Origin of the sequence: Bacillus sp. FSL K6-1218 (assembly GCF_038006445.1) — a bacterium.
Taxonomy (GTDB): Bacteria; Bacillota; Bacilli; order Bacillales; family Bacillaceae_G; genus Bacillus_A; species Bacillus_A thuringiensis_S.
This window is the reverse complement of sequence record NZ_JBBOVE010000001.1, coordinates 3,785,017-3,842,687: the sequence shown is the minus strand read 5'-3', so window position 1 is coordinate 3,842,687 and position 57,671 is coordinate 3,785,017. Positions and strand designations below refer to the sequence as shown.

Below are 57,671 nucleotides of genomic sequence, written 5' to 3'. Positions count from 1 at the left end.
CGATTTTCAACTCAGTCATTCAACAAGGTGCATTTGCAGCGTTATTTGTGTGGATGCTATTTACTACACAAAAAAAGAATGAGCAACGTGAAGAAAAGTATCAACAAGTAATTGATAGAAATCAACAAGTAATAGAAGAGCAAGCAAAGGCTTTTGGATCTATCTCTAAAGATGTAACAGAAATCAAACAAAAACTATTTGAAGGAGATGTTCAATAATGGGATATATCGTTGATATTTCAAAATGGAATGGTAATATTAACTGGGATGTAGCAGCACTGCAATTAGACTTAGTAATTGCTAGGGTACAAGATGGTTCTAACGTAGTTGATCATATGTATCCAAGTTATGTTGGTGAAATGAAAAAACGTGGTGTTTCTTTTGGTAACTATGCGTTTTGTCGATTCGTTTCTGAAAATGATGCACGTGTAGAAGCTCGTGACTTTTGGAATCGTGGAGATAAAGATGCATTGTTCTGGGTAGCTGATGTGGAAGTGAAAACAATGGGGAATATGTTAGCTGGAACATTAGCTTTTATTGATGAATTACGTCAATTAGGTGCTAAAAAGGTTGGGCTATATGTTGGTCATCATACATATAAAGAGTTCCAGGCGGATAAAGTAAACGCTGATTTTGTATGGATTCCCCGATATGGCGGGAAGAGACCAGCTTATCCATGTGATATCTGGCAATACACAGAGACAGGTAATGTACCTGGTATTGGTAAGTGTGATTTGAACCAATTGATTGGCAGTAAACCGTTAGCTTGGTTTACAGGAGAGGAACAAGCAGAACAATCTGTTGCTAATGGTGGCTATCAATACGTTAAATCTGGAGGGTTTGGTATTTCATTAGTTCAGGAAGTCGTAAACGCTATGAATGAGCGTGGAACAAAAGGGAAGGTTGTCTCTGATCCATTAACTGGTTTAGCGTACTTACAAACGGAAGTACTACCTAATGGCGAGCTTGATAAGATTACAGCTTGGATGGATGAAAGAAACTGGTGGTACGAGTATATTGAAAAATAAAACAAAAGAATAGTTTTATGAACAAAAATTATTATCTGGTTCTATATGTAGATAATTATATATTGATTTTCATCTTTATAAATGTTAGGGTAAATATACACCGTTTCTTATTTATCTATGAGTACTGTCTGTAGAACGAATAGAATAATTTGAAAAAAATCCCCTTTTGCACCTATATGCAGAAGGGGATTTTAATATTTATGAGATTTAAAATTTACTTTTAGATAACGCTTTAAGTACTGGCTTTACAATTAAACCTATTAAACGAAAGCTCTTAAATATAGCGCGTACAACTTTCAAGGAATGTTCCTCCTAGTTGATGTTAATAACTGTATTATTATATAAAAAATAGAGATATAAAAATTTTTCTTTCATATAAAATCACAGCAATTTAACAAAACATGATTTCTATATAAGTGTTCTATATTACGCTAGTGATACATATGTGAATGTGCTTTAATTTAACGAAAAAGGCCACCTATTATGAAATGCACCCCAAATGTTAGATATAATTGGGGTGCACATCTAATTCGTGAGGTATTTGAGTCGTAACTTTAAATAAGTCCATTTCAAACAGATTTTAAGCTAAAAAATTTGGTAAATCCTCTATCCATGCTTTGAAGCTATCGCAATATTCTTTGAATTTCCCTTTATCATCATAGTAATAATACACCTTCGATTCTAATCTATGTAAGCAAAAATAATCTCCATTTCCAATACCATAGAATGGGAGCATATTTGAATCCCAATTACCATTACTCATTTCATAATTATATACCTCTGCTAGTGTATCATTTCCATTTGTTTTACCCTTTGAAATATTATAAATATCACCTGGAAATGACCAGAATGTCATCAACTCAATAAAATATTTAAATTCATTACTAAACGAGCAATTAAATTTATCACTTAATTCTTTCCATTCTTTATCTGTTGGCTTGTCTAATACCTCAGTTTCTCTTTCTAGAATATTTGATAATATAGACTCTACTTCATTATAATTCATTTGTTTTCACCTCTATTTTTAATTTTAAATACCTTCTCCTGGTAAAACATACTCACTACCACGTTTTTTCCAATGTTCCCGTATTTCCTTGGCTTTTTCTGCGGGAGTAAGTTCAGATGGTTTTGTGTGATTATTTATCCAAATGTGTATTAGATTTCGTAATGTAATAGTTTCTATTTTAAGAGAGATTTCAATTTCATCTTCATCATCGAACTTGTCTTGGAAATGCAGAAATAATTTTACCATTACCATTTAAAAACAAACGAATAATTACCTTAATTAATCTTCAGAATCCTCATCTGTAAATTCATTGCCTTTAAATACTGGATGCCCATTTGGATCGAGCATACCCATCACTTTTTTATCCCTATCAGAGACAATCAGTGTATAGTCCTCCATAAGAAAAGGTTTTTTTGGTAAATCCACTAGTATTCTCCAAGCTGGTCTTATATCATCGTTGTTTCTATTTTCTTTCTCAATTTTAAATGTATAAGCTTCATCAAAGAAAAGATGGTTGATATCTTCATTAACTACTCCATCTAATTTATTTTTCTTATGATAATGTTTAGCAATTTCTATTGCTTCCTGAGGTTTTAACATCACATCTATAGTAATTTCATTTGTTTTCCTATAATGTCTTGAAAAATCTTCTTGCTTTAATCTTATATAGTTTTGAAATTCTTGAGTAGACAATTGTTTAAACTCTTCATCAGACATATTTTTATACTTATCTAAAGACATATAAAATTCTCCTTTCCATGAATCTCCTTTTTGGCAGGGTAAAGATGTTGCTGTTTCTGTAGATATGGGATTAGACTTTACTATTGGTGCAAAGGTAAGTGTGAATGGTTCGCCAAAATACAAAGTACAAAATAGCAAGGGCAAAACATACTATGTATCAGCGATTGAAGCCTATGTGTATGTAAAGTAAGAGTTACAAAAGAGACCTCAAATGTGAGGTCTCTTTTGTTGATTATTCTCCATATGTAACTTCTCTTCACTTAATCCAAGCTAGATAACATGCTTCATTGAAATATCCAATCTTAAAGAAAACTGTTTCATCGAAAAGTTCTCTACTTTACTTGTGCTCAGAATCTAGCAAAATAGCTAGTCAAATTCAATTACTTTTACCCATGCTACTTCTTTTTCATATTCCGAAAAATTAATTTTTAATATCTTTCAAAAAATCTTCTAGAACTCTTTTGACGGGTAAGTTAGCCTTTTCCAATAATTTTTGTGCTGTATCAATTACTCGACTATTGGATACTATCATCTTTTTATGTTCTTCAGAATTGAAAGACCTTAAAGAATCTATAGTAGTCTCAACAACTTCATCACTTTCATCAAGCATATTCAAAAGTAATTCTAATCCATTTATTCCTAAATCATCATCAATGCAATAAGCCAGCCTAATTTTCCACTTATCATTTTTATCATTAATACTTTGAAATAATTTTCCCCAATCTTTGTCAGTAAAATCATTCAGCAGTTCTTGAGCATACATAAATCCATCATCATACCAAGAATCTTCTGAACTATTTTCGGATAATATTTCATTTAATTCTTCATACATTTCTTATTCCTCCTTTATTTCTAAAATCCAGATGGTGGTAATGCATTAGCTTTACCTGTCGGATAGGCACTAATAACACTATCTCCTTTCTTTATCACATCTATTTCTACACCATCAATAGTACCTCGATGCCAAGTTGCTCCGTCCCTAGCTCTAGTACTTATTAATTTAGAATTCCCGATATTCTCAACGCTATTTATTATTTTTGTGTCACTCCACCCATCTGGAAATACTGTACTACTTTTTATTTTAGATAATTTACCATCTGGAAACTGAGTAGTATACTTAATGTTCTTTGTTCCATCTGGATTAATTTTAATTTCCTCTACAACATAGTTATGATGATTATTATTTATTCCAGAAGAATGTCCCCCAATAATCTCATTCTTATTAGGATTTTTTCTTTGTCCCCACAGAATTTTTTCTTCCATTTCGGGTGTGATTGTGGAATTAGCTCCGCTGGCTTCCTTACCAGCATTATCTATTTTTTTAGTTGCATTTCCCTCTTTATCAAGTTTACCATTCTCTTTAACTTTATTAACACGCTCACCAGAAGATGGAGAAGACTTAAATTTTTGAAGAGTATCCTGGGCATTTTGAATCGATTTATCCCAAACCAATCCACCGTGTACAACAGCACCAACACCAGCCGCTGTAGCAACTGCATCTAATGGAAGAACAATTGGTGATGCTAACCCACCACTGCCTACTTCTGCGAAGAATGTTAAGAAATTAGCCCCACCTATGACTGAAATACCTTCAAAAATTTCTACAATAGATCCTGCCGTTGATATAACATGTCCAGTAAATCTTCCAGCTTGATAAGTTGCTTTGCTTTCTAATTTATCATTATCAGGTGGTGTTAGTCCAATATAGTCTTCAGCTACTGCACTGCCAGCGCCTTGTATAAAGTCCAAAGCACCTTCATAAATATCTTCGACACCATGTTTAAACGTATCTAGTAAAGATTCATCTTTTTTTTCACTATTTAATGGACCGCACATTGCTCCTTCTTCAATTGAACTACCATTTAAAAGATTGTCGGCCTGACGCTTCCTATCTTCTTCAATCACCTGAATGGAAGTCGTCCATTCCATATTCAACCCTTGTGTGCTAAACGTCCCACTTGCGGGACTAAATCCTTTTCCACTTTGCACTTCAGCGAGTCCGGCTGTGATACTAGCTGCTAATTGAAGAGCAGTGCTGTAGTTATTACTGGATGTATAATTGAATTCATATAAATGCTCTAGTTTTTCTTCAAGTTTTTTTTTCATCTCAACTAAAACAGCCACAATTGCGTCTACTCCAGGCATAGGTGTAAGTAACTCTATTGCTTCTATACTTGCAATTGTTTGATTGATTTGTTGGATTTGTTCTCTTATTTCTTGTTCGATAACATCTGTTGAAGCAACCTTTGCTTGAAAATCATTTGGAAACGCATCATTTTGACGAATTAATTCTTCACATAAATATATAATTCCTTGCGCCAAAGGCCGAAATGTTTGAACAAGATAGGCTTTTGCACTGCTATATGTTTGCCCTTGTAACACAGTATCCATTGCAAAAGTATCAATCGACTGAATCGCTTGTTCCATAGCTTGAATGGTAGCCGTACATACAGCATTCATACTTTGTGTTTGGGCATGTACTTCCCCTAAATGCATATTTAAACTCAAAAATCTCCCCCCTTTTATGCGAACAAGTAAATTATACCAATTAAAGGATATATATGTAAATATGCTGCTGTAGTAAACTCAATATCAAAGTAGAACTTTTCCATTTAATTACTAAAGTACCGTCTAATTCGTTTATGGGTACCTGTGAAGAATATGATATACAAAATAAATTTACAGGATTTGAAATGAATATATAATAGAAGAAAAAAGAAATGTTTATATTGTCGCTACCATGTTGGCGTCAACCTCATGCGCCTAATGGCAACAAAAAACATCTACTTCGTTCCATTCGGTCAAGATGCACCAGAGAAAAAACCGAACTCAATGGTAGCTCGTATGGAGTTACTGGAAGATACAGTATTAGAAGCGCTGCAAGGAAAGCAATTGCAACCGGTGGTCGTAGAAAAATTCAGATATATGAATTAAAAAACGAAAAAAAACGGACAATTTTTGATGAAACCATCATTCTTACTGTAGAATATGATAAAATTAACGTTATTAAGATTAGAAGGGGTATTGTATACTCCTTCTGATTCTAAGTTATAGAAGGATTGGTATCTAGAAAGGGGCATAGTGATGGAAAAGCAAAAAACTTTTCATGTCGCTGTAGTTGGAGCAACCGGCGCAGTTGGTGAACAAATGTTAAACACTTTAGAGAAACGAGAATTTCCAATCGGGAAATTAACGTTACTTTCATCTAAACGATCTGCAGGTAAGAAACTTGTATTTAAAGGCGAAGAATTTACAGTTCAAGAGGCAACTCCTGAAAGCTTTGAAGGAGTAGATATCGCACTATTTAGTGCTGGTGGATCTGTATCGAAACAATTAGCGCCAGAAGCAGCAAAACGCGGTGCGATTGTTGTTGATAATACAAGTGCATTCCGTATGACAGAAAACGTGCCACTTGTTGTACCTGAAGTAAATGAAAACGACTTAAAAGAACATAATGGTATTATTGCAAATCCAAACTGTTCTACAATTCAAATGGTAGTAGCTCTTGAGCCAGTTCGTCAGCAATATGGTTTAAAACGAGTAATCGTTTCCACATATCAAGCTGTATCAGGTGCTGGTGCGGCAGCTATTGAAGAACTTCATGAACAATCACAAGCAATCTTAAATGGCGAAGAAGTTAAGGCAAATGTTCTTCCTGTATCAGGTGATAAGAAGCATTTCCCAATTGCTTTTAATGCGATTCCACAGATTGATAAGTTCCAAGATAATGGATTTACATTTGAAGAAATGAAAATGATTAACGAAACGAAAAAAATTATGCATATGCCTGAATTAGAAGTAGCGGCAACATGTGTACGTTTACCAGTTGTATCAGGACACTCTGAGTCTGTTTACATCGAAGTAGAAAAAGAAGGCGTAACAGTAGCAGAATTAAAGAGCTTACTTGCAAATGCGGAAGGTATTGTTCTGCAAGATAATCCAGAAGAGCAGTTATATCCAATGCCAGCTACTGCAGTAGGTAAAAACGAAGTATTCGTTGGAAGAATCCGTAAAGATTTAAATAACGATAAAGGATTCCATCTTTGGGTCGTATCTGATAACTTATTAAAAGGCGCTGCATGGAATTCTGTTCAAATTGCAGAGCGCTTAGTAAAATTACAATTAGTGTAGACGGCTAAGAGAAGGTGCAAAATATGAAAATAATTGTTCAAAAATTTGGTGGCACATCAGTACGTGATGACAATGGACGTAAGCATGCGCTTCATCATATAAAAAAATCATTAGCTGCTGGTTATAAAGTGGTTACTGTCGTATCTGCTATGGGCCGTAAAGGTGAACCATATGCAACGGATACGTTATTAAGTCTTGTAAATCAAGAGGAATCTACTATTTCTAAACGTGAGCAAGATTTATTATTATCGTGCGGAGAATTAATCTCAGCAATCGTCTTCTCTAACATGTTAAATGAGAATGGTATAAAAGCAGCGGCATTAAATGGTGCACAAGCTGGTTTTGTAACAAATGAGGATTTTACGAATGCTAAGATTATTGAAATGAACTGCGATCGTATACATGAAGAGCTAGAAAATCTAGATGTAATCGTCGTTACAGGATTCCAAGGACAAACGAAAAAAGGTGATACGACAACACTTGGACGCGGAGGTAGTGATACTTCAGCTTCAGCATTAGGTGTTGCACTTCATGCTGAATACATCGATATATTCACTGATGTAGAAGGTGTTATGACTGCGGATCCTCGTATTGTAAAAGATGCACGTCATCTTCAAACTGTAACGTATAACGAAATTTGTAACATGGCTTATCAAGGTGCGAAAGTCGTTCATCCACGTGCAGTTGAAATTGCGATGCATGCAAAAGTTCCACTTCGTGTACGTTCTACGTATTCTGATAGTGAAGGTACGCTTATTTCAGCATATGACGGTGCTACAAGAGGTCGTGATGTAGAAGAACGTCCTGTTACAGGTATCGCCCACGTATCAAACGTAACGCAAATTAAAGTGCTTGCAAAAGAAACGGCATATGATTTGCAACAACATGTGTTTAAAGAGATGGCGAACGAAGGAATAAGTGTTGATTTAATTAATATTTCACCTACTGGTGTAGCATATACGGTGAGTGATAATGTATCAAGTCATGCAGTTAAATTATTAAAGAACCTTGGATATGAGCCAATTGTGACAGAGCATTGTGCGAAAGTATCTATCGTTGGAGCTGGAATGGCAGGATACCCAGGGGTTACTGCGAAAATCGTTACAGCTTTAGCGGAAAAAGGTATTCAAATCCTGCAATCGGCAGATAGTCATACAACAATTTGGGTTCTTGTAAAAGAAACTGATTTAGTGGAGGCTGTAAATGCATTACATAGTGCGTTTGAGCTTTCAAAAGAAAAGCAACTGGAACAATAAGGAGTGAGACCATGATAGATTTTGGGACAATTGCAACCGCGATGGTAACACCGTTTGATATAAACGGGAATATCGATTTTGCAAAGACAACGAAATTGGTAAATTATTTAATTGATAACGGTACAACAGCAATCGTGGTAGGAGGAACGACGGGAGAATCTCCTACATTAACTTCAGAAGAGAAAGTAGCGTTATATCGCCATGTCGTATCTGTTGTCGATAAAAGAGTGCCCGTAATCGCTGGAACAGGTAGCAATAATACGCATGCTTCTATTGACTTAACTAAAAAGGCAACAGAAGTTGGTGTGGATGCAGTAATGCTAGTAGCACCGTATTATAACAAACCGAGTCAAGAAGGAATGTATCAGCATTTTAAAGCAATTGCTGAAAGCACGCCGCTTCCGGTTATGCTATATAACGTTCCAGGACGATCTATTGTACAAATCTCCGTTGATACAGTTGTTCGTTTATCAGAAATAGAAAACATTGTTGCTATTAAAGATGCCGGCGGCGATGTGTTGACAATGACAGAAATCATTGAAAAAACAGCGGACGACTTTGCGGTATACAGCGGTGATGACGGTTTAACGTTACCGGCTATGGCAGTTGGAGCGAAAGGTATCGTTTCGGTAGCATCTCATGTTATCGGAAACGAAATGCAAGAAATGATTACAGCATTTCAAACAGGAGAGTTTAAAAAGGCACAAAAATTACATCAATTACTTGTAAGAGTAACTGATTCATTATTTATGGCGCCAAGTCCAACTCCAGTAAAAACAGCGTTACAAATGGTTGGATTAGATGTAGGTTCTGTACGTTTACCACTTCTTCCATTAACAGAAGAAGAAAGAGTAACGTTACAATCTGTAATGCAATCTATTCCTCGTTAAAAAAATGACCTAGTGTGAAACTAGGTCATTTTTTATTGATATGAAAATGTTTGAATCTGTTTTAAAGTAAATCTGTTGTAAAATGATTTTAGACTTGCCTTTCTCATTTATATATGACCCTATAATATTGAAAACGAGTATATTACGCTACGCGTTCTCTACTTGTTAAAGTATGATATTGTTCTTTCATTAATTTGGTTCCAACCTCTTGTTCTCGATAGTGACTGTCAAATCCCCCTAAAAATTTAACCTTATTAAATCTATATTAGATTTTGTAATTCATAGCTTTTTGTCATGTAATACAATGTTTATAAGAAAAGGATCTTACACTTTTAATTTTGTTGAGAAGTAGTTGCTAGTACAGGAAATACTTTCGGTTATGTTTTTAGAGGAATTGCCTCAAATATGACGTAATCTATAAAAAAGCTTCATTTTATAAATGTTTTTGTGCAATTCAAGAAAAAAATCTAGGAAATCCATCAAATGAAAGTAATTTAAAGTGTTTAGGGGATTTTTTCTCAAATAACATGGAGTATAAAAGCAGCGGAAATAAGCCATATACTTTTAGTGCTGTTCCTTTCTTTTACTTTTTCTTTCGCACGATTTAACTTGTGTTCTATTTCTTCTATCAGGTATAATATGGCTAAGTAGCTTAGTACGGGTATGCTTAGCAAAATTGGGAAAAATTATAATTTAATTAAATTTTCATATCATATCGAATAAGATATTTGATTTATATAATGAAAGAGAGGTGAAACCTGGTTTAAAAAATAAACAAGGACATGATATCGCATAACGGTAAGGACATTCGTCTTGGACGGTGAATATATGGTGGTTGTAGAGTTTCCCCTGGTGTCTCTGCAATTTTAGTGAAATCAGTGTTTGCAAGATTTTTAAACCAGGCAACAACATGAAGAGAAAAGAGAATGAGTCTGTTAAAGTATTTGCTCTTGGTGGAGTAGGTGAAATCGGGAAAAACATGTACTGTGTTGAAATTGATTCTGAAATCTTTATTGTGGATGCAGGGTTAATGTTCCCGGGAGATGAAATGTTTGGAATTGATATCGTTATTCCTGATATTACATATTTAGTGGAAAACCAAGAGCGAGTAAAGGGTTTATTTATTACTCACGGTCATGAAGATCATATTGGTGGTATTGTTTACGTACTTCGTAAATTATCTATTCCAGTGTATGCAACGAAATTAACAGTAGGACTTATACAAGAAAAACTTGGCGAAGCGGGTATGTTAGGTCGTGTAGACTTAAAAACAATCGATTCAAATTCAACAGTAGAGTTTAATACTACAACGGTGTCATTCTTCGGAACGACACATAGTATTCCAGATTCTGTTGGTGTTTGTTTCCATACATCAAAAGGTGCAATCGTATATACAGGAGACTTTAAATTCGATCAAACTCCAATTGGAAATAGTGGAGCAGACCTTGGGAAAATGGCTCAAATCGGAAATGAAGGCGTACTTTGCTTATTATCTGATAGTACAAACGCAGAGCGCCCAGGTTATACAGGTTCTGAAAAAGAAGTTGGTGTAGAAATTTCTAAAGTGTTCTACGGCGCAGAAGGTCGTATTATCGTTGCTTCATTTGCATCGAATGTACATCGTATTCAACAAGTATTTGATGCAGCTGCCGAAACAGGGCGAAAAGTAGCGGTAGTAGGACGTAGTATGGTGAAAGTAGTAGACATTGCAAGACGTCTTGGTTATTTAGATGTTCCAGAAGGTATGGTTATTTCATTACAAGAAGTAGACAACTTCCCAGAGAAAAAGGTAGCTATTTTAACGACAGGTAGTCAAGGTGAACCGATGGCTGCTCTATCTAGAATGGCAAAACAAGCACATAAACAAATTTCAATTCGTAAAGGTGATACTGTTATCATTGCTGCTTCGCCAATTCCGGGTAATGAAATATCTGTATCAAAAATTATTGATTTGTTATTTAGAGCTGGAGCTGAAGTTATTTATTACGGCGAAAGAAAAGTTCATGTTTCAGGTCACGGTAGCCAAGAAGAATTAAAATTAATGTTAAATTTAATGAAACCGAAGTACTTTGTACCCGTACATGGTGAGTTCCGTATGCAAAAAGCACATGCGTATTTAGCTGAAGATGTAGGTATTACAAGAGAAAATATCTTTATCGTAGAAAAAGGCGATGTAATTGCTTTTGGTGACGATGAAGCGAACTTAGTCGGTAAAGTACAAGCTGGTAATGTTTTAATTGATGGATTAGGTGTAGGTGACGTTGGTAATATTGTTCTTCGAGATAGAAAGATGTTATCTCAAGATGGAATATTAGTAGTTGTTGTAACGCTTGGTAAAGATGAAAAGAAAATTATCTCTGGTCCAGAAATCATTTCACGTGGTTTCGTATATGTTCGTGAGTCAGAAGCGTTAATTGAACGATCTACAGAGATTGTACGTATGATTGTTGAGCAGTCAATTAAAGAATATTCGATTGAATGGTCAATGTTAAAACAAAATATTCGTGAATTATTAGGACAGTTCTTGTACGAAGAGACAAAGAGAAAACCTATGATTTTACCGATTATTATGGAAGTATAAAAAAGATCACCCTTATGGGTGATCTTTTTTTCTTTTTAACCCTATCGAATGAAATTTATAACTTAAGAAATAATAGTTATATACGAGTGAAAGGGGATGCGAAATGACAGAACGTGATCGATATACAAATGAAGAAAAAGAAACTGAGCCAAAAGAAGCTGGAAAAGAGGCTTCAATAGTAGAAAAAATTCAACAGCTTGGACAGACAAATGTACCACAGATGAATGAATCACGTATTCATTGTTTAACGATTATCGGACAAGTGGAAGGTCATGTTCAATTACCGCCACAAAATAAAACAACAAAATACGAGCATATCATTCCGCAAATTGTTGCGATTGAACAAAATCCGAAAATTGAAGGTTTGCTTTTAATATTAAATACGGTTGGAGGTGACGTTGAAGCTGGACTAGCAATTTCAGAAATGGTAGCTTCACTTTCAAAACCAACAGTATCTCTAGTTTTAGGTGGGGGACATTCCATCGGTGTACCGATTGCTGTTTCTACTGACTATTCGTTTATTGCGGAAACTGCGACGATGACAATTCATCCAATTCGTTTAACAGGTCTTGTCATAGGTGTGCCACAAACATTTGAGTATTTGGATAAGATGCAAGAAAGAGTCATTCGTTTTGTGACGAAGCACTCGAAAGTAACAGAAGATCGTTTTAAAGAGCTTATGTTTGCGAAAGGAAATTTAACGCGAGATATTGGGACGAATGTAATTGGTGGAGATGCAGTAAAGTACGGTCTTATAGATGATGTTGGTGGTATTGGAAATGCGATTCGAAAATTAAACGAATTAATAGATGTTCGCGCGGAAGGTAGTGCAGAAGGGACAATGTTACAATGATTTTATATACAATTATGCCAGAGCAACTTGTGTATCCGGCCGATTATTCACAGTGTGAAAGTCAAAAAGTTGTAAATATAAATGGTGTGGAATTAATGGTTTCTGAAGAGGAACATGGGTGTTATTCTATTGTACGTGTGCTAAGTACGGACCCACTTCACTATTTAGAGTTTGAGCCCGGTCAGAAAATAACCTTTTAGCAAAAAGAAGGATTTTGTTTAGAAGCTATGGTATAATATAAAAAACAAGACGGTTGAGCAGCCATGAGTAGGCTGCTTTCTTCTGTTTATTTAGCATTTTACAAGAAGTGTAAAAATAGAAGATATAAAGACCTGAAAAATAGAGAAAACAGACATATAAATAGAGCATTTTTAGGGGAGCTTTACTTATATGTAGAACACGAGGTGAAGAAATGGCAAAACAAAAGCAAAGAGGGACGAAGGCAAAGGCAAGACGTACGATAAAGCCAACTTTGTATTATGAAATCGTCGGTTTAACTCTTTTTGCACTTTCAATCATTACGATTTTACAGCTAGGCGTTGTAGGGAAATCGTTTGTGTTATTTTTTCGCTTCTTCTTTGGTGAGTGGTACATAATTGGTGTGTTAGGTGTAATAGCTTTATCGGTTTCCTTTGTTATAAAACGCGGATGGCCGAACCTTTTAAATAAACGATTAATTGGATTTTATTTAATTGTATTGGCAATATTAATGTTTAGTCATATTACATTATTTAACCTTCTTACAAAAGATGGAGCAGTGCAAAATACTTCTGTTATTGTGAGTACGAAAGATAACTTCTTTCTTGAAATGAAAAAAGGGCCAGATAGCGTTCATTTAGGCGGTGGTATGTTTGGTGCGCTTATGTTCGCGACATGTTACTTCCTATTCGACGAAGTAGGAGCCTATATCATTGGAATTATTTTAGTTATTCTCGGGGTACTCTGTATAACAAATAAACATATTGGAGAAGTGTTAGCTCCAGTTGGTAGAATTCTTAGAAGTCAATTTCAAGTGATGCAAGGGGATTATAAAGATTGGAGATCCAAAAGAACGGCTGAACAAACAGAAAAGAAAAAAACAACAAGAAGTACAAGAAGCAAACGTGTTGCAGAACAAGAAGAAGTTATTGAGCCGATGGAAGAAATCCAAATTGATCCGCCAATTATTTCAAATTTCACTGAGAATTATCCTGTAAATGAAGAAGAGGATAAACGAATTGAAGTAGAGCAAGAAGATTTGATCACTTCACCGTTTATTGAAGAGACTCCACCAATTGAAGAATCAAAGAAAAAGCGTGGAGAAAAAATCGTTGAATCGTTAGAGAGTGAAGCGCAAGCACCTCCTATGCAATTTTCAAATGTAGAAAATAAAGATTACAAGCTTCCTTCACTTGATATATTAAAATTTCCAAAGAATAAGCAAGTTACAAATGAAAATGCGGAAATTTATGAGAATGCTCGTAAATTAGAACGTACATTCCAAAGTTTCGGAGTGAAAGCGAAAGTAACAAAAGTGCATAGAGGTCCTGCAGTTACAAAATATGAAGTGTATCCTGATATGGGGGTAAAGGTAAGCAAAATTGTCAGTTTAAGTGATGATTTAGCCCTTGCATTAGCTGCAAAGGACATTCGTATTGAGGCGCCAATTCCCGGGAAATCAGCTGTAGGGATCGAAGTTCCGAACTCAGAAGTTTCGATGGTAACGCTGAGGGAAGTTCTTGATTCTAAGGCTAATAATCATCCGGAAGAGAAGTTGTTAATTGGTCTTGGCCGAGATATTACAGGTGAAGCTGTATTAGCCCGTTTAAATAAAATGCCCCATTTACTCGTAGCTGGTGCGACAGGGAGCGGGAAAAGTGTATGTATTAACGGTATTATTGTTAGTATTTTAATGCGTGCAAAACCACATGAAGTAAAATTAATGATGATTGACCCGAAAATGGTAGAGTTAAATGTATATAACGGTGTGCCTCATTTGTTAACGCCAGTTGTAACTGATCCGAAAAAAGCATCGCAAGCATTGAAAAAAGTTGTGAGTGAGATGGAACGTCGTTATGAATTGTTTGCTCATAGTGGTACACGTAACATTGAAGGATACAATGATTATATAAAAGAGCATAATAGTGAATCAGAAGCGAAACAACCCGAATTACCGTATATTGTAGTAATTGTGGACGAGTTAGCAGATTTAATGATGGTTGCTTCGTCTGATGTAGAGGATGCGATTATGCGTCTAGCGCAAATGGCTCGTGCTGCTGGTATTCATTTAATTATTGCAACGCAACGTCCGTCAGTTGACGTTATTACGGGTGTTATTAAAGCAAATATTCCATCACGTATTGCATTCGCTGTATCTTCTCAAACAGATTCTCGTACAATTCTTGACGGTGGTGGTGCAGAGAAGCTACTAGGTCGTGGCGACATGCTGTTTATACCAATTGGTGCATCGAAACCTGTACGTGTACAAGGCGCATTTTTATCAGATGATGAAGTTGAGAGAGTTGTAGAATATGTTATTGGACAGCAAAAAGCACAATATCAAGAAGATATGATTCCGCAAGATGTTCCTGATACGAAGCAGGAAATAGAAGATGAATTATATGATGAAGCGGTTCAACTTGTAGTGGAAATGCAAACAGCATCTGTTTCTATGCTACAACGTAGGTTTAGAGTAGGTTATACGCGAGCTGCTCGTCTAATTGATGCAATGGAAATGAATGGTGTAGTAGGTCCATATGAAGGTAGTAAACCGAGAGAAGTACTCATTAATGATGTACAAGAAAAAAGTTCTTAAAAAAAGCCTAATTGTTTTTACAATTAGGCTTTTTTATATAGTGTTTTTGTTATATACTATACTCAGCAATAAAGAAAGGGCTTACATTTATAAGGTCTCTTTAGAATACGAATACTTTGAGTATGTTTTATGTAAATGTTCGATATTTAATGCAGAAAAATGTTGGATTTTGTTGACACGTATGAGAGCAAGTGGTAAGATTACTTCGAAAAGAATCACTGCCTCATATAATCTTGGAGATAAGGTCCATAAGTTTCTACCTGGCAACCATGAATTGCTAGACTATGAGGGGAAAAGTGTGTAACAAAGGATGTAAAGGATCTTTGTGCCGAACTTTTTCTCGAAATGAGGAATGTTTATGGTGCAAAGTTTTTTTTATACAGTAAAGAGTGAAAATTTCATTTTAAAAAATTATTATTATTTATTCGACAATTGCGCTTATTTTTAGTGGTTAGTCATTTGTACTATGTTGTAAGTTGAAAAAAGAGAAAAGAAGTCTTACATCAGAGGTCGAATAATTGAAATGCGGGGGAGTCTTATGTCAGTAAAATCCGATAGTCGTCACCTATATTTACGGGTGATTGATCACATCAAAGAAAAAATTAAAGATGGGGCTTATAAAGAACGACAAAAGTTACCATCAGAGTTTGATTTAGCGAAAGAACTTGGCGTAAGTAGAGCGACTTTAAGGGAAGCGTTACGTATTTTAGAAGAAGAAAATGTTGTCATTCGTAGACATGGTGTAGGGACATTTGTAAATGCAAAGCCATTATTTTCTTCTGGAATAGAACAACTTTCTAGTATTACAGATATGATTTCTAGTGTGGGGAAAACACCAGGAACGATCTTTTTATCATCATCTACTACAACTTTAACAGAAGAGGAAAAAGAGAAGTTTAATAGTGAAGATGGTTTCAATGCAGTAATGATTGAACGCGTGCGTACAGCAGATGGGGAACCTGTTGTATATTGTATCGATAAACTTGCAAAAGAAATATTGCCAGATTTATCGGGTTACAATGAGGAGTCATTATTAACGGTGATACATAATAACACGCATAAGCGCATAACATATGCGGTTGCTCACATTGAGCCAATTGGCTATCACCCTAAAATCTCACCGATTTTAGAATGTGAGCCTGAAACAGCACTGCTTGTATTAAAACAAATGCACTATGATCAAAATGATGAGCCAATCTTATATTCTATCAATTACTTTAGAGCTGATAAGTTTAGCTTCCACGTATTAAGAAAGCGTATGTAGGTAAGTTCCTTTTTAGGGAGGTGACAGCAAGAAGTAAGGGACAGCAGCGAAAGAATAAAAAAATATATATCATTTTTGGAGGGGTTTCTAGTATGAAGAAAAAAGCAGGTCTTTTATTATCATTAACATTAGCAGCAAGTACAGTTTTAGGTGCATGTGGTAACTCGGATAAGGCAAGCAGTGACAAGAAAGACACGAAAGACTTCAAGGTCGGTATGGTAACGGATGTTGGGGGCGTTGATGACAAATCGTTCAACCAATCGTCTTGGGAAGGACTAAAAAAGTTTGGTAAAGATAACGGATTAAAGGAAAAGACAAATTATCGTTACCTACAGTCTGAAAAAGAAGCGGATTATATTCCAAACTTAAAGAAATTTTCAAAAGATAAGTATGATTTATCTTTTGGAATTGGTTATAAATTAGAAGGTGCAATTAAAGAAGTAGCAAAAGAATCTCCAAAACAACAATTTGCAATCGTTGATACTGTAGTAGATGCACCAAACGTAACGAGCATTACATTTAAAGATCATGAAGGATCATTCCTTGTAGGTGCGGTAGCAGCTATGTCAACAAAATCGAATAAAGTAGGATTTGTTGGTGGGATGAAGAGTGATTTAATTAGTAAATTCGAAAATGGATTTAAAGCGGGTGCAAAAGCAGTAAATCCAAACATTGAAATCGTATCTGAATATGCAGAAGCATTCGATAAACCTGAAAAAGGTACAGTTCTTGCATCAGCAATGTATGGTCAAGGCGTAGACGTAATTTATCATGCTGCTGGTGGTACAGGTAACGGTGTATTCACTGAAGCGAAAAACCGTAAGAAAAAAGGTGAAAATGTTTGGGTAATCGGTGTTGACCGTGATCAAAACCAAGAAGGTATGCCTGAAAACGTAACATTAACTTCAATGGTAAAACGTGTAGATATCGCTGTTGAAAAAGTAGCGCAAGAAGCGAAAGACGGTAAGTTAAAAGGCGGTAAAGTAGAAGAGTTTGGCTTAAAAGATGACGGCATTGGTATTTCAAAAACAACTGATAACGTGAAAAAAGTTAACCCTGAAATTTTAACAAAAGTAGAAGAGCTTGAAAAGAAAATTACAGCCGGTGAAATTAAAGTGCCAGCTACAGATAAAGAGTATAAAGAATACGAAGCTTCTCTAAAAAAATAAATAGAGAAATAGCAAAGGTTAGTTCATAGAACTAACCTTTGTATGTATAAAACTTCCAAAATGCTTAATAAGTTAATAGTGTAATAGGGAATGTTCCCTGTTAAAAGGAGGAACACAATGGAATACGTAATTGAGATGAATAATATTACGAAAGTATTCCCAGGCATTGTAGCGAATGATGATATTACGCTGCAAGTAAAGCAGGGTGAGATACATGCTTTACTTGGAGAAAATGGTGCAGGGAAATCCACATTGATGAATGTACTATTTGGTTTGTACCAACCAGAACAAGGTGAAATTAAAATTAAAGGGAAGTCTGTAAATATTACCAATCCGAATGTGGCAAATGACCTTGGTATTGGAATGGTTCATCAGCACTTTATGCTTGTTCATAATTTTACAGTTACAGAGAATATTATTCTCGGAAATGAACCGAGGAAAAAAGGGAAAATTGCTGTTGAGGAAGCTGCTAAAGAAATTCAAAAATTGTCTGAACAATACGGTTTAGCTGTAGATCCATATGCGAAAATACAGGATATTTCAGTGGGTATGCAACAGCGTGTTGAGATTTTGAAAACTCTTTACCGCGGTGCAGAAATTTTAATATTTGATGAACCGACAGCTGTGTTAACACCACAAGAAATTCATGAGCTAATTCAAATTATGAAAAAGCTTGTGCAAGAAGGAAAATCTATTGTTCTTATTACACATAAGTTGAAAGAAATTATGGAAGTTTGCGATCGTTGTACGATTATTCGTAAAGGAAAAGGAATTGGAACGGTTGACGTTGCAAATACGGATGAAAATAAACTTGCAGAATTAATGGTCGGACGTCAAGTGAATTTTAAAACAGAAAAAATAGACGCGAAACCAAAAGAAGAGGTACTTTCAATTGCAAATCTTGTTGTTCACGATGCACGTCAACTACCTGCTGTAAAAGGCCTTGACTTAACTGTTCGTGCGGGGGAAATTGTTGGGATTGCAGGGATTGATGGAAATGGACAAAGTGAATTAATAGAAGCAATTACTGGTTTACGAAAAGTTGAGTCAGGTTCTATTGCAATTAAAGGGAAAGAAATAACAAATTGGCCTGTTAGAAGAATAACAGAAGAAGGAATTGGTCATATTCCAGAAGATCGTCATAAACACGGACTCGTCCTTGATTTTTCTGTTAGAGATAATATAGTTCTGCAAACGTACTATAAGAATCCGTTTTCAAAGAAAGGGATTTTAAATTTCAGCAAAATTACAGAAAAAGCAAAGGCTCTTATTGAACAGTTTGATGTACGTACACCTAGTGAGCAAACTTTAGCACGCGCTCTATCTGGGGGAAATCAACAAAAAGCAATTATTGCACGTGAAGTAGACCGTGATCCAGATTTATTAATCGCAGCACAGCCAACACGTGGTTTAGATGTAGGAGCAATTGAATTTATTCATAAGAGATTAATAGAGCAAAGGGATAAAGGGAAAGGTGTATTACTTTTATCACTAGAGTTAGATGAAATCTTAAATGTTAGCGATCGAATTGCTGTTATTTATGAAGGGAAAATTGTAGCAATAGTTGATGCGAAAGAAACGAATGAACAACAGCTTGGATTGTTAATGGCTGGAGGAACAAAGAAGGAGCAGGTGGGTACAAATGGCTAAAAAACTTTTAACAGAACGAACGATAAATATTTTAGTCCCAGTACTATCCGTTATTTTTGGCTTACTTGTCGGAGCGATTGTAATGTTAGTTAGTGGTTATGATCCAATTGTAGGTTATAGTGCACTTTGGACAGGGATGTTCGGCAGCGCAAGTGCGATTGGTGAAACGCTTCGTACAATGATACCGCTTATTCTTGCTGGTTTATCAGTGGCGTTTGCATTTCGTACAGGTTTATTTAATATCGGGGTAGAGGGTCAATTGCTAGTTGGTTGGCTTGCAGCGGTTTGGTTCGGTTATGCAGTTTCACTACCAGCTTTCCTTCATATTCCATTATCTATTTTATTTGCAGCATTGGTGGGCGGAATTTGGGGCTTCATTCCGGGATATTTAAAAGGGAAGTTTCAAGTGAATGAAGTTATTGTAACCATTATGATGAACTATATCGCGTTGTATGTAACATATGACATTATTAAGCGTTTCTTACATGCGGGTAATGACAAAACGTATGATATTAAAGAGAGTGCGTCACTATCTTCAGACTGGCTTGCTAGCATTACTGATGGTTCGCGTCTTCACTGGGGAATTATTGTAGCAATTTTAATCGCTATTTTAATGTGGTTCTTATTAGATAGAACAACTTTAGGTTACGAATTAAAGTCGGTAGGATTTAATCAGCATGCTTCTCAATATGCAGGTATGAAAGTTTCTCGTAATGTAGTATTCTCCATGACAATTGCTGGTGCATTTGCGGGGATTGGTGGAGCGATGGAAGGATTAGGAACATTCCAGAGTATGACAGCGATGTCTTCGTTTACAGGAGTAGGATTTGATGGGATTGCCGTAGCATTACTTGGAGGGAATAATCCGTTTGGGATAATCCTTTCAGCTTTATTATTTGGTGGTTTGAAAAGTGCTTCCCCTCAAATGAACTTTGAGGCAGATGTACCATCAGAGCTTATTAATGTAATTATTGCATGTATCATCTTCTTTGTTGCATGTAGTTATGTGTTAAGATGGGCGCTTACACGCATGAGCAAGGAGGGGAAATAAATGAGCTTTTTAGATATATTAGCCATTCTTGTGACGGGTACGTTATATACATCGGCACCTATCATTTTCACAGCACTAGGTGGAGTATTTAGTGAACGATCGGGTGTTGTAAATATCGGATTAGAAGGATTAATGCTATTTGGTGCATTTATTGGAGTTGTTACAAACTTATTAATGGGTGATACTTGGGGAACGATGACCCCGTGGATTGCGTTATTATTTGCGGCAATTGGTAGTGGATTATTTGCATTACTTCATGCGGTAGCTTCTATTACATTCCGAGCAGATCAAGTTGTAAGTGGTGTAGCAATTAACTTCTTATCTCTTGGTTTAACGGTATTTGCAATTAAGAAGATTTTTGATAAAGGGCAGACTGACTTTATTCAGTATCGTATTGAAAAGATTGATATTCCAGGCCTTTCGGATATTCCGGTTTTAGGGAAAATATTTTTCTCGAACGTACCAATAACGTCGTATATTGCCATTATTTTAGCATTTGTTGTTTGGTATGTTATTTATAAAACACCGTTCGGTCTTCGTCTACGTGCTGTTGGTGAACACCCAATGGCAGCGGATACGATGGGGATTAACGTATATAAAATGCGCTATATTGGAGTCTGTATTTCAGGAGTGTTTGCTGGAATTGGTGGAGCGATTTTTGCAATGTCAATTTCTAATAACTTCTCAGGGGCAACTATTACAGGACAAGGTTTCTTAGCTTTAGCTGCTATGATTTTTGGAAAGTGGAATCCACTAGGCGCACTAGGTGCAGCTCTATTCTTTGGTTTTGCGCAATCTCTTAGTGTAACGGGCGGAACAATTCCTGTATTAGATCAAATTCCAAGTGTTTTATTAACGATATTACCATATGTATTCACAATATTAGCGCTTGTTGGTTTTGTAGGTCGTTCTGAAGCTCCGAAAGCATTAGGAACTCCTTATGAAAAAGGAAAACGATAAGTATTTTATAAGTATAAAAAAGCTCGCACATTAGTGTGGGCTTTTTTACATAGAATATATTTAATACGGAATTTTACTATGTTCCTTACATATTAAAGTTTTTAGAAAGAAACATATGTAAGCATAATAAGGGAGAAAAGTTGATTTTTTATTTCTAAAAACTGTATATTGAAGAGGAATATTCCTATATACGTAAAGGAGGGCTATAAATGAAACTAATGGAACAACAACTACATGAGTTAGGTGGTTTGCGCGTACATATTATTCCGACTGATAAATATAAAACGAATACCTTTGTATTTCGTTTTAAAGCGCCTTTAAATGAGGAGACGGTGACAGAGCGTGCCCTATTGCCATACGTATTGCAAAGTGCGACAGAAAAATTACCTTCTGTAATTCGTCTTCGTCAATATTTAGAAGAATTATACGGGTCTTCTTTAGCGGTAGATGTAAGTAAAAAAGGGGAAGACCATATTATCTCCATTTATGTAGACATTGCAAATGAAGTTTATTTACATGATGCACCACCGTTATTTGAAAAAGCGCTTTCTATGTTGTCTGATATTGTGTTACATCCAGCAACGGAGGGGAACGGTTTCCTATCTTCTATCGTAGAAAGTGAAAAAAGAGCACTGTTACAGAGAATTGAAGCTACTTATGATGATAAAATGCGTTATGCAAACGAGCGTTTAATTGAAGAAATGTGCAAAGTAGAACCGTATCGTTTAAGTGCAAATGGAAAAAAAGAGAGTGTTACGTCTATTACAAATGAAAGTCTGTATCAATATTATCAAAAGGTGTTAGCGGAAGATGAAATGGATCTATATATTATTGGTGATATTTCAGAAAACGCCGTTGATCTTGTAAGTAAATATTTTTCTATTTCAGCTCGTCCAGTGAGAGAAAGAAATGTACTCCTTCATAGACGAAATAATGAAGAAAAAGAAGTTGTTGAAAAACAAGAATTAAAACAAAGTAAATTACACATCGGTTATCGTACATTTGTCACATATAAAGATGAAGATTATTTTGCATTGCAATTGTTCAATGGATTGTTTGGTGGTTTTTCTCATTCGAAGTTATTCGTAAATGTGCGTGAAAAAAATAGTTTAGCGTACTATGCAGCATCGCGCTTTGAAAGTCATAAAGGTTTATTATTTGTTATGTCAGGAATCGAAGCGAAAAATTATGAAAAAGCAGTTGAGATTATTAAAGAACAAATGCTTGCGATGCAAAACGGAGAGTTTTCTGAAGAAGAAATACATCAAACAAAAAGTGTCATCCAAAATCAAATATTAGAGGCGATTGATACACCGCGTGGATTTGTAGAAATGCTATATCATGGTATTATTTCAGATCGTACACGTCCAGTTGAAGAATGGCTTACAGGTATAGAAAGTGTGACAAAAGAAGAAATTGTAAAAGTTGCTAAAAATATTGAACTAGATACAATTTACTTTTTACAAGGAACGGAGGGAGAGTAAATGGAGAAAATTGTTTATGAGCAATTAAAAGAAACACTCTATTATGAAAAACTTCCTAATGGATTAGATGTATATGTTTTACCGAAACAAGGATTTAATAAAACATTTGCGACGTTTACGACGAAATATGGTTCAGTAGATAATACATTTGTACCATTAGGGAAAGAAGAAATGATTCGTGTGCCTGATGGGATTGCACATTTTCTTGAGCATAAATTATTTGAAAAAGAAGATCACGATGCTTTCCAATTGTTTAGTAAACAAGGAGCATCGGCAAATGCTTTTACATCCTTCACACGAACAGCTTACCTTTTTTCATGTACTTCAAACGTAGAACAAAATTTAAATACATTGCTAAACTTCGTGCAAGAGCCTTATTTCTCTGAAAAAACAGTTGAAAAAGAGAAGGGGATTATTGGGCAAGAAATTCAAATGTATCAAGATAACCCAGATTGGCGTTTGTACTTTGGGTTAATTGATAGCTTGTTTGTAAAACACCCAATTAAAATTGATATTGCAGGGACAATCGAATCTATTAGTAAAATTACGAAAGATTTATTATATGAATGTTATGAAACATTTTATCATCCGAGCAATATGTTATTATTTGTTGTGGGTGCAATTGATCCAGAGAAAACAATGGATTTAGTACGTGAAAATCAAGCGAAAAAAGATTATAAAAATCAGCCAGAAATTGTGCGTTCATTTGAAGAAGAACCAAATGAGGTAAATGAAAAGAAAAAAATTATTTCAATGCCTGTGCAAACACCGAAATGTTTAGTTGGTATTAAAGCGACTAATTTAAAAGAAAAAGGGCAAGCGCTTTTAAAACAAGAAATTGCGCTTACGTTACTCTTAGATTATTTATTTGGAAAAAGTTCTGTTCATTACGAAGCTTTATATAATGAAGGGCTTATTGATGATTCATTCTCGTATGACTATACAGAAGAAAATAACTTCGGTTTTGCAATGGTTGGTGGTGATACGAAACAACCTGATGAATTGGCAGATCGTTTAAAAGATATTTTATTAAAAACAGATTATGATCAATTAGATGCGGCGGCATTAGAACGAGTGAAGAAAAAGAAAATTGGTGGTTTTTTACGCTCGTTGAATTCACCAGAATATATTGCAAATCAATTTACACGATATGCGTTTAATGAATCTAGCCTATTTGATGCGTTGACTGTATTAGAAGGACTAACCGTTCAAGATTTACAAGAAGTAGCAAAATTATTGTTATCAGAAGAAAAAATGAGTGTTTGTCAGGTGTTACCGAAAAAATAACATTTTAAAGATACCCTCATCTTATCATTGAAAAATTGTAAGATGAGGGTATTATTTAGTTGTGTGAAAATTGAACTTGTAGAGATAAGAGAGGGAATTTATGAAAAAGTATGCGTTAGTAACTGGAGGGAGTGGAGGGATTGGCTCTGCTATTTCGAAACAATTAATTCAAGATGGATATACAGTTTATGTTCATTACAATAACAGTGAAGGAAAGGTATTGGAATTGCAGAAAGCATGGGGAGAAGTTATCCCTGTTCAAGCGAATTTGGCTTCTAGTGATGGAGCAGAGCAATTGTGGAGACAAATTGAACATCCTATTGATGTTATTGTATACGCGGCTGGGAAGAGTATTTTTGGACTAGTAACAGATGTAACAAACGAAGAATTGGATTATATGGTAGAACTTCAAGTGAAGAACGTATATAAATTACTTTCAATGGCACTTCCGCCTATGATCGGGAGGAGAAGTGGTAATATTGTAATTGTTTCATCTATATGGGGACAAATAGGGGCTTCTTGTGAAGTGCTTTATTCAATGGTAAAAGGGGCGCAAAATTCATATGTGAAAGCTTTAGCGAAAGAAGTTTCTTTAAGTGGATTACGTGTGAATGCAGTAGCACCAGGAGCAATTGAAACGGAAATGTTAAGTGTTTTTTCTGAAGAAGATAAAATGGGAATTGCTGAAGATATACCATTAGGTAGAATTGGATTACCAGAAGAAGTAGCAAAAACAGTTTCATTCCTCGTATCACCAGGAGCATCTTACATAACTGGACAAATCATCGGAGTGAATGGCGGTTGGCACTGCTAAAAATTTCTTACATAAAAAATGAACAGTTGCACAAATTAAGCATGATTTTATTACTCAATAGTGAGGTGCTTAATTATGTCAGTATTAGATAATTTTGATCAGTGGAAGAGCTTTTTAGGAGATCGTTTAGAGCAAGCGCAAGGAAAAGGTTTAGACGGCGGTGCGGTATCAGATATGGCATTTCGTGTTGGCGACTACCTTGCTAATGAAGTAGAAGGACGCAATGACCAAGAGAAATTATTAGCTGAGCTTTGGAAAGTTGCTGATGAACAGGAGCAACATACAATTGCAAACTTAATGGTTAAGTTTGTACAACATAAGTAAAAGTAGAGAGGAGATTCTCCTCTCTACTTTTTTTGTATAATAATTACACAGGATAGATTATACATTTAGCTTCCCTATTAAGGTGAAATCATATAATATAGTACGTAGGTGTAAAGTAAGCAAGGGGAGTGATCTTGGATGATTGAATGGTATTTTGAATATGAAATACATAAAAACCGACCTGGCTTGCTTGGTGACGTTTCTTCGTTAATCGGTATGCTCGGCATTAATATTGTCACAATTAATGGTGTAGATAATGCACGACGTGGGTTACTTCTTATGTGTGATAATCAAGAGCAAATCTCTAGACTTGAATCAATTTTAAATACGATGGATAACATAACGGTAACGAAATATCGTCCGCCAAAGCTAAGAGATAAGCTAGCGGTTAGGCATGGTAGGTACATACAACGAGATGCAGATGATAAGAAAACATTTCGATTTGTGCGTGATGAATTAGGCTTACTTGTAGACTTTATGGCAGAAATTATGAAAAAAGAAGGCCATAAACTAATTGGGATACGCGGAATGCCTCGTGTCGGAAAAACAGAATCCATTGTTGCTGCAAGTGTTTGTGCAAATAAAAGGTGGTTATTTGTATCATCTACTCTTATTAAGCAAACTGTTCGTAGTCAATTAATTGAAGATGAGTATAGCGATGACAATATTTTCATCCTAGATGGAATTGTGTCAACGAAGCGTGCCAACGAAAGACATTGGCAGCTCGTTCGTGAAATTATGAGATTGCCTGCAACGAAAGTTGTGGAACATCCTGATGTATTTGTGAGTCAGTCAGAATACACATTGGATGATTTTGATTATATTATCGAGTTGCGTAACGATTATGATGAAGAAATTCAATATAATTTAGTAGATGAAATTGAGCAAGGTACGCAAAATAATTTCTCTATGTTTGACTTTTAAAGAAATATTGAGGTGTTAGTAGTGACGGAATTGGGACAAAAGCTGAAAGAAGCAAGAGAAGCGAAAGGCTTGTCTATTGATCAGCTGCATGAGATTACAAAAATTCAAAAGCGCCATTTGGTGGCAATTGAAGAAGGCAATTATGATGTATTGCCAGGAGCTTTTTATGCGCGTGCATTCATTAAACAGTACGCAGATGCGGTTGGATTAAATGGAGAGGAACTGCTTGTAGAGCATCAGAGTACGATACCACAATCTGAAAAGCGTGAAGTTCCACAAGTATCAACGGGACAAAAAACACAAGAAACAATGCAAAAATCTTCATCATGGCCAGTTGCAGATCACATGCCGAAAATCTTAGTTGCGCTGTTAGTAATCGCGGTTGGAGTCGTAATCTGGTTTGTGTTTCAAGCGTTAACTGGAAAAGATGATGAAAAAGTTCCGAGTGCTCAAAGTGAGAAAATTGAAGTTCAAAAAGCGAAAGATTCTCCGTTAGATACGAAGAAAGATGAAGCGAAAGCGGAAGAGCCAAAAAAAGAGGAACCAAAGAAAGAAGAACCAAAGAAAGAGGAGCAGCCAGCACCACCAACTGGACAGCAAGAAGTGAAAGTAGTTGGAACAACTGGTAAGGTATCTACTTTGGAAATTCATAATAATAAAACGTTAGAATTAGAAATTTCAGCGAAGGGTGCAAGTTATGTAGATGTTAAGGATGATGCGGGTAACGAAATTCTAAACACTACAGTACAAAGCGGTCAAACAGAGAAACGCGATGTATCAACATTAAAAGAAGTACGACTTAATATTGGAAGTGCACCGAATGTTGAAATTAAACTGAATGGCCAAGTGCTTGCTTTCCCGTTAGATCCACAAAAAGAATATCACCAAAGATTGGTGATTAAAAACCAAGGGATAGAGCAACCTGCACAATAACAGTCATCGCTTCGATGACTTTTTTTCGATGAACAAATGTTTTTGATATGATGGAGGAATAGCTGTGAATTTACCAAATAAAATTACAATATCTAGAATCTTCTTAATTCCAATTTTTATGGTAATTATGTTAGCGCCCTTTGATTGGGGTTCATACAAAATTGGTGATGTTGATTTGCCAATTCAACATTTAGTAGGGGCACTTATCTTTATCATTGCTTCAGCTACAGATTGGATTGATGGACATTACGCAAGAAAGTATAATCTTGTAACGAATTTAGGAAAGTTTCTTGACCCGTTAGCTGATAAATTACTTGTTTCAGCAGCACTTATTACATTGGTAGAGATGCAATATGTACCGGCTTGGATTGTTATTGTAATTATCAGTCGTGAGTTTGCTGTAACGGGTTTACGTCTTGTACTTGCTGGAACAGGGGAAGTAGTTGCAGCAAATCAGCTAGGGAAAATTAAGACATGGACACAAATTATTGCGATTGCAGCATATTTATTACACGATGTACCTTTAAATTTAATCCATATTCCAGTTGCTGATATCTTCATATGGATTGCATTAATCTTTACTGTTATTTCAGGATGGGATTATTTCTGGAAAAATAGAGCTGCTTTTGTAAACTCAAAATAGAAGTTTATGGGGGAATTGGGATGAATGCTGAGATTATTGCGGTTGGAACTGAATTATTACTTGGACAAATTGCAAATACAAATGCCCAGTTTTTATCTGAAAAGTTAGCTTTAATTGGAATTAACGTGTACTATCATACTGTTGTTGGTGATAATAATAAGCGACTGCAAAAGGCGATTGAAGCTGCGGAAGAACGTGCTGATATACTTATTTTTACAGGTGGATTAGGACCGACAAAAGATGATTTGACGAAAGAAACGATAGCGGCTAGTTTAGATGAAGAGCTTGTGTATGATGAAAAGGCATTAGCCTTAATAAGTAATTACTTTAAGCGTACAGGCCGTGAATTTACGGAGAATAATAAAAAGCAAGCGCTCGTTTTAAATGGAGCAACAGTATTTGCAAATGACCACGGTATGGCGCCTGGTATGGGGATAAATAAGAACGGAAAAGTTTATATTTTATTACCAGGGCCGCCAAAAGAAATGAAACCAATGTATGTAAGTTACGTGGAGCCTTTTTTACGTAATTTTACAACAGGAGAAAACATTTATTCTCGTGTGCTTCGTTTCTTCGGTATTGGGGAGTCCCAATTAGAGGTGAAAGTTCAAGATTTAATTGATGGACAAACAAACCCAACAATCGCCCCGCTAGCAAATGATGGAGAAGTGACATTACGTTTAACCGCTAAGCATCAAAATGTTAGCGAAGCGGAGAAACTAATTCAACATGTGGAAGATTTGATTTTAGAAAGAGTAGGAGAATTTTTCTACGGATATGACCAAGAATTTTTGCATTATAAGGCAATCGAGTTATTGAAGAGAAAAGGGTTAACTTTAGCATGTGCAGAAAGTTTAACAGGTGGTCTTTTTGGAAATCAAGTAACTGAAAATGCTGGTGTTTCTTCTGTATTTAAAGGCGGTGTCATTTGTTATCATAATGATGTGAAGCAACATGTATTACGTGTGCCTGAAGAAGTGTTGCATACTGATGGTGCAGTTAGTAAAGAATGTGCTCGTTATCTTGCTGAAAATGTTAAGGATTTATTAAAAGCGGATATCGGAATTAGTTTCACTGGGGTAGCAGGGCCAGATGCTTCAGAACAGAAAGAGCCAGGAACAGTATTTGTTGGATTGGCGATTAAAGGTGAACAAACTGCAGTCTTTCCTCTTAATTTAAGTGGAAGTCGTCAACAAATTAGAGAACGCTCGACAAAATATGGATTTTATCATTTATATAAAAAGCTAGAAGAGATATAAGTTCTTCTAGCTTTTTTTATAGTTAAATTCCGTATTTATGTAATGGAAAATAAAAAAATCGAATAAATGTTCGATTTTTGTTGGCAAATTGAATTGAAAATAGGTATAATAAGATTAGCAATTCAGTTAAGGAGGAATTTTGAATGAGTGATCGTCAAGCGGCATTAGATATGGCGTTAAAACAAATAGAGAAGCAATTCGGTAAAGGTTCAATTATGAAATTAGGAGAACAAGCGGAACGTAGAATTTCTACAATTTCAAGTGGTTCTTTAGCACTTGATGTGGCACTAGGGGTAGGCGGATACCCACGTGGCCGTATTATCGAAATTTACGGACCTGAAAGTTCAGGTAAAACGACAGTTTCATTACATGCAATTGCAGAAGTGCAACGTCAAGGTGGACAAGCAGCATTCATCGATGCGGAGCACGCAATGGATCCTGTATATGCACAAAAATTAGGCGTTAACATAGATGAATTACTATTATCACAGCCTGATACAGGGGAGCAAGGATTAGAAATCGCGGAAGCACTTGTACGAAGTGGTGCGGTTGACATTATCGTAATTGACTCTGTAGCAGCTCTTGTACCGAAAGCAGAGATTGAAGGCGACATGGGTGACTCACACGTAGGTTTACAAGCACGTTTAATGTCACAAGCACTTCGTAAGCTTTCAGGAGCAATCAACAAATCAAAAACAATTGCAATCTTTATTAACCAAATTCGTGAAAAAGTTGGGGTTATGTTCGGAAATCAACTACAAGTTGCTTAATCGAAAAGATTGAGGAGTTTACCATGGGTTTCCCTTGCTAGTGATAGCATGTTAAAAAACCTTGTGAACCTTATTGCCTAAGGGTGTAACTATCCATATAGTTGCTAACGGTGAAGCCCACCATTATTTAGGGTAATACCGTGCCAAGCTCCATAGTGATATGGGGAAGGTGTAGAGACTACCGAAAAGGACTTTTAGTTAACTGAGTAGGGTACGGCAGATGATAGGCTACTGCTGGAAGTGCAAGGCTCTCTGTAAAGAGATGAAGAGATAGTCCGGACTATAGAGATGGAAAATCTATAGATAGTGCCAGAAACAACTCCAGGTGGTCGTGCGTTGAAATTCTATTCAACTGTCCGTCTTGAAGTGCGTCGTGCGGAGCAATTAAAGCAAGGTAACGACATCGTTGGTAATAAAACAAAAGTAAAAGTAGTGAAAAATAAAGTAGCGCCACCATTCCGTGTTGCTGAAGTTGATATTATGTACGGAGAAGGTATTTCAAGAGAAGGTGAAATCTTGGATATGGCTTCTGAGCTTGATATCGTTCAAAAGAGCGGTGCTTGGTATTCTTATAATGAAGAACGTTTAGGACAAGGTCGTGAAAATTCGAAGCAATTCTTAAAAGAGAATACGGACTTAAGAGAGGAAATTGCCTTCTTTGTTCGTGATCATCACGGAATTGGTGAAGATTCTGGTGTGGAAGACACGGAAGATTCAACTCTTCAAGATTAAAAAATAAAAGACACGGGTCCCGTGTCTTTTATTTTTTTACTTTCTATTAAAGGGGCATCTATCGTAGTGGTTAAAATATTTTTTGACTCAAATGGGATGTGTAAAGAGGAATATTCATACGTTTTAAGGGAATAAAATGGTATTTACTAAGGTTTTCCAGGATAATATGCTATCAATTTTTCAAATTCAGATAACATTCAGGACTGAAGGTAAAGAAAGTAAAAGTAGACAACGCTTGACAATGAAAATTACGATAGATACAATGAGAATGTATATTTTTTCTTATATACGATATACTCTTCTCAAGAAGAGAAGTAATATTCGGAGTAAGGTTTAAATCTTACCGAAATAATAATATGACATTTTAATTGTGAAATGAAGAAAGTCCCTTAAAAAAGCGGGACGACGGTCTTTGCTGTATGTTGTAATTTAATGTACATGCCGACAGTCTTTTTTCATTCATAGCAAGGGGAGGTGAAATCATGAGTAGTACAGTTTGGATACTCATCTCCATTTTGCTTGCAACAACAGTCGGTGCAGTTGTTGGCTTTTTTGTTCGAAAGTCTATTGCTGAAGCGAAGATTAATGGTGCGGCTAATGAAGCGAAACGTATTCTAGACGAAGCGAATCGTGAGGCTGAAGCACTTAAGAAAGAAGCGCTTTTAGAAGCAAAGGATGAAATTCATACACTTCGTACAGAAGCTGAATTAGAAATTCGTGACCGTAGAAGCGAATTACAAAAACAAGAAAATCGTTTAATGCAAAAAGAAGAGAACCTTGATCGTAAAGACGAAACGCTCGATAAACGCGAGCAGCAGTTAGAGAAGAAAGAGGATTCTCTTGTAGCGAGACAACAACAGATTGAAGAGTTGGAAAGCAAAGTGGGAGAGTTAGTTCAAAAGCAACAAACAGAATTAGAGCGCATTTCCAATCTGACACGCGAACAAGCGAAAGCAATTATTCTTGGTAAAGTAGAAAATGAAGTTTCTCATGAAATCGCTGTTATGGTAAAAGAAAGTGAAGTTCGCGCGAAAGAAGAAGCGGATAAGAAAGCAAAAGAGATTTTATCTCTTGCAATGCAAAGATGTGCAGCTGATCATGTTGCTGAAACAACCGTTTCGGTTGTAAATCTTCCAAATGACGAAATGAAGGGACGTATTATCGGGCGTGAAGGTCGTAATATTCGTACGTTAGAAACTTTAACGGGTATTGACTTAATTATCGATGATACACCAGAGGCGGTAATCCTTTCTGGATTCGATCCAATTCGTCGTGAAACAGCTCGTATCGCTCTTGATAAACTAGTACAGGACGGACGTATTCACCCAGCGCGTATTGAAGAGATGGTCGAAAAATCAAGACGCGAAGTGGACGAGTATATTCGCGAAGTCGGAGAGCAAACAACGTTTGAAGTGGGTGTTCACGGATTACACCCAGATTTAATTAAAATTTTAGGTCGTTTAAAATACCGTACAAGTTATGGACAAAACGTCTTAAAACACTCTATGGAAGTTGCATATTTAACTGGACTTATGGCAGCAGAGCTTGGCGAGGATGAAAAACTAGCAAGACGTGCTGGTCTATTACATGATATCGGAAAAGCGATTGACCATGAAGTAGAAGGTAGCCACGTTGAAATTGGTGTTGAACTCGCAACGAAATATAAAGAGCATCCTGTAGTTATAAACAGCATCGCATCTCACCATGGTGACACAGAACCAACTTCTATCATTGCAGTTTTAGTTGCAGCAGCAGATGCTTTATCAGCTGCAAGACCGGGAGCTCGTAGTGAAACGCTTGAAAACTACATTCGTCGTCTTGAAAAGTTAGAAGAGATTTCAGAGTCTTATGAAGGCGTTGAAAAATCATTTGCAATTCAAGCAGGACGTGAAGTTCGTATTTTGGTAAAACCAGATACAATCGATGACTTAGAAGCTCATCGTTTAGCTCGTGATATCCGAAAACGTATTGAAAATGAACTGGATTACCCAGGACATATTAAAGTAACTGTTATTCGTGAAACACGTGCAGTGGAATACGCAAAATAAAGTGGTGAACACCACTTTATTTTTTTGTGTTGGAATTGGATAAAATAAAGACAGTTAGTTATTTAGCATAAAAGTGAAACAAACTTATAATAAACATATTATAAGGAATTTACTTGATGCTATAGCAATAAAAAATGCAGTACATAGAAAGGGTAAGACATATGAGAATATTATTTGTTGGGGATGTAGTAGGATCTCCTGGTAGAGGTATGATTCAACAGTACGTACCGGCATTAAAGAAAAAATATACACCTACAGTAACAATCATTAATGGAGAAAACGCAGCAGGTGGCCGTGGGATTACAGAAAAAATATATCGAAACTTTTTAGAGTGTGGGGCACAAGCAGTTACACTTGGAAACCATGCTTGGGATAATCGTGAAGTATTTGAATTCATCGATGATGCAAAATATCTTGCAAGACCAGCTAACTTCCCAGAAGGAACTCCAGGAAAAGGACTTATCTTTGTGAACTGTAATGGAACAGAAGTTGCAGTTATTAACTTACAGGGGCGTACTTTCCTTCCTCCGATTGATTGTCCATTCCGTAAAGTGGATGAATTAATTAATATTGCGAAAAAACGTACGAATATTATCTTTATTGATTTCCATGCGGAGACTACAAGTGAAAAACAAGCGTTAGGTTGGTATGTAGATGGACGTGCTACAGCAGTAGTAGGTACGCATACGCATGTCCCTACAGCGGATAACCGTATTTTACCAAGCGGAACGGCATATATTACAGATGTTGGGATGACAGGGCCATATGATGGAATATTAGGTATGGACCGAGAAGCAGTATTGAAGAAGTTTTTAACGAACTTACCGGTACGATTTGAAGTAACAAGTGGTAGAACGCAATTAAGTGCAGTGTTAATTGATGTGGATCCAAATACAGGAAAAGCAAAGAAAATTGAGCGCATTTTAATTAATGACGATCAACCATTTTTTGAGTAAATTTCCGTTAAATTTTAGATAAGTTATTATATTTTAATTTTTTAGATAAATTACGAAAATTTAGCAGGAATACGCGCCATTCCTCGTGAATATAAGTTAAAGTGAAATAATTGCTAATACTTTTTAAAGAAACGAGGAGGAAACGCGGAATGGAAATATTAAAAGTTAAAGCAACGTCGGTCCCTAATTCTGTAGCTGGTGCACTTGCAGGTGTTATTCGCGAACGCGGAACAGCAGAAATTCAAGCTATTGGTGCAGGTGCATTGAACCAAGCGGTAAAGGCAGTAGCAATTGCAAGAGGATTTGTAGCGCCTAGTGGTTTGGACCTGATTTGTATCCCAGCGTTTACAGATATTATGATTGATGGCGAAGAGCGTACAGCAATAAAATTAATTGTAGAACCTCGTTAAGTTTAAACAACCTGTTTGCAGTATGCAAACAGGTTGTTTTTATAATGGAGGAATGAAAATGAAAATTTTTGATGCTCATTGTGATGTGCTCTTTCAGTTATGGAGTGCAAAGGGAAAAAAGAATTTTAAAAACGATCCGCAATTACATATTACATTTGAACAGTTAAAAGAAAGAAAAGGAAGTATACAATGTTTTGCTGTATATGTGCCAGAAACAGTGGCGTATGAAAAACGATTTGAAGCGGCATTACAAATGATAGATATTTTTTATAATGAAATTCTATCGCTACCAGGTGTGAGATTTATCCGAACGAAAGAGGATATAAATAGATTAAAACAAGACGAGATTGGCGCGCTATTAACGTTAGAAGGGTGCGAAGCAATTGGTAAAGAAGCGATGAAATTACGTTTGTTTTATCGGTTAGGTGTACGTTCTTTCGGATTAACATGGAACTATGCGAATTTGTTAGCTGATGGGGCGCTAGAGACGCGTGGAGCAGGTTTAACTACTGTTGGTAGACAAGTTGTACAAGAGTTGAATACTTTGCACTTATGGACGGATTTATCACATTTAAATGAGAGAAGTTTTTGGGATGTGATAGAAATTGCAAATAACCCAATTGCATCCCACTCAAATTGTTATAAACTGTGTGAGCATCCACGTAATTTAAATGACGAACAAATTAAAGCGCTTATACAGAGAAATAGCATAATCGGTGTTACTTTTGTACCGCAGTTTCTAATAAGTGAAAGACAAGCAAATATAACAGATATAGTAAAACATATCGAATATATTTGCTCGCTAGGTGGAGAAAACAATATAGGGTTTGGTTCAGATTTTGATGGGATTGTAGATACGGTTGTCAATGTATCTGCCTATGGAGATTATGAAAATGTCATGAATGAGCTTTATAAATACTATGCTGCATCTACTGTAGAAAGATTTTTATATGATAATTTTGTTGAACATATGAGTTTTTAAGTTTTTGGTTTAAAATTCAGAATAATCAAAAATAATTCATTTGATTTTATTGCTTTTTTTAAGACCTAATACTAGAATGAAAAACAAAATAGCTTTATACTAAAGATTCAGGGAAATCAGAAGAGGCATAATTTGCGTCCGTTGTAGTTTATTTGCATAAAAAATGCTAAACTATTACTGTAAAAAAATACACTACAATGAATGCAGCCAAAAGGGGTGTAGGAGATGATTAGTCAACTTTCATGGAAAGTTGGAGGCCAACAAGGTGAAGGAATTGAAAGTACAGGAGAAATCTTCTGTATTGCATTAAACCGATTAGGATATTACCTATACGGTTACCGCCACTTCTCATCACGTATAAAAGGCGGCCATACAAATAATAAAATTCGTGTAAGTACAACAGAAGTACGAGCGATCTCAGATGATTTAGATATTTTAATTGCTTTTGACCAAGAAACAATTGATTTTAACTTCCACGAACTACGTCCAGGTGGAATTGTAGTTGCGGATGCGAAATTTAATCCAACAATACCTGATAATACAGATGTAAATCTATATGTGATACCGTTTACAGATATTGCTTCAGAATTAGGCACATCATTAATGAAAAACATGGTTGCTGTTGGAGCATCAAGTGCAGTATTAGGATTAGACGAAACAGCTTATTTAGATGTTGTTGAAGAAATCTTTGGTCGTAAAGGAGAGCAAGTCGTTCAAAAGAATATGGACGCAATTAAACGCGGCTCTCAATATATGAAAGAATTACTAGGTGAGAAAGTAAACATGATGCAGCTTGAAAAAGCTGATGGTAAAAAACGCATGTTTATGATTGGAAACGATGCAATCGCATTTGGTGCGGTAGCTGGTGGTGCTCGTTTTATGTCAGCATACCCAATCACACCTGCATCAGAAATTATGGAATACTTAATTAAAAAATTACCGAAAGTCGGCGGAACAGTAATCCAAACTGAGGATGAAATCGCAGCTTGTACAATGGCAATCGGTGCAAACTATGCAGGTGTTCGTACATTAACTGCATCTGCTGGTCCTGGTCTTTCATTAATGATGGAAGCAATTGGTTTAGCAGGTATTACAGAAACCCCATTAGTAATTGTTGATACACAACGTGGCGGTCCAAGTACGGGATTACCAACGAAACAAGAACAGTCTGACTTAATGGCGATGATTTACGGTACGCATGGTGAAATTCCAAAAATCGTAATGGCGCCAAGTACAGTTGAAGAAGCTTTCTATGACATTGTAGAAGCATTTAACTTATCTGAAGAATATCAAGTTCCTGTTATTTTCTTAACAGATTTACAGCTTTCGTTAGGAAAACAAACAGTAGAACCACTTAAATTAGATAAAGTGGAAATTCGTCGTGGTAAGCTTGATTTAGAAGCGGAATTACCAGAACGTGAAAATAAAGCATACTTCAAGCGTTATGAAGTAACAGAAGATGGCGTTTCGCCGCGTGTTTTACCGGGTATGAAAAATGGTGTTCACCATGTTACAGGTGTAGAACATGATGAAACTGGGAAACCATCTGAATCAGCAATAAATCGTAAAGATCAAATGGACAAACGTTTCCGTAAAATGGAGAACTTGAAGTTTAATACCCCTGTTTATAAAAATGTTAAGCATGAAGAAGCAGACGTATTGCTTGTTGGATTTAACTCAACTCGTGGTGCAATCGAAGAGGCAATGACGCGTTTAGAACAAGAGGGTATGAAAGTAAACCATGCTCATGTGCGTTTAATTCACCCGTTCCCAACAGCTGAAATCGATCCACTTGTGAAAAAGGCGAAGCGTGTTGTAGTAGTAGAAAACAATGCAACAGGTCAGCTTGCTAACATTATGAAAATGAATCTTGGTAATGGTGAGAAAATTTCTAGTCTTTTAAAATATGATGGAAACCCATTCTTGCCGAAAGAGATTTACAACGAATGCAAAAAAGGGGTTGTATTAAATGGCAACATTTAAGGACTTTCGTAACAGTGTAAAGCCGAACTGGTGCCCAGGTTGCGGAGACTTCTCGGTGCAAGCTGCAATTCAACGTGCGGCAGCTAACGTTGGCTTAAATCCAGATGAACTTGCTGTTATTTCTGGTATCGGCTGTTCAGGCCGTATTTCAGGTTATATTAATTCGTATGGTGTGCATAGTATTCATGGTCGTGCCCTTCCGATTGCACAAGGTGTGAAAATGGCAAATCGTGATTTAACAGTTATCGCTTCAGGTGGTGACGGTGATGGATTTGCGATTGGTATGGGACATACAATCCATTCTATTCGTCGTAATATCGACATTACGTACATCGTAATGGATAACCAAATTTACGGGTTAACAAAAGGGCAAACTTCACCACGTAGTGAAGCTGGGTTTAAAACGAAAAGCACACCACAAGGTTCAATTGAACCATCACTAAATGTAATGGAAATGGCTTTAACAGCTGGTGCGACATTTGTGGCGCAAAGCTTTTCGAGTGATTTAAAAGAATTAACACAAATTATTGAAGCTGGTATTAACCATAAAGGATTTTCATTAATTAACGTATTTAGCCCATGTGTTACTTACAATAAAGTAAATACTTACGATTGGTTTAAAGAGAACTTAACGAAACTAAGCACAGTAGAGGGATATGATCCATCTAATCGCATGATGGCTATGCAAACGTTAATGGAAAATAACGGTTTAGTAACAGGTTTAATTTATCAAAATACTAAGCAACCATCATATCAAGAACTTGTTAAAGGCTATAGTGAAGAGCCTTTAGTGAAATCTGATTTAAATATGGATCAGAAAATGTTTGATGAGCTTGTTGCTGAATTTATGTAATGTAGGAAGAGGAGGTTGCCGATTTGGTAACCTTTTTTTATGTGCAAAAAATATAGGGTAGTTTTATTTACTTAGAAAATTCAGAATGGTAAAATAATATGTAAATCGTTGTATGAAAATGGCAAGTTCATTGCTTATGAAATGTAAGATAATAAAGGGCCTCTGGATTGTTAAAATTGGCGAAACACGTCATACTATGGTAATGTTTATAGGGATAAAGCAATATGCTTTTGGGTAGGACAACAAGAAATAATAAAAAGGGAATGTCTATTTGCGTGGGGAAGACTTCATTCTTATGAATGATTAGATTGATTACTCAAGTTTCAAAGGACAAGTTATCTCCAAGCTATCTAACCATTTTTGAGGTGAGTCTAAGCGCATTAAAATGGACTATAGAGTGTGTATAGTTAAGGGTGAAAGGAGATTACCGATGAACGAGCAACAACGATTAGCAAGTCAACAAGCAAATTCCTCTACGAAAAAAGAAGAGAAAGATTATAGTAAATACTTTGAAAGTGTATATCAACCACCTTCCTTAAAGGATGCGAAAAAGCGAGGGAAAGAAGAAGTTAAAATTGAACGGGATTTTGGCTTACCTGAAGAGTTTCGTAATTTTGGTACAGGAAGAAAGTTCTATATTCGTACATATGGTTGTCAAATGAATGAGCATGATACGGAAGTAATGGCAGGTATTTTCACAACGCTTGGATATGAACCAACTTTTTCAACTGAGGATGCAGATGTAGTTTTATTAAATACTTGTGCGATTCGTGAAAATGCTGAAAATAAAGTGTTTGGTGAACTAGGCCATTTAAAGTCATTAAAACGAAGAAATCCGGACCTTTTAATTGGTGTATGTGGTTGTATGTCTCAAGAAGAATCTGTTGTAAATAAAATTATGCAAAAAAATCAGCATGTAGATATGGTGTTTGGAACGCATAATATTCATAGATTACCGTACATTCTAAAAGATGCGATGTTCTCGAAGGAAACGGTAGTTGAAGTTTGGTCAAAAGAAGGGGACGTAATTGAAAACCTTCCGAAAGTACGCCGTGGTGATATTAAAGCTTGGGTAAATATTATGTATGGCTGTGATAAGTTCTGTACGTATTGTATTGTACCGTATACACGCGGAAAAGAGCGAAGTAGACGTCCAGAAGATATTATCCAAGAGATTCGTCACTTAGCTGCGAATGGTTATAAAGAAATTACATTACTTGGACAGAACGTAAATGCATATGGTAAAGACTTTGAAGATGTAGAATACGGTCTTGGTGATTTAATGGACGAACTTCGTAAAGTTGATATAGCCCGTATTCGTTTTACAACGAGCCATCCACGTGATTTCGATGATCACTTAATTGAAGTACTTGGCAAAGGTGGCAACCTAGTAGAACATATCCATTTACCAGTTCAATCTGGAAGTACAGATATGTTGAAAATTATGGCGCGTAAATATTCGCGTGAGCATTATTTAGAACTTGTAAGAAAAATTAAAGAAGCAATTCCAGATGCAGTATTAACAACAGATATTATCGTTGGTTTCCCAAATGAAACAGATGAGCAATTTGAAGAAACGATGTCGTTATATCGTGAAGTAGGATTTGATACTGCCTTTACATTTATTTATTCTCCTCGCGAAGGTACACCAGCTGCAAAAATGAAAGATAATGTACCGATGGAAGTAAAGAAAGAACGTCTTCAACGCTTAAATACACTAGTAAATACGTTGGCAATTGAAAAGAATAGTCGTTATAAAGGTCAAATTGTAGAAGTGTTAGTTGATGGGGAAAGTAAAAATAATCCGGAAGTACTTGCAGGTTATACTCGTACGAATAAACTTGTAAACTTCGTCGCTTCAAAATCTTTAATTGGTCAGCTTGTGAAAGTAAAAGTAACGGAAGCAAAAACTTGGTCTCTTAACGGGGAATTAGTTGAAGAGCCGATTGAGGTGAAATAATTGATGAAAGCATATTCGAAAGATGAAATTGTTGAACAAGCGAAAGAATTAGCAAAAATGATTTCTGAAACAGAAGAGGTTGATTTTTTTAAGAAAGCAGAGGCGCAAATTCATAAAAATGAAAATGTAAAGCGCGCAATCGATGAAATTAAAGCACTGCAAAAACAAGCAGTAAACTTGCAACATTACGGGAAATGGGAAGCTTTAAAAAAGGTAGAAGCTGAAATTGATGCATTGCAAGATAAGTTAGACAGTATTCCAGTCGTACAAGAATTTAAATCTTCACAAACATACGTAAATGACTTATTACAGTTAGTTGCTAGTACAATTTCTAACAACGTAACAGATGAAATATTAATTTCAACTGGTGGCGATGTACTTAAGGGTGAAACTGGCGCAGCGGTAGAAAGTAAAAAAGGAAATTGTGGTTGTTAAAGAGATGTCATATTGACATCTCTTTTTTTTGTGGATTAAACGTAAGTTCTTCTCAAAAAAAAGAATGACACATTCCGCTATTGTCACGCATATGATTAAGTGAATAGTGATTGAGGAGGGTTACGAATGTCCGAATTTAGAGAGATTATTACAAAAGCAGTGGTTGGAAAAGGACGTAAGTATACAAAGTCAACGCATACATGTGAATCGAATAATGAACCAACAAGTATTTTAGGGTGCTGGGTAATTAACCACTCGTACGAAGCAAGAAAGAATGGGAAGCATGTGGAAATTGAAGGTTTCTATGATGTGAACACTTGGTATTCATTTGATGGAAATACAAAGACTGAAGTTGTAACAGAACGTGTGAACTACACGGACGAAGTAAGCATTGGTTATCGTGATAAAAACTTTTCTGGTGACGATTTAGAAATTATTGCTCGTGTTATTCAGCCACCAAATTGTTTAGAAGCGCTTGTATCACCAAACGGTAATAAAATTGTTGTAACTGTAGAACGTGAATTTGTAACAGAAGTAGTTGGAGAAACGAAAATTTGTGTAAGTGTAAATCCTGAAGGCTGCGTAGAATCAGATGATGATTTTCAAATTGCTGATGATGAATTTGAAGAATTAGATCCGAACTTTATCGTTGATGCAGAAGAAGAGTAATAGAAAGCTAGGGAGAAGTTCTTCCTAGCTTTTTACTTTATATAAGTGGCGTTGAATGAACATGATTCTTTATGAAATATGTTATAATGAAGAAAGACTCCTGAAATAGGAGATATGGATGTTCGTGAAATGCGACATATATGAATATAGATTATTATGTAAGAATTATGGAGGAAAAGTATGACGCAATATACCCCTATGATACAGCAATATTTAAAGGTTAAGGCAGATTATCAAGATGCCTTTTTATTTTTTCGCTTAGGCGATTTTTATGAAATGTTCTTTGAGGATGCTGTAAAAGCAGCTCATGAGCTTGAGATTACATTAACGAGCCGAGATGGTGGCAGTAGTGATCGTATACCGATGTGCGGTGTACCGCATCATGCAGCTAAAAACTATATTGAACAACTTGTTGAAAAAGGATATAAAGTTGCTGTTTGTGAGCAAGTGGAAGATCCAAAAACAGCTAAAGGTGTAGTGCGCCGTGAAGTAGTACAACTAATTACGCCAGGAACGATGATGGAAGGGCGTACAATTGATGAGAAAGAAAACAATTTCTTAGCCGCATTAACACATTTTGAAGATGGATCATATGCTTTAGCTTGTAATGATTTAACGACTGGACAAAATACAGTAACGTTGTTAACTGGTTCAGTAGAAGATATTTTATTGGAAGTGTATGCAACTGGTTCGAAAGAAATTGTTGTAGATTCTTCATTTTCTAAAGATGAATTAAATAAATTAACTGAAACGTTAAAAATGACAATTTCATATGAAGATGCAACGGCAATTCCTGAAGGATTAGAACATCTTGTGAAAAATGTTTCGCAAGCAAAGTTAATTAAAGCGATTGGACGCTTATTTAACTATGTGATAAGAACGCAAAAACGTTCATTAGATCATTTACAACCTGTAGAAATTTATTATACGAATCAATTTATGAAAATTGATGTGCATTCAAAGCGAAATTTAGAGCTGACAGAAACACTTCGAACGAAAGAAAAAACAGGATCATTATTATGGCTATTGGATAAAACAAAAACAGCTATGGGTGGTCGTATGTTAAAACAGTGGATGGAACGTCCACTTATTCAGAAAGAAAAAGTTGAAGAGCGTTTAGAAATGGTTGAAACATTTGTAAATGATTACTTCTTACGTGAAGATTTAAAAGAAAAATTAAAAGAAGTATATGATTTAGAACGTTTAGCAGGAAAAGTTGCATTTGGTAATGTCAATGCAAGGGACTTATTACAGTTAAGACGATCTTTACTTCAAGTACCAGCTATTTTAGAAGCGATTAGTTTGTTAGATAATGCTTATGCAGCAAGGTTAATTCAAGGGGCGGATCCATGTGAGAGCTTAACTGAATTACTAGGAAGAAGTATTCAAGAAAACCCACCGCTTTCTATTAAAGATGGAGATATTATTAAAGACGGTTATAATGACAAGCTTGATCAATATCGTTACGTTAGTAAAAACGGAAAAACGTGGATCGCTGAGCTTGAAAAACGAGAGCGTGATATTACAGGAGTTAAATCGTTAAAAATCGGGTACAACCGTATTTTCGGCTACTACATTGAAGTGACGAAGGCGAATCTTGCAGCACTTCCAGAAGGCCGCTACGAACGAAAACAAACGCTTGCTAATGCTGAACGTTTCATTACAGATGAACTGAAAGAAAAAGAAACGTTAATTTTAGAAGCAGAAGAAAAAATTGTACAACTAGAATACGATTTATTTACAGCGCTTCGTGAAGAAGTAAAAGTATTTATTCCGAAATTACAACATTTAGCAAAAGTAATTAGTGAATTAGACGTACTGCAAAGTTTTGCGACAGTTAGTGAAGAAGAACAGTTTGTAAAACCTGTACTAACAACGAAGCGTGAAATCTTTATTAAGGATGGTCGTCATCCTGTCGTTGAAAAAGTATTGAACGGGAAATTGTATGTACCGAATGATTGTATTATGCCAGAGAAGATGGATGTCTTTTTAATTACAGGACCGAACATGTCTGGTAAAAGTACGTATATGAGACAATTAGCACTTGTAACTGTTATGTCGCAAATCGGTTGTTTCGTACCAGCAACAGAAGCAGTATTACCTGTATTTGATCAAATCTTTACGAGAATTGGTGCAGCAGATGATTTAATTTCAGGTCAAAGTACATTTATGGTTGAAATGTTAGAAGCGAAAAATGCAATTGCAAACGCATCAGAAAGAAGTTTAATTTTATTTGATGAAATTGGACGTGGTACATCTACGTACGATGGTATGGCACTTGCGCAAGCAATCATTGAACATATTCATGACCAAATTGGTGCGAAAACGTTATTCTCTACGCATTATCATGAATTGACGGTGCTAGAAGAAAGTTTAGATCAACTGAAAAATGTACACGTTTCAGCAATTGAAGAGAATGGTAAAGTAGTATTCCTTCATAAAATTCAAGATGGAGCAGCAGATAAAAGTTACGGAATCCACGTTGCGCAACTTGCAGAGCTTCCAGATAGCTTAATTGCCCGTGCGAAAGAAGTGTTAGCACAACTAGAAGGACAAGAAGAAATTATTATTCCAAAGCGTGTAGAAGTGAAAGTGCAGGAGCAAGAAGTTATTCCAGAACCTGTAGTTGTAAAAGAAGAGCCAGTAGAAGTACCAGAGGCGAAAGTAGAGACTGAGGAAGAATCACAACTATCTTTCTTTGGAGGAGAACAGTCTTCGAAGAAACAAGACAAGCTTGCGTTAGATCAAAAAGAAACAGCAGTACTGGCGCAAATTAAAAAAATTGATTTACTTGATATGACGCCTTTAGAAGCGATGAACGAACTGTATCGCTTACAGAAAAAGTTAAAGAAAGGATGAGTAAGTAGATGGGGAAAATTCGCAAACTCGATGACCAACTCTCTAACTTAATTGCGGCAGGAGAAGTAGTAGAGCGTCCTGCTTCAGTCGTAAAAGAACTTGTGGAAAATTCTATCGATGCGAATAGTACATCTATTGAAATCCACTTAGAAGAAGCTGGTTTATCGAAAATTCGCATCATTGATAATGGAGATGGCATTGCAGAAGAAGATTGCATCGTAGCTTTTGAACGACATGCGACAAGTAAAATTAAAGATGAAAACGATCTGTTTCGCATCAGAACACTCGGTTTCCGTGGTGAGGCATTGCCGAGTATCGCCTCAGTTAGTGAATTAGAATTAATCACTAGCACAGGTGATGCACCTGGTACACACCTTATTATTAAAGGTGGAGACATTATAAAACAAGAAAAAACAGCGAGCCGAAAAGGAACAGATATTACAGTACAAAACTTATTCTTTAATACACCAGCTCGTCTAAAATATATGAAAACCATTCATACAGAGCTTGGGAATATTACAGATATTGTGTATCGTATTGCAATGTCACATCCAGAAGTATCGTTAAAGCTGTTTCATAATGAAAAAAAATTGCTTCATACGTCAGGTAATGGTGATGTAAGACAAGTACTTGCATCGATTTACAGCATTCAAGTTGCGAAGAAACTTGTTCCGATTGAAGCTGAATCTTTAGATTTCACAATTACAGGCTATGTAACATTACCAGAAGTAACGAGAGCATCTCGAAATTATATGTCAACAATCGTAAATGGCCGTTACGTTCGAAACTTTGTATTAATGAAAGCAATTCAGCAAGGATATCATACATTACTGCCAGTCGGACGATATCCAATCGGATTTTTATCGATTGAAATGGATCCAATGCTTGTTGACGTTAACGTACATCCTGCGAAATTAGAAGTTCGTTTTAGTAAAGAACAAGAATTGCTAAAGCTTATCGAAGAAACATTGCAAGCTGCATTCAAAAAAATACAGCTCATCCCAGATGCAGGTGTAACAACGAAGAAAAAAGAAAAAGATGAAAGTGTGCAAGAACAATTCCAGTTTGAGCATGCGAAGCCGAAAGAATCATCCATGCCGGACATCGTTTTACCGACTGGTATGGATGAAAAACAAGAAGAACCGCAGGCTGTGAAACAACCAGCACAACATTGGCAACCACCGAAGCAAGAATGGCAACCACCACAGTCGCTAGTAAGAGAAGAGCAAAGTTGGCAAACATCTACTAAACCGATAATGGAAGAACCGATTCGAGAAGAAAAATCGTGGGACAGTAACGAAGAGGATTTTGAACTAGAGGAATTAGAAGTAGAAGTTCAGGAAATAAAAGAGATTGAAATGAACGGTAATGACTTACCACCGCTTTACCCAATTGGACAAATGCATGGAACATATATTTTTGCTCAAAATGATAAAGGCTTATATATGATTGATCAACATGCTGCGCAGGAACGTATCAACTATGAATATTTCCGTGATAAAGTAGGAAGGGTAGCGCAAGAAGTACAAGAACTACTTGTACCGTACCGTATTGACTTATCTCTTACTGAATTTTTACGTGTCGAAGAGCAGCTAGAAGAACTGAAAAAAGTTGGTCTATTCTTAGAACAATTCGGCCATCAATCTTTTATCGTCCGCTCGCACCCAACGTGGTTCCCGAAAGGACAAGAAACAGAAATTATCGATGAAATGATGGAGCAAGTCGTCAAACTAAAAAAAGTTGATATTAAAAAATTACGTGAAGAAGCAGCTATTATGATGAGCTGTAAAGCATCGATTAAAGCGAATCAATATTTAACGAACGATCAAATATTTGCTTTACTTGAAGAACTTCGTACAACAACAAACCCATACACATGTCCGCATGGAAGACCGATTCTTGTGCATCATTCTACTTATGAATTGGAGAAGATGTTTAAGAGGGTTATGTAGAGTGAATAAATTACATTTCAAAAGGGGGCAACATTTACTGTTGCTCCCTTTTAATATGTAGATTTAATTGTTAAACGAGAATATGGTGAAGTAATTTTGCAGTTTATTTCTTGGCTGCGTTAGCTTACATTTATCTATGTATAAAAAAGCGCTGTATACAGCACTTTTTAAAAGGTGCATGAATTGTATAATGAAGATTTTTACATTATTAAAGACATAACTATGCATGGCCCAATATTGATTCGTATTTGGTTAATTGTCATAAGGATCTATACGATTATTTATTTTTATTATTATTAATTTTTTCCGTATATAACACCTGTTCTTTATAGTGTTTTTTAATTGGGAAAGTATGTGTACCAGAGCCGTTTTTGAATTTTTTATCAATGGGGTTCTTTAGAGGGATTGTTGTAGTTTCTGTAAATTCATATGGGTAGTTGATTTTAGATTTATCTTCAAACATGAAAATGCCTCCTTTTAGGATTTCCTGAATTCTTTACTATAACATGATATGCATATAGATTTTTTTTGGACTAGTTATTTATAGAGGTTAATGGAATTTAATTATGTAACTACTGAAGTATTTTAAAGGAAAACAATTCGAGAAAGATATTGTATGAATAGCCGCTCACTATTATTGTTGTTTTAAGTTATTATGGTGTATTTGAAATTCACGTACCATATCGGTCTATCTAACAAGTACTATGTGACGATCTCTTTTATATATAGTTGAAGTTAATTTTGCATATATATTCGTTATAAATTGTTTTTATAATATGATTCATATAGGTTTTTCTTGATAATATAATGCAAGAGATTATAGTCTTATTAGGTTATTAGGAACATTTAATGCTGTTTCATAACTGAAAGGGAATTGAAAAAAAACTGAAACTTTTCTCATAAAAATTCAATCTAACTTGAAAAATGAAAGGAAAATGAAATTTTCCAAAAGATATTCTTTGTTAAGATAAAAAGCATACATACAAAAAGTATTGATATATCTTAAAAATGTATTTTCAAGATATAGTGGGGGAAAAGATGAGATTAGAAAAACAATTAATAAAAAAGATGTATTATGAAACATTCCTAATGGAGAATGAAACAAAACCAACTCTTGACGTACTTGGACAAGCTTATGTAAACGAAGAAAAAAATGAGATTTCTGATGGGTCTTATATTCGTTTTGCACAAGGTGAATTTTATTATCGTCATCAAGATTTTGAAGCAGCTATTTTTAAATGGGAGAAGGTTAGTAATGAATTAGCACCATGGGCACAAAAAAATATTGCGGATGCTTATTTCGAACTTAATCAATTATCATATGCTGAAAATATTTATACTTCCATTACTACTGATAATAAAATATTGATGACCGAAATTAGACTACAATTACTTTCTCTTTACATTGAGCAAAATAATTTTGACTCAGCTTTCGGTGTTATTAAAGAAGCAGTTTCTTTAAATCCTGATTATCCGAATGTCACAAAAATTGCCCGTTCCTTTTATGAGGAACAGCAAGATTTTGATAGTGCAGTAGAGCTTGCTGTGAATGAGTTAATTCGCATAGAATCGTATCCTTGGTTTGAGGTGTTAAAAGGATATATCGATAAAGGGTTTACTAAACATATTTCACCAGACTATTTTTATGATGCATTAGCTACATTAAATAATGTAGATCAAGTACAATTTACGCAAATGGTTTCATCACTCTGGAACAGTTATAAAAATGAAAAAAATTACTTATTGTGGCTTAACACAATAAATGAATTTTTCTTACATATTGAAATACATTCGTCCGATATATGGAACAAAGTTTCTGCTCTTTACGAAGAAACGTACTTTGCATTAATTCAAGGTCAATATACGCTTAGACAATTAAACGATATCATACCAAATCTGTTAGCAAATTGGTTAAAGGTGGTCAATCCATCTTATGCTGTATTTCCATCTGCAGCTGTATTGGCATGGGATGAGATTTTCCCTTCCAAAATAGATTCAGCAAATATAGAACATGCGGAAAACTTACTGTCACATTCTATTAATCATGTAAATGGCTTAGAGTACAGCTTACACCTTTTTGAATCTATTACACAATGGGCACAAAAGCACAATATAGAAATAGGTCACCGATTTAAATGGCTAGTTGACGAGCTCGCAGATTTAAGAACAAATCGTATTTTAGTAACGGGAACTTCAGGAAACGGAAAAACTACATTTATTAACTCTATATTAGGAGAAAATATATTAGAAAAATCAATTTCAAATGTAGTAGTTTTAAAAAATGATGCTCATATAGAAATAAACGCTATAACAGACTCAGCAATTACAACAACGGAAGATGTCTCTGATTACCATAATATGATGTCTCAGCACTATCAAACATATAGAGATAGAGCATGTGTTGAATTTAAATTACCATGCAGATTTTTAAATGATAATAAACTTACATTTGTAGTGACACCGGGCTTTAATAGGAATAACGACACTAGAGATGAGATATTCGAATATTTAAATTCTGTAGACAAATTACTGTTCGTATTGAATGCGGATTCACCTTTTACTGATAAAGAACGTGACATTCTATTAAGTATTCAAGAACATACACCAAATTTACAAATTCATTTCTTATTAAATAAAATCGATAACATTTACAGTGAAGCAGAAGTAAAAAGGGTATTACATGATACGGCAGCGAGAATAAACACATATTTCCCGCATGCGAGAATTTTCCCTTATTCTTCGTTATATACAAGTAGTCAACAATTAAATGATTTAACTGAGTTTATTCATTTTAACTTTAATCATAAACATATAGATGCAGAACGTACTGAAAAGTTATTATATTTCATTCGAAAAACAATTACATATCTTTTGGATAAACGTGTTGAGAAAGAAAACAATCTAGTGGATGCTATTAATTGGAATGAAGATATGCTAGTGAAACTAAACGGTAGCATTAATAACCTTACTGCATTTGAGAGGGAAAAAATTCATCTCATTACACAATCATATCGTTCAATGAAAACTGAAATTACAAATGATCTTACTGAAAATATTCCGAAGATATTAAAGAGCTGTTCTAATTTAATTAGTGAAGAAAGTGATTTCGGGCACATGGATACGGAACTAAATAAAGCAATGAATAAAAGAGTGCATAAATATTTAGAACAAACTGTATTACCTAATCTTGCTCTTTCTATGCAAAATTGGATTGCAACTTCTAATAATGAGCTTCTTCAAAGTCAAACGTATTTAGAAGAACTTAGTGAAGGGCTTAATTCACTATTTGGAGAAAATAGAATACAGTTAGAATGTGACTTTAAAGTGCTTGATGACTGGCGCAGGGATACTGACAGAATGACGACTAGAATACAAATGGATGAAGTAAATATTTTACGTCGATTTACGCCAGCACAATTTTTACTGAAAAGTGCCGGTAAATTATTTGGAGTTCTTCCTAAAAATAAATCTATGCTATATAACAAATACAAACAGTATGTAGAAAATGAAGATTATACTGAAGTAACGGCTTCTATTATGAAGAAATTTTTCTTGCAATTTGAGCTGTTTGAAAACACACAAGAGCGAGATATAAATATATTCTTTAGGAATCCATTTAACTCCTTGAAGCAAGCTGTAGAAAACACGCATTTAGAAATAAAAGAAAAACAAGAGATATTACATAAGATGAAATCAAACCCTGAAATCTATCATGATTCTATCATGCTCTTTGAATTGAGAATGCGTCAATGTGAAGTGATTTTAAATATAGGTGATGATAATACCTATACGGATGTAGCTTTAGAAACAAGTGTAGAATAAAAGTAAAATACATCAGATTTTTCATATGAAATTGCATGATGTGTTATAAGAAAGTAAAAGGGAGCAACTGTAATAAGTTGCTCCTTTTTCATATATAGATTATTTTTCAGTTTCTTTAATTTTAGTTTGCACTTCGCCAGTTTTAATTTTATTGCTTTCTGAGAAGCGTAATAAATCGCCTTCAATAATTTTGTCAGACATTCGTAATTCATTTTGGGCACGTTTAATGAGGGCTTGAGCTTCTTTTTTTGGTAAATCTACAATTTCACCTGTTATACGGTTGTAGAAAGTGTTGTTTTTGTATGCATACTTATCTGTAACGAAGCTACCATCACGTAAAACAACAAAGCCAGTATATTCATCTGAAAACATATCATGGCCAAAACGAATATCATTCGTAGAATCAACACCTAATAAATTTAGAATAGTAGGTTTCATATCGATTTGTCCCGTAGGCTTTGAAATAGTTTGACCTTCTGTTTGTCCAGGGATATGAATATATAAAGGCGTACGTTGTAAATTTAAAGTATCAAATTCTGTTATTTGATCTTTTTCTAAAAACTGTGCCATTGCACGATTATGTTTTTCGGAAATACCATAATGATCACCGTATAACACAATAATAGAATCATCGTAAAGCCCCTCGGCTTTTAGACGTTCAATAAATTTTTTAATTGATTCGTCTAAGTAACGTGCTGTTACGATGTAACGATCAAATACGCCATTACCAGAGTTGTATGGTTCAATGAATTTTGTATCTTCATCATACGTAAACGGATAATGGTTTGTTAAAGTAAGGAAACGAGCATAGAATGGTTGATCAACAGTTTTTAATATATCTACTGATTGATCAAAGTATTCGATATCTTTTAATCCCCAATTTAAATTTGTTTCTGGCGTAATTTTGTAATCAAGCTCATTATAGTAACGATCATAACCAAGAGCAGAGTACATAATATTACGATTCCAAAATGTTGCGTTATTCGCATGGAATACAGAAGTGAAATAACCTTGCTGACGTAAAATTTCTGGAGTCGCAGTATAATCATTGTTACCGTGTGTGAAGAATACAGCCCCTCGATTTAATGGATACAACGACGTATCGATTAGAAATTCAGAATCGGATGTTTTCCCTTGACCAGTTTGATGGAAAAAGTTATCAAAGTAATAACTTTCATTTATGAATTCATTTAGGAATGGTGTAACTTCTTGCCCATTGACTGATGCGCCTATTAAGAAGGTCTGCAAGGATTCAAGAGTGACGACAATTACGTTTTTTCCTTTCGCTGCACCAAACATATTAGGGTTTGGCTCGCTTTGGTTTGCTTTTACGTAGTTTTCAGTTTCTTGTAATTTACTACTATCAGCAAGTGCTTTTTGTGACCCAGCTTTTACTTGCAGTGTTAAGTCATATACTTGGTGAGTATATAAGCCTAAATTTTTGACAAGCATTACCCGGTCGAATGATCTCGTTAATAATTCAGGGCGCTCTTTTTCTGCAAGATGTAGATTCGCAAAGAATACACCAATCGTTAAAAGAAAGTATAACAAGCGTGTAGAATGAGTTACACGTTCTGTTTTAAAGACCAATGATTTCTTTTTTAATAAAATAAAGAAGAAAACAATGTCTACGAATGCGAGTATAATTTTGTAGTTTAATATTTCTATAATACTGCCGCCTAATTGGCCAAAGTTTGAGGTTTGTCCAAGTACTGGTAATGTAACGAAATCACTATAAAAATCATAGAACATTACATTTCCAACAAGCACGATCGTTAATAAGAAATTAATACATAGCGCTATATAATTTCGCTTTTCACCAGTTGCAAATAATGCTAATCCAACAAATGCTAATGATGCGGCTAGAGGGCTAATAAACAAAATAAGCTCTTGCGTTGATGACTCAATTTTTAAATCAAAACTGAATCGCGTAATAAGATATGTTTTTAACCATACTGCTAAAGCCATTATTATAACAAAGCTTATATTTTGTATTTGTAAATTTATTTTATTCTTCATTTTTACACCTTCTTTATACAATTTATTTAATTGAAGTTATATATTATGTTTTTATAACTATTAAAGTGTAATGAACCATTTAGACTCTGTTTTCTAAAGGGAATAATTTGAAGTATTCATATACATACAATGGGGATTTTTAAAGCGTAGTAGCATAAATATAACTCTTTTTGAGAAACGGGCAGAACAAGTCATTGTTGTAGTGAAATTGACTTATAGACATCCTACCATATTAAACACTATGATGATGTTACAAAATATCGAACAAATGAAAGTGAAAATGGATAGAGACTTTTAAAACTGTTGACATTCAATTTATTAAAATTGAATGCCAATCGTTTTAAATATACAGTTATGTTACATATGTATTTTGTAAAATTCCGATTCTTTGTCAGTTAATCATTAGCCGGGAAGGATAGGAGGGGTTATTAAAACACTTTTACTATATATAAGTAAAAGTGTTTTGAAATTGAAAATATTTGACTGACATCTTAATGATAGAAATAAATGTCAGATAAGTACTTTCCAACATACAGACCACTTGCAGCTGCTTGAGATAATGAATGCGTAACGCCTGAACAATCTCCAATTAAAAATAGCCCATGTATACTAGTTTCAAAATGATTATTAATTTTTATCGTAGGAGCATAGAACTTTCCGTCAATTCCATATAGTAAAGTATGTTGATCAATAGGCTCTTGTATAAATTGTTCTAAACGTAATAAAAATTCTTTCAGCCCTTCAATATATAATTGAGGAATTTCTTGATTCAAATCTCCATAATCCCCCTGTAGTGTAGGCTGTATACGATTATGTTCCATGCTGTTTTCCGCCGTAGGTTGTTTCTTTAGTAAGTCCTCTAAGCGCTGTATAACAATCCGATCTCGTCCTTGGTTAATGCCTTTAATAATTGAACTTGCGTATACATTTGCTTCTTTGAGAGTTGGAAAATGGCGAGGAATAAATAAAGTGAAATTTAAGTTAGAAGTGCCAGTTCCTTGCTCTCGAAAATTTTGACCGTCAGGCATAACTAAACCTTCTTCGTACTTTCGAATGATGCGTCCTTTTGGATTCATACAGTAAGTAGTTGCTGTGAAATGCTCACCTTGATAAGAAAGTTTTGTTTCAAATGTATCTTTTAATATAGAACGTAATTGATGTTCTTTCATTTCTACTCTAATTCCTAAATCTACACGTGTTTGCTCCTGAGAAATATTTAGGGAACTGCACATTTCTTTTAACCAATCGGCCCCAGAGCGCCCAGTTGCAAATACAAGTTGCTTAGTTTGAACTGTTCCTTGATTTGTCTCTATTGTAAAATGATCTTCTTGTTTCAGAATATGTTGTACATCTATATGAAATTGGATCTTTATTTTCGTCAGTAAAAATTCATAGAGCTGCTGAAAAATGTTACTGGAAAGTGTAGTACCAAGATGTCTTACTTCTGTTGTTAGCATTTGTAAACCACACGCTTCAGCTCTCTTAGTGAGACTTGAATTTTCAGTAGAATATTTTGAAACCGAACTTCCACCAAACTGACATAGAATTTCATCTACTTCAGCCATGAGTTGTATAAAACCCTCTTTACCGACTTTTTTCTCAAGTTCTCCGCCAAATCCGTTTGTATAATTAAATTTCCCTTCAGATTTTCCTAAACCACCAAACCCGAAATATTTATCACATGTAGTACAATTACACACTTTCCCTTCGTCTAAAGGACAATGACGATCTTCTAGCGCTTTACCTTTATCAAGAATTAAAACTTTTTTGTTACTTTTAGCTAGTGAATAAGCCATAAAAATGCTACTTACTCCAGCGCCGATGATTGTAACATCATACATATTCTTCCACCTGCTAACGAATAGTTTGTTGTTTATTTTTCTAGTGTATAACAATTTTATAAAGTTAAGAAATAGCTTTTATTAATAAAGTGGGAGTTTTTGAATTTGATGCTTTATTAATTTCTACGAGTGGTGGAGTAAATACAAAAATTTTTATTTGAAAGAAGAAACAGTTTGAAAAATAACTATGTCATATGATTAATAACATCTTACATAGAAAAAAACAGACCTTTTAAGTGAAGAGGTCTGTTAATGATTTTAAATCTTATTTAGCAAATACATGGTTACCAATTATTGCTACTGTTTGACGTGTCGTAATCCACTTGTCTGTTGATGTTTTTGGATTGTAGAAATAAAGCCAGTCAGAATGTACTCCATTTGTGGAGATAGCCTCTTCTACAGCCATTTTTGCTTCTGCGCTTGCAGGCTGATTAATTCTTCCATCTGTAACAGGAGTAAATGCATATCCGTATTTAATAGGTTCATAAATAACGCCTGTTATTGTATTTGGAAAACCTTTTGCATTTACACGATTTAGTATAACTTTCGCTACTGCTACTTTTCCTTTATAGGATTCGCCACCTGCTTCAGCGGTAACTAAGCGTGCCATTAAGTCTTTTTCTTTTTGTGAAATGCTTGAGTTGATTTTTAAATGTTGTCCTGTATAAAGCTTGTTTCCGACTGTATTGTTAATTTGTTTTATAGATTGGACGGTTACATTGTAACGCTTTGCTATCGTTTCTAATGAATCTCCCGGTTGTACTTGATAAATAATTTGTCCAGAAATGTTCGCAGGCTTGGCATTTTGAGGAACAGTGATTTCATTTGATTTCACGGAACCTGGAATATGTAACTGTTCGCCAATAAAGGCTTGATCGTTTCCTTTATTATTAGCCTGTTTAATGGATTGTATTGAAACTCCGTATTGTTTACTAATGCCCCAAAGTGTATCGTTCTTTTTTACTGTATGAATGGTAGAAGCTTCAGCTGTACTTTGACTACATACGAATGTAATTGCAGCCGCAGATAAAGGGATTATATGTTTGATTTTTAGTAATTTCATTGTAAATCCTCCTAAGAAAAAATTAAGGTGAAACTATTAAGTAATGTAGTTTTAAATGTGTATACGCGTAATATATTAATGTAAGTATATTAGCACATATAAAATAAATAATCACTATAAGTTTCATATTCGTGTAGAGTCCGAATATGAAATATTGCATATGAAAATACATTGAAGTTCATATTTCTGATTACTATAATCTATTTAGTAGAAAGGGAATACGTTATAGGTGAAAACATTATAGATTAATATAATGATTAATGATTATTAATAGGAGGATTGATGTAATGAAAATATTTCAAAAAATGTGTGCGTCAACTGTAATCATTACAACACTTTTAGGAACAGGAGGCACTGTCAATAGTGTACATGCTGATTCTATAGAACAGCAGAGTAAATTAGGGATAGAACAAGAAACAGATAAGCAAATCATTGTAAAATTTAAAGCGGATTTGGATTTCCCATATGAAGATGGTATTGAAAAACAAATACAATCTCAAACGAATGATAAAGTAATAAAAGATTTTTTGACAGAATATCCAGATGTAACATTTACTCGTTTATTCACATCTGTAAGCCCGGAACAAATACAAAACCTTGAAGTGAAAGCGCCTAATCATGTATCTACAAGTTTATTAAACTACTATATTCTTCAAAATCAAAATAGTGGATATGAAGAAGGAATAATAGATAAGTTAAAGGCATCTTCTTTAATAGAAGATGCGTATATGAAGAAACAAGAGAAAATAATGCCACCTGAAGTGCAATCATCAAGTGTAGCTCTTAATCCTAATAACAATCCTAGATTTAAAAAACAAGGTTATCTTGAAGCAGCCCCATACGGTATTAATGCGTCTTTCGCCTGGGGAATTCAAGGCGGTAATGGAAATGGTATCACTTTTGTTGATATGGAATACGGATGGCTAATAAATCATGAGGATTTATTACATCAAAATATTGAATTAATGTCTGGAAGAAATATAGATCAGCATGTCGGTCATGGGACGTCTGTACTAGGAATTGTATCCTCTGAGGACAATGAAGTCGGGAATATTGGGATTGCGCCAAAAGCGAAAGCAAAGGTTATCTCTCAAATAAGAGATAACGGACAGTATAATACAGCTGATGCAATATTAAGTGCTGTAAATCAGTTAGAAGCTGGGGATGTTTTATTGTTAGAGGCGCAAGCATCTTTCGATGGATATGGTGATAAATATTTACCTGTTGAAGTACAACCAGATATCTTTGATGCAATTCGTGCTGGTACAGATAAGGGGATTGTAATTATAGAGGCCGGAGCAAATGGGTGGAATGATTTAGATCAGTTCAAAGATAGAAAGGGTAAGCAAGTCTTAAATCGTAATAGTAAAGATTTTAAAGATTCGGGTGCAATTATGGTAGGAGCTGGCTCTTCATCTTTCCCTCATGAACGTATGTGGTTTTCGAATTATGGAAGCCGTATTGATGTGTACGGATGGGGAGAAAATGTAGATACAACTACAGCTGAGCAAAGTAGAAGTGCCGTAAATCTTTATACTTCAAGCTTTAGCGGAACATCTAGTGCTTCGCCAATTATTGCTGGGGCAGCGACTTTAGTACAAAGCATTGCTAAAGAAAATTTAGGACAACCATATAGACCAAGTGAACTAAGAGCAATATTAAGCAACCAGAGCACAGGAACAAAATCTAAAGATCCATATGCAGATAAAATTGGTGTTTTACCAGATATGAAGTCTATACTAGTAAACTTAGGCTATGAACAAAGAAAACCAAACGGTGGGAATGAATTACAAGTAACAGAAAATGAACCAAATAATGAGCCTAGACAGGCAAATAAAGTTAACTTTCATACACCGGTGAAAGGAACGCTACATAATAGTGATAGAGTAGATGTATTTACTTTCCAAATTGACTCGCCGGAAAATATTAATATTTCTCTAATAAATGAACAAAATATCGGAATGACATGGGTACTTCATCATGAATCAGATTTAAATAACTATGTAGCATATGGTGAAAATGAAGGAAATGTAGTTAAAGGAATTTATAATGCAAAGCCAGGTAAATATTATTTATACGTCTATAAATATGAGAATAAAGATGGTTCATATGTATTGAACATAAAATAAGCCAAAGGAACTTCAGATGAAGTTCCTTTAAATTTTTCTAATTTAGTATATGTGAATGATTTTTTAACTTTACTTCTATGCAATATTTCATATTGATGAAATGTTATTTATTTTTTATGAACTAGCTTATATTATATTCAATAAGTTTGATATAAAAACAGAAAAAGAGAGGGATAATAATGAGCAATAAGAAGTTAATTTTGAAATTATTCATATGTAGTACAATATTTATCACATTTGTATTTGCTTTACATGATAAGCAAGTAGTTGCAGCTAGCTCTATTAATGAGCTTGAAAATTGGTCAAAATGGATGCAACCTATACCTGATAATATCCCGTTAGCACGAATTTCAATTCCAGGAACACACGATAGTGGGACGTTCAAGTTGCAAAATCCGATTAAGCAAGTGTGGGGAATGACGCAAGAATATGATTTTCGCTATCAAATGGACCATGGAGCTCGCATTTTTGATATAAGAGGACGTTTAACAGATGATAATACGATAGTTCTTCATCATGGGCCATTATATCTTTATGTAACACTGCATGAATTCATAAATGAAGCAAAACAATTTTTAAAAGATAACCCGAGTGAAACAATTATTATGTCTTTAAAAAAAGAGTATGAGAATATGAAAGGGGCAGAAGGTTCATTTAGTAGTACGTTTGAAAAAAATTATTTTGTTGATCCTATCTTTTTAAAAACAGAAGGAAATATAAAACTTGGAGATGCTCGTGGGAAAATTGTCCTACTAAAAAGATATAGTGGTAGTAGTGAATCTGGAGGATATAATAATTTTTATTGGCCAGATAATGAGACATTTACCACAACTGTAAACCAAAATGTAAATATAACAGTACAAGATAAATATAAAGTGAGTTATGATGAGAAAATAAAATCTATTAAAGATACAATCAATGAAACGATGAACAATAGCGAGGATTTAAATCATCTATATATTAATTTTACAAGCTTGTCTTCTGGTGGTACAGCATGGAATAGTCCATATTATTATGCGTCTTATATAAATCCCGAGATCGCGGCATATATTAAACAAGAGAATCCAAAAAGAGTTGGTTGGGTTATCCAAGATTATGTTAGTGATAAGTGGTCACCGATTCTCTATCAAGAAGTTATAAGAACTAA

Annotated in this window: 44 protein-coding genes, 5 pseudogenes and 1 riboswitch (2 of these 50 only partly in view); of the genes and pseudogenes, 40 read left to right on the top strand and 9 right to left on the bottom strand. The window is 35.1% G+C overall.

The genetic code is table 11. From position 1 onward, the window contains the following. A protein-coding gene (locus MHI26_RS19400; protein ID WP_001261076.1) for a BhlA/UviB family holin-like peptide crosses the window boundary here: on the top strand, positions 1-218 show its 3' portion. Its footprint begins 19 nt before the window's first position; the window shows 218 of its 237 coding nt (coding positions 20-237); the start codon falls outside the window, past its left edge; the stop codon is at positions 216-218. After that, entirely contained in the window at positions 218-1,027 is an 810-nt protein-coding gene (locus tag MHI26_RS19395; RefSeq protein WP_061666399.1) for a GH25 family lysozyme, read from the top strand. The genes MHI26_RS19400 and MHI26_RS19395 overlap by 1 nt, the downstream gene beginning before the upstream one ends. Before the next feature lie 580 nt (positions 1,028-1,607). On the opposite strand, the gene MHI26_RS19390 is transcribed toward MHI26_RS19395, so the two are convergent. From MHI26_RS19390 to MHI26_RS19380, 3 genes and pseudogenes are all read right to left on the bottom strand, one after another. Continuing rightward, entirely contained in the window at positions 1,608-2,033 is a 426-nt protein-coding gene (locus tag MHI26_RS19390; RefSeq protein WP_061666400.1) for an SMI1/KNR4 family protein, read from the bottom strand. Positions 2,034-2,057: 24 nt separating this feature from the next. Then, a pseudogene (locus MHI26_RS19385) lies at positions 2,058-2,252 on the bottom strand (hypothetical protein); the annotation flags it as partial. 60 nt (positions 2,253-2,312) lie between these two features. Further along, positions 2,313-2,774: a hypothetical protein gene (locus MHI26_RS19380; RefSeq protein WP_061666402.1), complete on the bottom strand. Its 462-nt coding sequence runs from the start codon at positions 2,772-2,774 to the stop codon at positions 2,313-2,315. A 22-nt stretch (positions 2,775-2,796) separates the two neighbouring features. Here MHI26_RS19380 and MHI26_RS19375 point away from each other — a divergent pair. Then, a pseudogene (locus MHI26_RS19375) lies at positions 2,797-2,964 on the top strand (N-acetylmuramoyl-L-alanine amidase); the annotation flags it as partial. Between the two features lie 231 nt (positions 2,965-3,195). Here MHI26_RS19375 and MHI26_RS19370 read toward each other — a convergent pair. Together MHI26_RS19370 and MHI26_RS19365 are read right to left on the bottom strand one after the other, a co-directional pair. Continuing rightward, positions 3,196-3,606 carry a hypothetical protein gene (locus tag MHI26_RS19370; protein ID WP_061666403.1) on the bottom strand — a complete coding sequence of 137 codons (411 nt, stop codon included), beginning with the start codon at positions 3,604-3,606 and terminating at the stop codon, positions 3,196-3,198. 20 nt (positions 3,607-3,626) lie between these two features. Next, positions 3,627-5,282 carry an EndoU domain-containing protein gene (locus MHI26_RS19365; protein ID WP_061666404.1) on the bottom strand — a complete coding sequence of 552 codons (1,656 nt, stop codon included), beginning with the start codon at positions 5,280-5,282 and terminating at the stop codon, positions 3,627-3,629. A 237-nt stretch (positions 5,283-5,519) separates the two neighbouring features. Here MHI26_RS19365 and spoVFB point away from each other — a divergent pair. From spoVFB to mutL, 34 genes and pseudogenes are all read left to right on the top strand, one after another. After that, positions 5,520-5,708 (top strand): annotated as a pseudogene (gene spoVFB / locus MHI26_RS19360) (dipicolinate synthase subunit B); the annotation flags it as partial. Between the two features lie 150 nt (positions 5,709-5,858). Beyond that, complete coding sequence (gene asd / locus MHI26_RS19355) at positions 5,859-6,905, top strand: aspartate-semialdehyde dehydrogenase (protein ID WP_000414846.1); 1,047 nt, start codon at positions 5,859-5,861, stop codon at positions 6,903-6,905. Between the two features lie 23 nt (positions 6,906-6,928). Continuing rightward, a complete protein-coding gene (gene dapG, locus MHI26_RS19350; protein ID WP_061666405.1) occupies positions 6,929-8,161 on the top strand; it encodes an aspartate kinase in 1,233 nt (410 codons plus the stop codon). Positions 8,162-8,172: 11 nt separating this feature from the next. Continuing rightward, positions 8,173-9,051, top strand: coding sequence for a 4-hydroxy-tetrahydrodipicolinate synthase (dapA, locus tag MHI26_RS19345; protein WP_000564765.1), 879 nt, complete (start codon positions 8,173-8,175; stop codon positions 9,049-9,051). Between the two features lie 910 nt (positions 9,052-9,961). Further along, on the top strand, positions 9,962-11,632 hold the full coding sequence (locus MHI26_RS19340; RefSeq protein ID WP_000823083.1) for a ribonuclease J: 1,671 nt from the start codon (positions 9,962-9,964) through the stop codon (positions 11,630-11,632). Between the two features lie 103 nt (positions 11,633-11,735). After that, positions 11,736-12,485, top strand: a complete 750-nt coding sequence (tepA, locus tag MHI26_RS19335) for a translocation-enhancing protein TepA (protein WP_000139825.1) — start codon at positions 11,736-11,738, stop codon at positions 12,483-12,485. Next, positions 12,482-12,685 carry a YlzJ-like family protein gene (locus MHI26_RS19330; protein ID WP_000605020.1) on the top strand — a complete coding sequence of 68 codons (204 nt, stop codon included), beginning with the start codon at positions 12,482-12,484 and terminating at the stop codon, positions 12,683-12,685. The genes tepA and MHI26_RS19330 overlap by 4 nt, the downstream gene beginning before the upstream one ends. A 212-nt stretch (positions 12,686-12,897) precedes the next feature. Continuing rightward, on the top strand, positions 12,898-15,279 hold the full coding sequence (locus MHI26_RS19325; RefSeq protein ID WP_061666406.1) for a DNA translocase FtsK: 2,382 nt from the start codon (positions 12,898-12,900) through the stop codon (positions 15,277-15,279). A 203-nt stretch (positions 15,280-15,482) separates the two neighbouring features. Beyond that, a riboswitch (purine riboswitch) is annotated at positions 15,483-15,584 on the top strand. 233 nt (positions 15,585-15,817) lie between these two features. Then, on the top strand, positions 15,818-16,543 hold the full coding sequence (locus MHI26_RS19320; RefSeq protein ID WP_000114182.1) for a GntR family transcriptional regulator: 726 nt from the start codon (positions 15,818-15,820) through the stop codon (positions 16,541-16,543). Between the two features lie 92 nt (positions 16,544-16,635). Then, a complete protein-coding gene (locus tag MHI26_RS19315; protein WP_000725768.1) occupies positions 16,636-17,712 on the top strand; it encodes a BMP family lipoprotein in 1,077 nt (358 codons plus the stop codon). 117 nt (positions 17,713-17,829) lie between these two features. Continuing rightward, entirely contained in the window at positions 17,830-19,362 is a 1,533-nt protein-coding gene (locus MHI26_RS19310) for an ABC transporter ATP-binding protein (RefSeq protein ID WP_000456928.1), read from the top strand. Continuing rightward, positions 19,355-20,413 (top strand): ABC transporter permease, encoded by a 1,059-nt coding sequence (locus tag MHI26_RS19305; protein ID WP_001085254.1) that lies wholly within the window; start codon positions 19,355-19,357, stop codon positions 20,411-20,413. The genes MHI26_RS19310 and MHI26_RS19305 overlap by 8 nt, the downstream gene beginning before the upstream one ends. Next, positions 20,414-21,373 (top strand): ABC transporter permease, encoded by a 960-nt coding sequence (locus MHI26_RS19300; protein ID WP_000008857.1) that lies wholly within the window; start codon positions 20,414-20,416, stop codon positions 21,371-21,373. Between the two features lie 209 nt (positions 21,374-21,582). Continuing rightward, positions 21,583-22,857, top strand: a complete 1,275-nt coding sequence (gene yfmF, locus MHI26_RS19295; protein ID WP_000772420.1) for an EF-P 5-aminopentanol modification-associated protein YfmF — start codon at positions 21,583-21,585, stop codon at positions 22,855-22,857. Further along, entirely contained in the window at positions 22,858-24,144 is a 1,287-nt protein-coding gene (gene yfmH / locus MHI26_RS19290) for an EF-P 5-aminopentanol modification-associated protein YfmH (protein WP_000411973.1), read from the top strand. Positions 24,145-24,244: 100 nt separating this feature from the next. Beyond that, positions 24,245-24,958, top strand: coding sequence for an elongation factor P 5-aminopentanone reductase (ymfI, locus tag MHI26_RS19285; protein WP_000759627.1), 714 nt, complete (start codon positions 24,245-24,247; stop codon positions 24,956-24,958). Between the two features lie 75 nt (positions 24,959-25,033). Continuing rightward, on the top strand, positions 25,034-25,282 hold the full coding sequence (locus tag MHI26_RS19280; protein WP_000114444.1) for a DUF3243 domain-containing protein: 249 nt from the start codon (positions 25,034-25,036) through the stop codon (positions 25,280-25,282). Positions 25,283-25,420: 138 nt separating this feature from the next. Further along, positions 25,421-26,206, top strand: a complete 786-nt coding sequence (locus tag MHI26_RS19275) for a DUF3388 domain-containing protein (protein WP_000574107.1) — start codon at positions 25,421-25,423, stop codon at positions 26,204-26,206. A 21-nt stretch (positions 26,207-26,227) separates the two neighbouring features. Beyond that, positions 26,228-27,139, top strand: a complete 912-nt coding sequence (locus tag MHI26_RS19270; RefSeq protein ID WP_000137462.1) for a helix-turn-helix domain-containing protein — start codon at positions 26,228-26,230, stop codon at positions 27,137-27,139. A 64-nt stretch (positions 27,140-27,203) separates the two neighbouring features. Then, positions 27,204-27,782, top strand: a complete 579-nt coding sequence (pgsA, locus tag MHI26_RS19265; protein WP_001052967.1) for a CDP-diacylglycerol--glycerol-3-phosphate 3-phosphatidyltransferase — start codon at positions 27,204-27,206, stop codon at positions 27,780-27,782. Between the two features lie 20 nt (positions 27,783-27,802). Next, on the top strand, positions 27,803-29,041 hold the full coding sequence (locus MHI26_RS19260; RefSeq protein WP_000990682.1) for a competence/damage-inducible protein A: 1,239 nt from the start codon (positions 27,803-27,805) through the stop codon (positions 29,039-29,041). Positions 29,042-29,184: 143 nt separating this feature from the next. Continuing rightward, positions 29,185-29,793 (top strand): annotated as a pseudogene (recA, locus tag MHI26_RS19255) (recombinase RecA); the annotation flags it as partial. A 327-nt stretch (positions 29,794-30,120) separates the two neighbouring features. Then, positions 30,121-30,543, top strand: a pseudogene (locus MHI26_RS19250) (recombinase RecA); the annotation flags it as partial. Positions 30,544-31,025: 482 nt separating this feature from the next. Beyond that, positions 31,026-32,591, top strand: a complete 1,566-nt coding sequence (gene rny, locus MHI26_RS19245; protein ID WP_000099769.1) for a ribonuclease Y — start codon at positions 31,026-31,028, stop codon at positions 32,589-32,591. Positions 32,592-32,752: 161 nt separating this feature from the next. Next, the gene (locus MHI26_RS19240; RefSeq protein ID WP_001221092.1) at positions 32,753-33,547 is read left to right on the top strand and encodes a TIGR00282 family metallophosphoesterase; all 795 of its coding nucleotides are present in this window, start codon (positions 32,753-32,755) and stop codon (positions 33,545-33,547) included. A gap of 149 nt (positions 33,548-33,696) precedes the next feature. Continuing rightward, positions 33,697-33,957: a stage V sporulation protein SpoVS gene (spoVS, locus tag MHI26_RS19235; protein WP_000404341.1), complete on the top strand. Its 261-nt coding sequence runs from the start codon at positions 33,697-33,699 to the stop codon at positions 33,955-33,957. 22 nt (positions 33,958-33,979) lie between these two features. Continuing rightward, on the top strand, positions 33,980-34,939 hold the full coding sequence (locus MHI26_RS19230) for a dipeptidase (RefSeq protein ID WP_003307701.1): 960 nt from the start codon (positions 33,980-33,982) through the stop codon (positions 34,937-34,939). Between the two features lie 225 nt (positions 34,940-35,164). Then, positions 35,165-36,922 carry a 2-oxoacid:acceptor oxidoreductase subunit alpha gene (locus MHI26_RS19225; protein WP_000625417.1) on the top strand — a complete coding sequence of 586 codons (1,758 nt, stop codon included), beginning with the start codon at positions 35,165-35,167 and terminating at the stop codon, positions 36,920-36,922. Further along, positions 36,909-37,775 (top strand): 2-oxoacid:ferredoxin oxidoreductase subunit beta, encoded by an 867-nt coding sequence (locus MHI26_RS19220; protein ID WP_000190155.1) that lies wholly within the window; start codon positions 36,909-36,911, stop codon positions 37,773-37,775. The genes MHI26_RS19225 and MHI26_RS19220 overlap by 14 nt, the downstream gene beginning before the upstream one ends. Before the next feature lie 430 nt (positions 37,776-38,205). Beyond that, positions 38,206-39,735, top strand: coding sequence for a tRNA (N6-isopentenyl adenosine(37)-C2)-methylthiotransferase MiaB (gene miaB / locus MHI26_RS19215; protein ID WP_001005392.1), 1,530 nt, complete (start codon positions 38,206-38,208; stop codon positions 39,733-39,735). 3 nt (positions 39,736-39,738) lie between these two features. Continuing rightward, entirely contained in the window at positions 39,739-40,170 is a 432-nt protein-coding gene (locus tag MHI26_RS19210) for a RicAFT regulatory complex protein RicA family protein (protein ID WP_000649387.1), read from the top strand. A gap of 126 nt (positions 40,171-40,296) precedes the next feature. Next, on the top strand, positions 40,297-40,839 hold the full coding sequence (gene cotE / locus MHI26_RS19205) for an outer spore coat protein CotE (protein WP_001288799.1): 543 nt from the start codon (positions 40,297-40,299) through the stop codon (positions 40,837-40,839). Between the two features lie 180 nt (positions 40,840-41,019). Beyond that, positions 41,020-43,698, top strand: coding sequence for a DNA mismatch repair protein MutS (gene mutS, locus MHI26_RS19200; RefSeq protein WP_000195992.1), 2,679 nt, complete (start codon positions 41,020-41,022; stop codon positions 43,696-43,698). A gap of 8 nt (positions 43,699-43,706) precedes the next feature. Next, positions 43,707-45,650 (top strand): DNA mismatch repair endonuclease MutL, encoded by a 1,944-nt coding sequence (gene mutL / locus MHI26_RS19195; protein WP_061666407.1) that lies wholly within the window; start codon positions 43,707-43,709, stop codon positions 45,648-45,650. Positions 45,651-45,927: 277 nt separating this feature from the next. Here the strand turns inward: mutL and MHI26_RS19190 are convergent, their stop codons facing one another. Next, entirely contained in the window at positions 45,928-46,113 is a 186-nt protein-coding gene (locus MHI26_RS19190) for a hypothetical protein (protein WP_000461126.1), read from the bottom strand. A gap of 575 nt (positions 46,114-46,688) precedes the next feature. On the opposite strand from MHI26_RS19190, the gene MHI26_RS19185 reads away from it, so the two are divergent. Next, positions 46,689-49,472, top strand: coding sequence for a dynamin family protein (locus MHI26_RS19185; protein WP_061666408.1), 2,784 nt, complete (start codon positions 46,689-46,691; stop codon positions 49,470-49,472). A 99-nt stretch (positions 49,473-49,571) separates the two neighbouring features. Here the strand turns inward: MHI26_RS19185 and MHI26_RS19180 are convergent, their stop codons facing one another. The 3 genes from MHI26_RS19180 to MHI26_RS19170 all read right to left on the bottom strand — a co-directional run bounded on the left by MHI26_RS19180 (position 49,572) and on the right by MHI26_RS19170 (position 54,395). Continuing rightward, positions 49,572-51,491, bottom strand: coding sequence for an LTA synthase family protein (locus MHI26_RS19180; protein ID WP_061666409.1), 1,920 nt, complete (start codon positions 51,489-51,491; stop codon positions 49,572-49,574). A gap of 491 nt (positions 51,492-51,982) precedes the next feature. Beyond that, positions 51,983-53,332, bottom strand: a complete 1,350-nt coding sequence (locus MHI26_RS19175; RefSeq protein WP_061666410.1) for an NAD(P)/FAD-dependent oxidoreductase — start codon at positions 53,330-53,332, stop codon at positions 51,983-51,985. 265 nt (positions 53,333-53,597) lie between these two features. Next, complete coding sequence (locus MHI26_RS19170) at positions 53,598-54,395, bottom strand: cell wall hydrolase (protein WP_061666411.1); 798 nt, start codon at positions 54,393-54,395, stop codon at positions 53,598-53,600. Positions 54,396-54,682: 287 nt separating this feature from the next. On the opposite strand from MHI26_RS19170, the gene MHI26_RS19165 reads away from it, so the two are divergent. After that, positions 54,683-56,524 carry a S8 family peptidase gene (locus MHI26_RS19165; protein ID WP_061666412.1) on the top strand — a complete coding sequence of 614 codons (1,842 nt, stop codon included), beginning with the start codon at positions 54,683-54,685 and terminating at the stop codon, positions 56,522-56,524. Positions 56,525-56,703: 179 nt separating this feature from the next. After that, positions 56,704-57,671, top strand: partial view of a phosphatidylinositol diacylglycerol-lyase gene (plcA, locus tag MHI26_RS19160; RefSeq protein ID WP_000066286.1) — the 5' portion only. It continues 13 nt past the right edge of the window; only the first 968 of its 981 coding nucleotides appear in the window; the start codon lies at positions 56,704-56,706; its stop codon lies beyond the right edge, outside the window.

Coding starts and splice junctions, on each gene's coding strand:
- MHI26_RS19190 (WP_000461126.1), bottom strand. CDS start 46,113: ATGTTTGAAGATAAATCTAAAATCAACTACCCATATGAATTTACAGAA.
- MHI26_RS19280 (WP_000114444.1), top strand. CDS start 25,034: ATGTCAGTATTAGATAATTTTGATCAGTGGAAGAGCTTTTTAGGAGAT.
- dapA (WP_000564765.1), top strand. CDS start 8,173: ATGATAGATTTTGGGACAATTGCAACCGCGATGGTAACACCGTTTGAT.
- MHI26_RS19180 (WP_061666409.1), bottom strand. CDS start 51,491: ATGAAGAATAAAATAAATTTACAAATACAAAATATAAGCTTTGTTATA.
- MHI26_RS19230 (WP_003307701.1), top strand. CDS start 33,980: ATGCAAACAGGTTGTTTTTATAATGGAGGAATGAAAATGAAAATTTTT.
- MHI26_RS19300 (WP_000008857.1), top strand. CDS start 20,414: ATGAGCTTTTTAGATATATTAGCCATTCTTGTGACGGGTACGTTATAT.
- MHI26_RS19275 (WP_000574107.1), top strand. CDS start 25,421: ATGATTGAATGGTATTTTGAATATGAAATACATAAAAACCGACCTGGC.
- MHI26_RS19185 (WP_061666408.1), top strand. CDS start 46,689: ATGAGATTAGAAAAACAATTAATAAAAAAGATGTATTATGAAACATTC.
- MHI26_RS19165 (WP_061666412.1), top strand. CDS start 54,683: ATGAAAATATTTCAAAAAATGTGTGCGTCAACTGTAATCATTACAACA.
- MHI26_RS19380 (WP_061666402.1), bottom strand. CDS start 2,774: ATGTCTTTAGATAAGTATAAAAATATGTCTGATGAAGAGTTTAAACAA.
- MHI26_RS19310 (WP_000456928.1), top strand. CDS start 17,830: ATGGAATACGTAATTGAGATGAATAATATTACGAAAGTATTCCCAGGC.
- rny (WP_000099769.1), top strand. CDS start 31,026: ATGAGTAGTACAGTTTGGATACTCATCTCCATTTTGCTTGCAACAACA.
- MHI26_RS19320 (WP_000114182.1), top strand. CDS start 15,818: ATGTCAGTAAAATCCGATAGTCGTCACCTATATTTACGGGTGATTGAT.
- MHI26_RS19305 (WP_001085254.1), top strand. CDS start 19,355: ATGGCTAAAAAACTTTTAACAGAACGAACGATAAATATTTTAGTCCCA.
- MHI26_RS19370 (WP_061666403.1), bottom strand. CDS start 3,606: ATGTATGAAGAATTAAATGAAATATTATCCGAAAATAGTTCAGAAGAT.
- MHI26_RS19325 (WP_061666406.1), top strand. CDS start 12,898: ATGGCAAAACAAAAGCAAAGAGGGACGAAGGCAAAGGCAAGACGTACG.
- MHI26_RS19340 (WP_000823083.1), top strand. CDS start 9,962: ATGAAGAGAAAAGAGAATGAGTCTGTTAAAGTATTTGCTCTTGGTGGA.
- asd (WP_000414846.1), top strand. CDS start 5,859: ATGGAAAAGCAAAAAACTTTTCATGTCGCTGTAGTTGGAGCAACCGGC.
- MHI26_RS19330 (WP_000605020.1), top strand. CDS start 12,482: ATGATTTTATATACAATTATGCCAGAGCAACTTGTGTATCCGGCCGAT.
- MHI26_RS19175 (WP_061666410.1), bottom strand. CDS start 53,332: ATGTATGATGTTACAATCATCGGCGCTGGAGTAAGTAGCATTTTTATG.
- dapG (WP_061666405.1), top strand. CDS start 6,929: ATGAAAATAATTGTTCAAAAATTTGGTGGCACATCAGTACGTGATGAC.
- MHI26_RS19240 (WP_001221092.1), top strand. CDS start 32,753: ATGAGAATATTATTTGTTGGGGATGTAGTAGGATCTCCTGGTAGAGGT.
- tepA (WP_000139825.1), top strand. CDS start 11,736: ATGACAGAACGTGATCGATATACAAATGAAGAAAAAGAAACTGAGCCA.
- MHI26_RS19220 (WP_000190155.1), top strand. CDS start 36,909: ATGGCAACATTTAAGGACTTTCGTAACAGTGTAAAGCCGAACTGGTGC.
- MHI26_RS19210 (WP_000649387.1), top strand. CDS start 39,739: ATGAAAGCATATTCGAAAGATGAAATTGTTGAACAAGCGAAAGAATTA.
- MHI26_RS19315 (WP_000725768.1), top strand. CDS start 16,636: ATGAAGAAAAAAGCAGGTCTTTTATTATCATTAACATTAGCAGCAAGT.
- yfmH (WP_000411973.1), top strand. CDS start 22,858: ATGGAGAAAATTGTTTATGAGCAATTAAAAGAAACACTCTATTATGAA.
- MHI26_RS19170 (WP_061666411.1), bottom strand. CDS start 54,395: ATGAAATTACTAAAAATCAAACATATAATCCCTTTATCTGCGGCTGCA.
- cotE (WP_001288799.1), top strand. CDS start 40,297: ATGTCCGAATTTAGAGAGATTATTACAAAAGCAGTGGTTGGAAAAGGA.
- ymfI (WP_000759627.1), top strand. CDS start 24,245: ATGAAAAAGTATGCGTTAGTAACTGGAGGGAGTGGAGGGATTGGCTCT.
- MHI26_RS19225 (WP_000625417.1), top strand. CDS start 35,165: ATGATTAGTCAACTTTCATGGAAAGTTGGAGGCCAACAAGGTGAAGGA.
- MHI26_RS19390 (WP_061666400.1), bottom strand. CDS start 2,033: ATGAATTATAATGAAGTAGAGTCTATATTATCAAATATTCTAGAAAGA.
- miaB (WP_001005392.1), top strand. CDS start 38,206: ATGAACGAGCAACAACGATTAGCAAGTCAACAAGCAAATTCCTCTACG.
- spoVS (WP_000404341.1), top strand. CDS start 33,697: ATGGAAATATTAAAAGTTAAAGCAACGTCGGTCCCTAATTCTGTAGCT.
- mutS (WP_000195992.1), top strand. CDS start 41,020: ATGACGCAATATACCCCTATGATACAGCAATATTTAAAGGTTAAGGCA.
- MHI26_RS19260 (WP_000990682.1), top strand. CDS start 27,803: ATGAATGCTGAGATTATTGCGGTTGGAACTGAATTATTACTTGGACAA.
- mutL (WP_061666407.1), top strand. CDS start 43,707: ATGGGGAAAATTCGCAAACTCGATGACCAACTCTCTAACTTAATTGCG.
- MHI26_RS19395 (WP_061666399.1), top strand. CDS start 218: ATGGGATATATCGTTGATATTTCAAAATGGAATGGTAATATTAACTGG.
- yfmF (WP_000772420.1), top strand. CDS start 21,583: ATGAAACTAATGGAACAACAACTACATGAGTTAGGTGGTTTGCGCGTA.